This window comes from Pseudogemmobacter sp. TB195 (assembly GCF_058313095.1).
Genome location: NZ_JBZEGG010000024.1, coordinates 1 through 56,813, shown reverse-complemented (window position 1 = coordinate 56,813; position 56,813 = coordinate 1). Strand labels below are relative to the sequence as shown.

The 56,813-nt window shown below is 63.9% G+C and carries 50 protein-coding genes (1 of these 50 running past the window's edge); 28 read left to right on the top strand and 22 right to left on the bottom strand.

The features are described 5' to 3' along the window. From AC4FS3_RS21395 to AC4FS3_RS21380, 4 genes are all read left to right on the top strand, one after another. Positions 1 to 349, top strand: partial view of a YncE family protein gene (locus AC4FS3_RS21395; RefSeq protein ID WP_491022214.1) — the final stretch only. 809 nt of this gene lie to the left of the window's left edge; the window shows 349 of its 1,158 coding nt (coding positions 810-1,158); its start codon lies off the left edge, out of view; the stop codon is at positions 347 to 349. A gap of 162 nt (positions 350 to 511) precedes the next feature. After that, positions 512 to 907, top strand: a complete 396-nt coding sequence (locus tag AC4FS3_RS21390) for a VOC family protein (protein ID WP_491022213.1) — start codon at positions 512 to 514, stop codon at positions 905 to 907. 76 nt (positions 908 to 983) lie between these two features. Continuing rightward, positions 984 to 1,523 carry a Twin-arginine translocation pathway signal gene (locus AC4FS3_RS21385; RefSeq protein ID WP_198834921.1) on the top strand — a complete coding sequence of 180 codons (540 nt, stop codon included), beginning with the start codon at positions 984 to 986 and terminating at the stop codon, positions 1,521 to 1,523. Positions 1,524 to 1,536: 13 nt separating this feature from the next. Then, positions 1,537 to 3,108 carry a GMC family oxidoreductase gene (locus tag AC4FS3_RS21380; protein ID WP_491022212.1) on the top strand — a complete coding sequence of 524 codons (1,572 nt, stop codon included), beginning with the start codon at positions 1,537 to 1,539 and terminating at the stop codon, positions 3,106 to 3,108. Positions 3,109 to 3,145: 37 nt separating this feature from the next. On the opposite strand, the gene AC4FS3_RS21375 is transcribed toward AC4FS3_RS21380, so the two are convergent. The 5 genes from AC4FS3_RS21375 to AC4FS3_RS21355 form a co-directional block, all read right to left on the bottom strand. Further along, complete coding sequence (locus AC4FS3_RS21375; RefSeq protein WP_491022211.1) at positions 3,146 to 3,523, bottom strand: c-type cytochrome; 378 nt, start codon at positions 3,521 to 3,523, stop codon at positions 3,146 to 3,148. Positions 3,524 to 3,561: 38 nt separating this feature from the next. After that, positions 3,562 to 5,271 carry a D-lactate dehydrogenase gene (gene dld / locus AC4FS3_RS21370; RefSeq protein WP_491022210.1) on the bottom strand — a complete coding sequence of 570 codons (1,710 nt, stop codon included), beginning with the start codon at positions 5,269 to 5,271 and terminating at the stop codon, positions 3,562 to 3,564. Positions 5,272 to 5,386: 115 nt separating this feature from the next. Next, complete coding sequence (locus AC4FS3_RS21365) at positions 5,387 to 5,683, bottom strand: ribbon-helix-helix domain-containing protein (protein ID WP_092902274.1); 297 nt, start codon at positions 5,681 to 5,683, stop codon at positions 5,387 to 5,389. Positions 5,684 to 5,805: 122 nt separating this feature from the next. Then, entirely contained in the window at positions 5,806 to 6,510 is a 705-nt protein-coding gene (locus tag AC4FS3_RS21360; RefSeq protein ID WP_491022209.1) for a response regulator transcription factor, read from the bottom strand. Next, positions 6,507 to 8,024, bottom strand: a complete 1,518-nt coding sequence (locus tag AC4FS3_RS21355) for a sensor histidine kinase (protein WP_491022208.1) — start codon at positions 8,022 to 8,024, stop codon at positions 6,507 to 6,509. Before AC4FS3_RS21355 ends, AC4FS3_RS21360 begins: the two co-directional genes overlap by 4 nt. 157 nt (positions 8,025 to 8,181) lie before the next feature. Here AC4FS3_RS21355 and AC4FS3_RS21350 point away from each other — a divergent pair, with 157 nt between their 5' ends. From AC4FS3_RS21350 to AC4FS3_RS21340, 3 genes are all read left to right on the top strand, one after another. Then, entirely contained in the window at positions 8,182 to 10,134 is a 1,953-nt protein-coding gene (locus tag AC4FS3_RS21350; protein WP_491022207.1) for a potassium transporter Kup, read from the top strand. Between the two features lie 116 nt (positions 10,135 to 10,250). Continuing rightward, positions 10,251 to 10,919, top strand: a complete 669-nt coding sequence (locus AC4FS3_RS21345) for a response regulator (protein ID WP_491022206.1) — start codon at positions 10,251 to 10,253, stop codon at positions 10,917 to 10,919. Further along, on the top strand, positions 10,919 to 12,274 hold the full coding sequence (locus AC4FS3_RS21340; protein WP_491022245.1) for an ATP-binding protein: 1,356 nt from the start codon (positions 10,919 to 10,921) through the stop codon (positions 12,272 to 12,274). The genes AC4FS3_RS21345 and AC4FS3_RS21340 overlap by 1 nt, the downstream gene beginning before the upstream one ends. A gap of 42 nt (positions 12,275 to 12,316) precedes the next feature. Here the strand turns inward: AC4FS3_RS21340 and AC4FS3_RS21335 are convergent, their stop codons facing one another. From AC4FS3_RS21335 to AC4FS3_RS21325, 3 genes are all read right to left on the bottom strand, one after another. Next, positions 12,317 to 12,892 (bottom strand): L,D-transpeptidase, encoded by a 576-nt coding sequence (locus tag AC4FS3_RS21335; protein WP_092902264.1) that lies wholly within the window; start codon positions 12,890 to 12,892, stop codon positions 12,317 to 12,319. 123 nt (positions 12,893 to 13,015) lie between these two features. Continuing rightward, positions 13,016 to 13,735, bottom strand: a complete 720-nt coding sequence (locus AC4FS3_RS21330) for a L,D-transpeptidase (RefSeq protein WP_491022205.1) — start codon at positions 13,733 to 13,735, stop codon at positions 13,016 to 13,018. A gap of 63 nt (positions 13,736 to 13,798) precedes the next feature. Further along, complete coding sequence (locus tag AC4FS3_RS21325) at positions 13,799 to 14,689, bottom strand: DMT family transporter (protein WP_491022204.1); 891 nt, start codon at positions 14,687 to 14,689, stop codon at positions 13,799 to 13,801. A gap of 191 nt (positions 14,690 to 14,880) precedes the next feature. Here AC4FS3_RS21325 and AC4FS3_RS21320 point away from each other — a divergent pair, with 191 nt between their 5' ends. The 4 genes from AC4FS3_RS21320 (at position 14,881) to ugpC (ending at position 19,173) form a co-directional block, all read left to right on the top strand. Next, complete coding sequence (locus tag AC4FS3_RS21320; protein WP_491022203.1) at positions 14,881 to 16,176, top strand: extracellular solute-binding protein; 1,296 nt, start codon at positions 14,881 to 14,883, stop codon at positions 16,174 to 16,176. Positions 16,177 to 16,281: 105 nt separating this feature from the next. Beyond that, positions 16,282 to 17,241, top strand: coding sequence for a carbohydrate ABC transporter permease (locus AC4FS3_RS21315; RefSeq protein WP_491022202.1), 960 nt, complete (start codon positions 16,282 to 16,284; stop codon positions 17,239 to 17,241). Positions 17,242 to 17,245: 4 nt separating this feature from the next. Continuing rightward, positions 17,246 to 18,088, top strand: coding sequence for an ABC transporter permease subunit (locus tag AC4FS3_RS21310; protein WP_491022201.1), 843 nt, complete (start codon positions 17,246 to 17,248; stop codon positions 18,086 to 18,088). Then, positions 18,088 to 19,173 (top strand): sn-glycerol-3-phosphate ABC transporter ATP-binding protein UgpC, encoded by a 1,086-nt coding sequence (gene ugpC, locus AC4FS3_RS21305; RefSeq protein ID WP_491022200.1) that lies wholly within the window; start codon positions 18,088 to 18,090, stop codon positions 19,171 to 19,173. Before AC4FS3_RS21310 ends, ugpC begins: the two co-directional genes overlap by 1 nt. 15 nt (positions 19,174 to 19,188) lie before the next feature. Here the strand turns inward: ugpC and AC4FS3_RS21300 are convergent, their stop codons facing one another. Continuing rightward, entirely contained in the window at positions 19,189 to 19,779 is a 591-nt protein-coding gene (locus AC4FS3_RS21300; RefSeq protein ID WP_283179278.1) for a TetR family transcriptional regulator, read from the bottom strand. A gap of 141 nt (positions 19,780 to 19,920) precedes the next feature. On the opposite strand from AC4FS3_RS21300, the gene AC4FS3_RS21295 reads away from it, so the two are divergent. The 4 genes from AC4FS3_RS21295 (at position 19,921) to AC4FS3_RS21280 (ending at position 26,897) form a co-directional block, all read left to right on the top strand. Continuing rightward, positions 19,921 to 21,117 (top strand): efflux RND transporter periplasmic adaptor subunit, encoded by a 1,197-nt coding sequence (locus tag AC4FS3_RS21295; RefSeq protein ID WP_491022199.1) that lies wholly within the window; start codon positions 19,921 to 19,923, stop codon positions 21,115 to 21,117. A gap of 10 nt (positions 21,118 to 21,127) precedes the next feature. Next, the gene (locus AC4FS3_RS21290; RefSeq protein ID WP_491022198.1) at positions 21,128 to 24,286 is read left to right on the top strand and encodes a multidrug efflux RND transporter permease subunit; all 3,159 of its coding nucleotides are present in this window, start codon (positions 21,128 to 21,130) and stop codon (positions 24,284 to 24,286) included. Between the two features lie 82 nt (positions 24,287 to 24,368). Continuing rightward, positions 24,369 to 25,742 (top strand): efflux transporter outer membrane subunit, encoded by a 1,374-nt coding sequence (locus AC4FS3_RS21285; RefSeq protein ID WP_491022197.1) that lies wholly within the window; start codon positions 24,369 to 24,371, stop codon positions 25,740 to 25,742. A 114-nt stretch (positions 25,743 to 25,856) separates the two neighbouring features. Further along, positions 25,857 to 26,897 carry an alpha/beta hydrolase gene (locus tag AC4FS3_RS21280; RefSeq protein ID WP_491022196.1) on the top strand — a complete coding sequence of 347 codons (1,041 nt, stop codon included), beginning with the start codon at positions 25,857 to 25,859 and terminating at the stop codon, positions 26,895 to 26,897. Here the strand turns inward: AC4FS3_RS21280 and AC4FS3_RS21275 are convergent. After that, complete coding sequence (locus AC4FS3_RS21275; RefSeq protein ID WP_491022195.1) at positions 26,882 to 28,162, bottom strand: sensor histidine kinase; 1,281 nt, start codon at positions 28,160 to 28,162, stop codon at positions 26,882 to 26,884. The genes AC4FS3_RS21280 and AC4FS3_RS21275 overlap by 16 nt on opposite strands. Further along, the gene (locus tag AC4FS3_RS21270) at positions 28,159 to 28,812 is read right to left on the bottom strand and encodes a response regulator transcription factor (protein ID WP_491022244.1); all 654 of its coding nucleotides are present in this window, start codon (positions 28,810 to 28,812) and stop codon (positions 28,159 to 28,161) included. The genes AC4FS3_RS21275 and AC4FS3_RS21270 overlap by 4 nt, the downstream gene beginning before the upstream one ends. Before the next feature lie 196 nt (positions 28,813 to 29,008). On the opposite strand from AC4FS3_RS21270, the gene AC4FS3_RS21265 reads away from it, so the two are divergent. After that, positions 29,009 to 30,646, top strand: a complete 1,638-nt coding sequence (locus AC4FS3_RS21265; RefSeq protein WP_491022194.1) for a phosphoethanolamine transferase — start codon at positions 29,009 to 29,011, stop codon at positions 30,644 to 30,646. Here the strand turns inward: AC4FS3_RS21265 and AC4FS3_RS21260 are convergent. From AC4FS3_RS21260 to AC4FS3_RS21240, 5 genes are read right to left on the bottom strand one after another with little or no spacing between them, the layout of a single operon-like run. Continuing rightward, positions 30,639 to 31,298: an energy-coupling factor ABC transporter ATP-binding protein gene (locus tag AC4FS3_RS21260; RefSeq protein ID WP_491022193.1), complete on the bottom strand. Its 660-nt coding sequence runs from the start codon at positions 31,296 to 31,298 to the stop codon at positions 30,639 to 30,641. The two genes, AC4FS3_RS21265 and AC4FS3_RS21260, sit on opposite strands and share 8 nt — an antisense overlap. Then, positions 31,295 to 32,017 carry an energy-coupling factor ABC transporter ATP-binding protein gene (locus AC4FS3_RS21255; protein ID WP_491022192.1) on the bottom strand — a complete coding sequence of 241 codons (723 nt, stop codon included), beginning with the start codon at positions 32,015 to 32,017 and terminating at the stop codon, positions 31,295 to 31,297. The genes AC4FS3_RS21260 and AC4FS3_RS21255 overlap by 4 nt, the downstream gene beginning before the upstream one ends. Then, positions 32,008 to 32,760 (bottom strand): energy-coupling factor transporter transmembrane component T, encoded by a 753-nt coding sequence (locus tag AC4FS3_RS21250; protein ID WP_491022191.1) that lies wholly within the window; start codon positions 32,758 to 32,760, stop codon positions 32,008 to 32,010. Before AC4FS3_RS21250 ends, AC4FS3_RS21255 begins: the two co-directional genes overlap by 10 nt. 12 nt (positions 32,761 to 32,772) lie before the next feature. Then, positions 32,773 to 33,354: an ECF transporter S component gene (locus AC4FS3_RS21245; RefSeq protein WP_092902233.1), complete on the bottom strand. Its 582-nt coding sequence runs from the start codon at positions 33,352 to 33,354 to the stop codon at positions 32,773 to 32,775. Continuing rightward, positions 33,351 to 33,860 carry a PPC domain-containing DNA-binding protein gene (locus tag AC4FS3_RS21240; RefSeq protein WP_491022190.1) on the bottom strand — a complete coding sequence of 170 codons (510 nt, stop codon included), beginning with the start codon at positions 33,858 to 33,860 and terminating at the stop codon, positions 33,351 to 33,353. The genes AC4FS3_RS21245 and AC4FS3_RS21240 overlap by 4 nt, the downstream gene beginning before the upstream one ends. Positions 33,861 to 34,114: 254 nt before the next feature. Between AC4FS3_RS21240 and AC4FS3_RS21235 the strand changes: the two genes are divergently transcribed. Next, the gene (locus tag AC4FS3_RS21235; RefSeq protein ID WP_491022189.1) at positions 34,115 to 35,611 is read left to right on the top strand and encodes a leucyl aminopeptidase; all 1,497 of its coding nucleotides are present in this window, start codon (positions 34,115 to 34,117) and stop codon (positions 35,609 to 35,611) included. A 91-nt stretch (positions 35,612 to 35,702) separates the two neighbouring features. Here AC4FS3_RS21235 and AC4FS3_RS21230 read toward each other — a convergent pair whose 3' ends face one another. From AC4FS3_RS21230 to AC4FS3_RS21205, 6 genes are all read right to left on the bottom strand, one after another. Further along, positions 35,703 to 37,535: an ABC transporter ATP-binding protein gene (locus AC4FS3_RS21230; protein ID WP_491022188.1), complete on the bottom strand. Its 1,833-nt coding sequence runs from the start codon at positions 37,533 to 37,535 to the stop codon at positions 35,703 to 35,705. Beyond that, positions 37,532 to 38,503, bottom strand: a complete 972-nt coding sequence (locus tag AC4FS3_RS21225) for an ABC transporter permease (RefSeq protein WP_198834949.1) — start codon at positions 38,501 to 38,503, stop codon at positions 37,532 to 37,534. Before AC4FS3_RS21225 ends, AC4FS3_RS21230 begins: the two co-directional genes overlap by 4 nt. A gap of 1 nt (position 38,504) precedes the next feature. Further along, positions 38,505 to 39,545, bottom strand: coding sequence for an ABC transporter permease (locus AC4FS3_RS21220; RefSeq protein WP_491022187.1), 1,041 nt, complete (start codon positions 39,543 to 39,545; stop codon positions 38,505 to 38,507). A 9-nt stretch (positions 39,546 to 39,554) separates the two neighbouring features. After that, on the bottom strand, positions 39,555 to 41,234 hold the full coding sequence (locus AC4FS3_RS21215; protein ID WP_283179129.1) for an ABC transporter substrate-binding protein: 1,680 nt from the start codon (positions 41,232 to 41,234) through the stop codon (positions 39,555 to 39,557). Positions 41,235 to 41,312: 78 nt separating this feature from the next. Further along, positions 41,313 to 42,221: a proline iminopeptidase-family hydrolase gene (locus tag AC4FS3_RS21210; protein ID WP_491022186.1), complete on the bottom strand. Its 909-nt coding sequence runs from the start codon at positions 42,219 to 42,221 to the stop codon at positions 41,313 to 41,315. A 50-nt stretch (positions 42,222 to 42,271) separates the two neighbouring features. After that, complete coding sequence (locus AC4FS3_RS21205; RefSeq protein ID WP_491022185.1) at positions 42,272 to 43,834, bottom strand: D-aminopeptidase; 1,563 nt, start codon at positions 43,832 to 43,834, stop codon at positions 42,272 to 42,274. A 202-nt stretch (positions 43,835 to 44,036) separates the two neighbouring features. On the opposite strand from AC4FS3_RS21205, the gene AC4FS3_RS21200 reads away from it, so the two are divergent. The 11 genes from AC4FS3_RS21200 (at position 44,037) to AC4FS3_RS21150 (ending at position 55,502) form a co-directional block, all read left to right on the top strand. Next, positions 44,037 to 45,260, top strand: coding sequence for an ABC transporter substrate-binding protein (locus tag AC4FS3_RS21200; protein ID WP_491022184.1), 1,224 nt, complete (start codon positions 44,037 to 44,039; stop codon positions 45,258 to 45,260). Between the two features lie 101 nt (positions 45,261 to 45,361). Continuing rightward, entirely contained in the window at positions 45,362 to 46,225 is an 864-nt protein-coding gene (locus AC4FS3_RS21195; RefSeq protein ID WP_198834955.1) for a branched-chain amino acid ABC transporter permease, read from the top strand. Positions 46,226 to 46,235: 10 nt separating this feature from the next. Then, entirely contained in the window at positions 46,236 to 47,216 is a 981-nt protein-coding gene (locus tag AC4FS3_RS21190) for a branched-chain amino acid ABC transporter permease (RefSeq protein ID WP_491022183.1), read from the top strand. Between the two features lie 10 nt (positions 47,217 to 47,226). Further along, positions 47,227 to 47,997, top strand: a complete 771-nt coding sequence (locus AC4FS3_RS21185) for an ABC transporter ATP-binding protein (RefSeq protein WP_491022182.1) — start codon at positions 47,227 to 47,229, stop codon at positions 47,995 to 47,997. Then, on the top strand, positions 47,987 to 48,694 hold the full coding sequence (locus AC4FS3_RS21180; RefSeq protein WP_491022181.1) for an ABC transporter ATP-binding protein: 708 nt from the start codon (positions 47,987 to 47,989) through the stop codon (positions 48,692 to 48,694). Before AC4FS3_RS21185 ends, AC4FS3_RS21180 begins: the two co-directional genes overlap by 11 nt. A 10-nt stretch (positions 48,695 to 48,704) precedes the next feature. Further along, positions 48,705 to 50,030, top strand: a complete 1,326-nt coding sequence (locus tag AC4FS3_RS21175; protein WP_491022180.1) for a glutamine synthetase family protein — start codon at positions 48,705 to 48,707, stop codon at positions 50,028 to 50,030. Further along, positions 50,030 to 51,202, top strand: coding sequence for an iron-containing alcohol dehydrogenase (locus AC4FS3_RS21170; RefSeq protein WP_491022179.1), 1,173 nt, complete (start codon positions 50,030 to 50,032; stop codon positions 51,200 to 51,202). The genes AC4FS3_RS21175 and AC4FS3_RS21170 overlap by 1 nt, the downstream gene beginning before the upstream one ends. 13 nt (positions 51,203 to 51,215) lie before the next feature. Further along, positions 51,216 to 51,995, top strand: a complete 780-nt coding sequence (fabG, locus tag AC4FS3_RS21165; RefSeq protein ID WP_491022178.1) for a 3-oxoacyl-ACP reductase FabG — start codon at positions 51,216 to 51,218, stop codon at positions 51,993 to 51,995. Positions 51,996 to 52,007: 12 nt separating this feature from the next. Further along, positions 52,008 to 54,302 (top strand): propanediol/glycerol family dehydratase large subunit, encoded by a 2,295-nt coding sequence (locus AC4FS3_RS21160; RefSeq protein ID WP_491022177.1) that lies wholly within the window; start codon positions 52,008 to 52,010, stop codon positions 54,300 to 54,302. After that, positions 54,299 to 54,730 carry a diol dehydratase small subunit gene (locus AC4FS3_RS21155; RefSeq protein ID WP_491022176.1) on the top strand — a complete coding sequence of 144 codons (432 nt, stop codon included), beginning with the start codon at positions 54,299 to 54,301 and terminating at the stop codon, positions 54,728 to 54,730. The genes AC4FS3_RS21160 and AC4FS3_RS21155 overlap by 4 nt, the downstream gene beginning before the upstream one ends. A 13-nt stretch (positions 54,731 to 54,743) precedes the next feature. After that, the gene (locus tag AC4FS3_RS21150) at positions 54,744 to 55,502 is read left to right on the top strand and encodes an SDR family NAD(P)-dependent oxidoreductase (RefSeq protein WP_491022175.1); all 759 of its coding nucleotides are present in this window, start codon (positions 54,744 to 54,746) and stop codon (positions 55,500 to 55,502) included. The last annotated feature ends 1,311 nt before the right edge of the window (positions 55,503 to 56,813 follow it).

The following is a 56,813-nucleotide window of genomic DNA, read 5'->3' as shown; positions in this document are numbered from 1 at the left end:
TGGCAGTATTCTGGCCCAGGTGCCGATTGGTCCCGGCGCGCTGGATGTGATCTGGAACCCGCTGCGCGACGAAGCCTATGTCACCTGGTATGGCATCAACAGCCAGATACGCGACGACACCGGCGGCATCACCGTGGTCAATACCAAAGACTACAGCGTCACCCGTGATCTCGCGGTCAAGACCTTCCCGAGCAATCTTGCGCTGGACGAGAGCGGCCAGGTCCTGTTCGCCTCGGTCTCGGAACCTTCGAATGACAAGCATCCGGAGTATGCCCCGGGCACAATCGGATCGGTGATCCGGCTGGATCTGGCGATCCTTGGCGATCTGATGGCGGCGAAGACCCCCTGACCCCGACCGGAGGCCGCCCGCAGCCGCCCTGCCCTTACGCCCGCGCCCTTGGCACGGGCCATGTCATTTCAGCGCAGCAGGGGAACAATTTTCCCGTCAGTAGCATGATACTACCCCCATGACCCGGTTCTGTCCTTTGCTGTGCCAAAGCAAGGAGACACTATGGCCCGGATGATTCACACCATGATCCGCGTGCTGGACGAAGCCCGTTCGCTCGCATTCTACGACCAGGCATTCGGCCTGAAAGTGGTGGAACGCCTCGATTTTGAGACCTTCACCCTGATCTATCTCGCCAATGCCGAAACCGGGTTCGAGCTGGAGCTGACCGTCAACAAGGGCCGTGCTGACCCCTATAACCTGGGCGACGCCTACGGCCATCTCGCGGTCTCGGTCACTGATGTGAATGCAGAACATGCGCGCCTGGAAGCTGCCGGTCTTGCGCCGCGCAAACTGGTCGATTTCGCGCCTGGCGGCGACGTCATCGCCCGGTTTTTCTTTATCGCCGATCCCGACGGTTACCAGATCGAAGTGCTGCAGCGCGCGGGGCGCTACCAATAATCTGAAACGGCAGCCCTGCGCGGAAGAGGAGCCGCGCCGGGAACTCCCAGCCGATTGAGAAAGCAAGGAGGAGACTATGACGACCCTGACCGCAAATCGCGGACTGAGGGGGAACGCCCTCACCCGTCGCCAGCTGATCTCGCGCAGCTTTGCCGCAAGCGCGGGAATGATCATCGGCGCGGGCTTTATCGCCGCCCCCGATGCCGCCTGGGCCTATGAGGCGACCACGCTGAAGCCCGAGACCATGGCCACGCTGGTCCGCATGGCCCGCGACATCTACCCCCATGACCGCATCGCCGATGAATTCTATGTCATTGCCGTCAAAGGCTATGACACGGCCGAAGCTGCCCCGGGGGTTGAAGCCGGGATTGCCGCGCTGAATGCCGCCGCGCAGGGCGCCGGACATGCGGATTACCTCTCCATCGGGTGGGAGGATGACCGGGTGGCCCTGCTGCGCGGCATGGAGAACTCCGCTTTCTTCCAGCAGATCCGCGGCGGCCTTGTGACGGGGCTTTATAACCAGAAGGCCGTCTGGCCGATCTTTGGCTATGAGGGTGAATCCTTCAGCCAGGGCGGTTATCTGCATCGCGGTTTTGACGATATCAGCTGGCTCTGAGGGGGGCGGATCAATGGTTGCGAAATTTGAACTGGACGACGATTCCGTCGTTCTGATCATCGGCACAGGCTCGGGCGGCGGTGTTCTGGCGAATGAACTGGCGCAAAAGGGCGTCAAGGTCGTCTCGCTGGAGGCCGGCGGGCGTTATATGCCGGAAGACTACATCAATGACGAATGGGACAGCTTTGCTCAGCTGGCCTGGACCGACACGCGCACCACATCGGGCGACTGGCGGGTGGCGAAAGACTTTTCGGGCCTGCCGGCCTGGATCGTGAAGGCCGTGGGCGGCACCTCGATCCACTGGGCGGGGGCCAGCTTGCGCTTCCAGGACCATGAATGGAAGGCGCGCACCAATTATGGCCATGTGACGGGGGCGAACCTGCTCGACTGGCCGATTGATGGCGCGGAAATGGCGCCCTGGTATGAAAAGGCCGAGACCAAACTTGGCGTGACCCGCACCGGCGACCGCCCGGGCCTGCCCGGCAACAACAATTACAAGGTGCTGGAAAAGGGCGCGAAGGCGCTTGGCTATAAGGAGGTCCATACCGGCCGCATGGCGATCAATTCGGTCGATTACGATGACCGTCTCGCCTGCCAGCAGACCGGGTTCTGTTTCCAGGGCTGCAAATGGGGCGCGAAATGGTCCTCGGCCTATACGGATATCCCCAAGGGTGAGGCGACCGGCAATCTTGAGGTCCGCGACCGTTGTCATGCGCTGAAGATCGAGCATGATGACAAAGGCCGCGTCACCGGCGTGCTTTATGCCGACAAGGATGGCAATCACCACTTCCAGAAAGCGCGCGTGGTCTGCGTCGCGGGCAACTCGATCGAGAGCCCCCGGATCCTTTTGAATTCGGCGTCTTCGATGTTCCCGGACGGGCTCGCGAATTCCTCGGGCCAGGTCGGACGCAACTATCTGCGTCACGTTACCGGATCGGTCTACGGCGTGTTTGAGAAGCCGGTGAAGATGTGGCGCGGCACCACCATGGCGGGGATCGTGCAGGACGAGGCACGGCTTGACCCGTCGCGCGGGTTCGTCGGCGGCTATGAGCTGGAGACGCTGTCGCTTGGCATCCCCTTCATGGCGGCCTTCCTTGATCCGGGCGGCTGGGGGCGCAGCTTCACCTCGGCGATGGATGGCTATGAGAACATGGCCGGGATGTGGATCGTGGGCGAGGATATGCCGCAGGAGACAAACCGCATCACGCTGTCGGCCACCGCTGTCGACCAGTTCGGCCTGCCCGCGCCGAATGTGCATTTCGATGATCACCCCAATGATATCGCGATGCGCAATCACGCCTATGCACGGGGCGAGGCGATCTACCGTGCCGCCGGGGCAACCCGCACCCTGCCGACGCCGCCCTATCCGTCGACGCATAACCTCGGCACCAACCGGATGTCGGAAAATCCGCGGGACGGCGTGGTGAACAAACACGGCCAAAGCCATGACATCCCGAACCTTTTCGTCTCGGATGGCAGCCAATTCACCTCCGGCGCAGCCGAGAACCCGACTTTGACCATCGTCGCCCTTGCGATCCGTCAGGCCGAGTTCATCGCCGGCGAGCTGTCGAAACAGAACCTCTGAAAGAGAAAAGGGCGGAACCTCGGTTCCGCCCTTTGCCTTACTCGCCCAGCGTTGCGAGATACGCCAGCAGATCCGCGCGTTCCTCGGGCTTTTTCAGCCCGGCAAAGGTCATTTTATTGCCCGGCAGCACGGCTTTCGGGGCCTCGATAAAGGCGTCGATCTCTTCCGCCGTCCAGATATGGCCCTCTTCGCCCCAGGCCTTCATCGCGTTGGAATAGGCATAGCCCTCGACCGAGGCCGTCTTGCGCCCGATGATCCCGAAGAGGTTCGGCCCGGCTTTCGGGGGCGCATCCGCCGCAAAGGCATGGCAGGCGAAGCATTTCTTCGCGACTTTCTCGCCCTGTTCCGCATCACCGGCAAAGGCGGCCTGCGCGAGGGACAAAGACATCAACAGGGACAAAACGGGGGTCTTCACGGACAGCACTCCTGGCAAAAGCTCGGGTAATCGGGGGATCAGTGGGTCTGGCCGCAGCATGAGCTGCCTTGCCAGTTGCGGGCGGTGGGGGTCTGGCCAAGCCCTGGGTTCAGGCTGTTGGTCGGGTCGAGCCCCTGGTAGAACGCGGCCAGTTGCGGCGGCGCCTTATAAAGATGCCCGACATTATGTTCCGCCGGGTATTGGGCGCCGCGCTGGTCCAGAATCTTCCACATCGCATGTTCCAGGCCAAGGCAGTCGGTGCCCTTTTTCGCCACATAATCCTGATGGAAGACATGGCAAAAGAAATGCCCGTAATAGAGCTTGTGCGCGATCTGCGCCTCAAGCTCCGGCGGCAGGGTTTCGACCCAGTCACGGTCATTGCGTCTCAACGCAATATCGAGCGCGACAATATCCTCGACCTCGCGCTTATGCACGGCGCGGTAGCGGTTGGCAGCCCCGGCCACGGCAAACCGGTGCAGGAAGGCGGCAGCGCCCTCGCTGGCCGTGGCCTCGAACATATCGCCACTGGTGGAAGGGAAGCGGCGCGCAAGGTAATCGCGGGCCTCCGCGATGCCCTGACCGCCCATCCGCAGAAAGAGGTGATGGTCAAAGCGCGCGCGGAAATCGCGCAGCCTGGGCGGCAGATGTTTCGGGAAAAGCCGCGACAGGGCCTGCGCGACCCGGTCCGACAATGTGGTGCCAAGGCCCAGCCGTTCGGTCCAGCCATCGATCTTTGATTTCAGCGCGAAGACGCCGGAAATGCGCTGCGTGCCCAGCCGGCGGATCAGGAGGAATGTATCCTTGCCGTAGCGTTCGGCAATATCCCAGGCGGTGCCGTGGATATATTCGCCGGCAATCGGCAGGCTGTTGAACCCGGCCAGCATATCACGGCGGATCGCGGTCAGCTCATCCGGGTCACTGGTGCCGATGCAGAATACGGCAGTCTCGGTTTCGGCCTCGAATGTGTCAAGCCGCACCGCAAAAACCGCGAGCCTGCCCGCCGATCCCGACGCTTCGTGCAACCGTCGCTGATCGGCATTGAACCGTGCCGGCGTGTCCGCATCGACATCGCGGACATGTCCAGCATAGTCGCGGTCAGACCCCCAGGCCTCGCCCGGAGCGGGTGCCGGCAGGTCGCCTGCTTCAACCCTTGCAAGGATCGTTTCGGGGTCATCGCCGAGATCAAAGCCCAGATGGTTGACCAGCGCGACCGTGCCATCCGCCCGCACCTCGGCATAAAGCGCCATTTCGGTATAGGCCGGGCCGCGCCGGATCAGCGCGCCGCCCGAATTGTTGCAGATCCCCCCCAGCACCGAGGCGCCGATACAGCTTGACCCGATCACCGAATGCGGCTCGCGGCCCAGAGGTTTCAGCGTGCGCTCCAGCCCGTCCAGCGTCGATCCGGGCAGACAGAGCACCTGTTTGCCAGCGTCGATCAGATGGATACCCCGCAGCCGCATGACGCTGATCAGCACCACAGGCCGGTCATAATCGTCCCCCCAGGGGGTCGAGCCGCCGGTAAGGCCGGTATTCGCCGCCTGAAAGATCACCACCCGACCCGCCGCGATCACTGCATTCAGGGCGCGCCACATCCCGACCAGCGATCCGGGGCAAAGCACCGCCTCGACCTGACCGCCGCCATAGCGGATGCCGCGCGTGAAACGGCGCGTGGCGCGCGCGCCGGTCAGCACATGACCGGATCCGATCAGCTGACGCAGCCCGGCCAGCAGCTCACCCCTGTCGCGCATCTCTCTCTCCCACCCGGTTCCCGGCCGCCATCATGGCCGCGCCCGGTGCGAAGCGGGTAGTATCATATTGTCCGCAAAGCGTTTTTGTGGTCGGGCGTTTTACTGCGGGGCCTTATCAGGCCACGGCGCGGCTGACCGGCATCTGGGCGGCGCGGCGGGTTTCCATGCGCACCAGACAGGTGCAGCGCAGAAGCGAGGCAAAATTCCCCGGCTCGCCGTGGAATTCCAGCACCTCGCGATGCAGCGTCGAGAGAAACGCCCCGGTGGATTCCCCCTGTTCACGGGCGATCTCGTCCAGGATCGTCCAGAACGCCGCCTCAAGCCGCACCGAGGTGCTTTGCCCGTTCAGGCGGATGCGGCGGGTGACCGGCACATAACGGTCCGGATCCTGCCTGGCGAATAATTCACACATCTGATCCGGTCCTCCTCCCGTTTGATGTTGCCTCAGTCTATGCCCGCCCGGGGCGGGGCGTCCAGCGCAGGAATCGGCAAAACCGCAATCTGGCCTGAACAAGACGGCATAAGACGCGGCACTCAGTCAGGATGGACCCAGCGATAGCCGATCCCGGCCTCGGTCCGGATCGCGCTGGCATCAAAGCCGGCCAGGTCGAGCTTTTGCCGCAGCTGCCCGATAAAGACCCGCAGATAAACGATATCCTCGACATGTGCCGGCCCCCAGACCCTGAGCAGAAGCTGGCGATGGGTCACGATCCGGTCCGGCTGTTCCAGAAGCGCGAGCAACAGGTCGAATTCTTTCGGGGTCAGCTTTACCGGAGCCCCCAGCACGGTCACTTCGCGCAGATCGCGCGACAGCGCAAGGTTGCCGCTGCGCAGCAAGGCTGCCGGCCCCGCCGTCCCTCCTGCGGCGGCGCGTCTTGGCCGCAATGTGGCACGCAACCGTGCCAGCAGCTCGCCAATGGCAAAGGGTTTGGCCACGAAATCATTGGCGCCCAGATCCAGCGCGAGGATCTTTTCCATTTCCTGATCATGGGCCGAAAGCACGATCACCGGCAGGTCAGAGCTGGCCCGGAGCTGCTCGATCACCGTCTTGCCGTTCATATCCGGCAGCCCGAGATCAAGCACCATCAGATCGGGCCTGTGCTGCGCAACCGCCTCCAGCGCGCCGGCACCGGTTGCGGCAAGGGTGGTGTCATAGCCTGACGCCGTCAGCGCGTGAACAAGGAAGCGCTGGATCTGCGGCTCGTCATCGACCACGAGGATAAGCTGGCGTGCGGTCATATCGGGCCGCCCCCGCCCGCAGAGGCCGCCGGCAGGATCAGGGCGAGCCGCGCGCCGGGGCCGGGCCGGGCCTCCAGCCGCCCGCCAAGGAGCTGCGCGATCCCCTTGCAGATCGGCAGGCCGAGGCCGCTTTTCTCTTCGCCCCGGGTCAGATCGGGGGTGGCGAGCCAGGCCAGCACCGCCTCGGGCAGGCCCGGCCCCTGGTCCTGGACCTCCAGTCTGATATCGGGGCCGTCCGTTGCGCCGGTGACCAGAACCGGCCCCGGCGCATAGGCTTTCGCGTTTTCGATCAGGCTGAACACCACCTGTTCGACCAACCCCGCCTCGGCCATCACGAGCGGCAGGTCGGGAAGATCGGCGCTGATCGAGGCGGCGGGAAAGGCGCGCTGCGCGCGGCTGGCGGCGGCCCGGGCGCAATCCGCCGGTGCAACCGGGTGCAGCGCGACCGAAGCCCCCGTCAGCAGCCGCGTCATCTGCAACAGGTTTTCGACATAGCGCGCCAGCCGAGTGGCCTCTTCCGATGTGGCGCTCAGCAGATCTTCCTGGGCCTCGGGCGGCAGGCTGCCCCGCAGGTCGCGCAAAGTGGTGACAGACCCGAGAATGGTTGCAAGCGGCGTGCGCAGATCATGCGACAGCGACGAGAGCAGCGCGGCGCGCAAGGCCTGGCGGTCGGAAATCTCGCGCTCTTCACTGGCTTTTCGGCCCAGTTCCAGCCGCTCCAGCGCGGCACCAGCCTGGCGCAGCACATTGTCGATGGCCTGTTCGCGGTAGCCGGTATCGCGGTCGACGGCCTCGGGCAGCCGGTGCCCGATCGCATGGCGCGCCGCCGCGCCCAGAGGCAGGGGGTGGAAGGTCAGATGCGACCCGGTCCAGCCATCGGCAATCGCCATCTCGACCCGGCCCCGGATCAGCGCCTGTTCCGCCGCCTGCAGATCCGCCTCGCGCGGCGTCAGACTGCCAGGCGCGGGGACCAGCCCGGCGGGGCTGCGGCTCAGCAGCGCAACCGGCGCGTCAGAAAGGGTGGTCACATGGCGGATCACGGTATCGAGGATCTGCGCCTCGCTGCCTGCCCGGCCAAGCGCACCGCTGGCCGAGGACAGGACCTCAAGCACCACAGCCCGGTCCCGCGCGCTGTCGACCTGTTCGCGCATCCGCCCGGCGAGGAACCCGGTCAGACCCGCCGCCGTCAGAAAAGCCAGCAATACGACCATATCCTGGGGCTGCGCCGCCATCAGACTGAGATGCGGCTCGACGAAAAAGAAATTGAACACCGCCAGCGCAACCAGCGCCGAACCGAGCCCGGGCCAGAAACCGAATGCGGCGGCATTGACCAGGACCGCCATCAGCAAAAGCAATAATGCGACGATCTCGCTCATCCAGCCGCGCGATGGCACCACAATAGCCGTCACCACGACGAGCACCAGCACCGCCGCCAGGATCTGCTGCGGACGTTTCGACAGGGGACCGGCCGGACGCGGGCCGGAAACGGGAGGATAGACAAACACTGGCTCCATGTGCTGATCAAACCCTGGCCACCGGATTTGTCCACAATCTTTATGCGATCCTTATGCCGCCCGGCGCTTTCCCCATCGCTTCCTTACACGGCGAAGCACAGATCTGTGAAACCGTCACGAGGCTTCTGCCACAGCCCCGACGGACAGGAGAAAGACAATGCAGAATATTGCGCTGACCGCCGCGCCGGAAAAACCGCAGGACACACCGCATGCCATCCCTGGCGAAGGGCACAGTGCCCGAAAACCCGCCATGGCGGCGCTCACGCTTGGGGTGCTGGGCGTGGTTTATGGCGATATCGGCACCTCGCCGCTTTATGCGCTGCGCGAGGCGATGGTGGCGAGCGGCGCCACAAGGGGTCATGTGCCGGCTGAGAACATCTTCGGGGTGATCTCGCTGATCATCTGGACGCTGACGCTGATCGTGTCGGTGAAATATGTCGGCATCCTTTTGCGCGCCGATAATGACGGCGAGGGCGGCACGTTGTCGCTGCTGGCGCTTGCGCAGCGCGCGCTTGGCCAGATGCGCGGCCGCAGGGCGCTGATCCTCGTGGTGCTCGGTATCCTCGGCGCCGCCCTCTTTTCCGGTGATGCCGTGATCACGCCGGCGGTCTCGGTCCTGTCCGCGGTCGAAGGGCTGAAGCTGATCGCACCTGGTACAGCGCCCTTTGTCGAGCCGGTTGCCATGGCGGTGATCGTCCTGCTGTTCTGGGTGCAAAAACACGGCACCGATTTTGTGTCGCGCTTTTTCGGCCCCGTCATGCTTTTGTGGTTTCTGGTGCTGGCGGCGGGCGGGCTCTGGCGGCTTTGCGAAGCGCCTGAGGTTCTCTCTGCCCTGTCGCCACATCACGCCTTGCAGTTCCTGCTGGCGCATCAGGGCGTGGCGCTGGCGGTGCTGGGGTCGGTCTTTCTGGCTGTCACCGGGGCCGAGGCGCTTTACGCCGATATGGGCCATTTCGGCGCCAGACCCATCCGGATCGGCTGGTTTTACCTGACCTTCCCGGCTTTGGTGCTGAACTACCTGGGCCAGGGGGCTGAACTTCTGACCCGCCCCGAAGCGCTGGAAAGTCCCTTCTACCTTATGTTCCCGCCGCAGCTGCTGGTGCCGATGGTGGTGCTGGCGATGCTTGCCACTGTGATCGCCTCGCAGGCGGTGATCACTGGTGCGTTTTCCCTGGCGCAGCAGGCGATCCAGCTCAGGCTTTTGCCGCGGCTGAAGATCCGCCAGACCTCCGAGGAACAGCAGGGCCAGATCTACCTGCCGCTGATCAACGGGCTTTTGATGTTCGGGGTGCTGGCGCTGGTGCTGACCTTTGGCAGCTCCTCGGCGCTGGCGGCGGCTTACGGGATCTCAGTCTCGGGGGCGATGCTGGTGACCTCGCTTCTGGCAATGGTGGTGGTGCGCTGGCACTGGCGCTGGCCGGTGATCGCGATCCTCGCCGTGATGGGCCCGCTGGTCGCGCTGGAAGTGGTTTTCTTTGGCTCGAACCTGATGAAGGTGGCGGATGGGGGTTATGTGCCGCTGGCGCTGGCCGGAGCCTTGCTGGTCGTCATGCTGATCTGGCGGCGCGGCACTGCCATTGTGCAGGCGAAAGATGCCGAGGGGCAATTGCCGCTGGCGGCGCTGGTGACCAGGCTGGGCAGTGACCGCATCGCGAAGGTTCCGGGCACCGCCGTCTTCCTGACCGCCTCGCCCGAAAACGCGCCGGTTGCGCTTTTGCACAGTCTGAAACATTTCCGGGCGCTGCATGAGCAGAATATCATCCTCTCGATCGTCACCCGCGATCTGCCCCGGCTGAGCGATGAGACCAGGCTGAGATATGAAGAGATCGCCCCGGGCTTTCGCCGCATCATCCTGCAATATGGCTATGCCGAAGAGCCGGATGTGCCGCGCGCCCTGATGCTGGCGCGGCAAAAGGGACTGAAATTCGACATCATGGCGACCTCCTTCATCCTGTCGCGCCGCAGCCTGCGCCCGTCTGTGCGGCCCCGGATGCCGATGTGGCAGGCCCGGCTTTTCATCTGGATGTCGCGCAATGCCGCCAGCGCCCAGGATTATTTCCGCATTCCGGCCGGGCGTGTGGTCGAGATCGGCACCCAGGTGAGCCTCTGAAGTCTGCCCCGCTCTGGCGCAGAGCTCCCGCCCGGCTTAAGTCTGGCTTAAGCCGGGCGGGACATGTCCCGCCACGGTCCACCGGAAAGATGGCCCGCCGGAAAAATGGGGAAGCGATGCGGCTCTTGATTGTCGAGGATGACGACCTTTTGCGCGATGGGCTCAGCGTCGGGCTGCGGCTGGCCGGGTTCTCGCCCGATGCGGTCGGGTCGGTGGCCGATGCCAGGGCGGCGCTGACGGCAGGAAATTTCGAAGCGATGGTGCTGGATCTGATGCTGCCGGATGGCTCCGGTCTCGAATTGCTGCGCGAAATGCGGGCGGCGGAAAGCGATCTTCCGGTCCTTTTGCTGACCGCGCGCGACCGGCTGGAGGATAAGGTCGCGGGCCTTGATGCCGGAGCCGATGATTACCTTGGCAAACCGTTCGAGCTGGACGAGCTTGCGGCCCGGTTGCGCGCGATCCTGAGGCGCCGCCAGGGCCGCGCCGAAAGCCATCTCAGCTGGAACGGGTTTGTGCTCGACCCGGCCCGGATGCGCGGCACCATTGCCGGGCGCGAGGTGATCTTTCCCAATCGCGAATTCACCCTGATCCAGGCCCTGATGGAACGCCCCGGCGCGATCCTTGGAAAATCCTTCCTCGAAGACCGGCTTTATGGTTGGCAGGAAGAGGTCGGCTCGAACACGGTCGAAGTGCATATCCATAAACTCCGCACCAAACTTGGCGCCGATTTCATCGAGACAGTGCGGGGCGCGGGATACCGGCTGGCCCCCGAGGGCGAGGCATGATGTCGTCGATCCGGATGCGGCTCTTCCTGATCCTGCTGGCAGCAACCGGAGCGGTCTGGCTCTCGGCGGTAGTCTGGATCCAGTATACCACCCGCACCGAGGTCAATCATGTGCTGGACCGGCGCCTTCAGGAATCGGCGCATATGGTGGCCTCGCTGATCGCGCGCAATGGCGGCGTTGTAGGGGAGGCCGTGGAAATGCTGGCCCATCCCCGTCCGCATATTCTGCCCGATGACGGCCCCGAGGGCTATTCACATGAGCTGATCTGCCAGGTCTGGGGCTTTGACGGCCGGCTGAAGAGCGAATCCGATGGCGCGCCGAAGACCCGGCTTGCCGATGATGCGGCCGGGTTCTCCGAACGTGAGGTCGATGGCGAGACCTGGCGCGTCTATTCCCATATCGATGCGGAGATGGGCGTCCGCGTCATGGTCGGCGACGCGCTTTCGATGCGCGAGCGCCTGGTGCGTGGGGTGATCCTTGGCCTTCTGGTGCCGGCTCTGGCCATTCTTCCGGTGCTGGCGGCGCTGATCTGGTTCGCGGTCGGGCGTGGCCTTGCGCCGCTTGACCGGCTGGCGCGGGGGCTGACCCTGCGCCCGGCGACCGATCTCTCGGCCATAGACCCCGCCCCCGGCCCGCGCGAATTGCGCCCGATGGTTACCGCCCTGAACGGGCTTTTTCGCCGGGTCGAGGCCGCGCGCGAACGTGAGCGCAGCTTTACCGCCTTTGCCGCGCATGAGCTGAAGACGCCGCTTGCGGGCCTGAAGACCCAGGCCCAGGTCGCGGTGATCGCCCCTGATGAGGCGACACGCAACCGCGCGCTGGCGCAGATCTCGACCGGGGTGGCCAGAACCGATCGGATGGTGCGCCAGCTTCTCGATATGACCGCCGCAGAGAATGCCGATGGCAGCGGGCCGGATCAGGATGGCGCGCGGCTCCTTGCCGATCTGGCCGAGGGCCTCCAGGGGCTGGCGGCACAGCGCGGCGTGGCGCTTGAGATCCGGGGCACAACCGGGCTCTGGCATACGGCGCATGCGATGCTGCTGGCGCCTGCTTTGCGCAATCTGATCGAGAATGCGATCCTCGCCTCACCTGCCGGTGGCATGGTCGAGGCAGGTCTTACGCGCGCGGGTAATGAGGTGCTCTTCACCGTGCTGGATCGTGGCCCTGGCATCCCTGACGCCGACCGCGCCCATGTGACGGAACGGTTCTGGCGCGGCGCGTCCAGCCCTTCGGGCCAGGGCAGCGGGTTGGGCCTGGCCATCGTCGCGGCGGTGATGGAACGGATGGGCGGCAGATTGTCTCTCTCGGCCCGGGAGGGCGGCGGTGAGCGGGCAGAGTTGATCCTGCCCGCCTGAGCGGCCCGATACCTGCCCCGCCCGGTTACCTGACCGCTCTGATCAGATGATCCGCACGCGGGTTCCCACCGGCACCACGGCAAAAAGCTGTTCGATATGCTCATTGTAAAGCCCGACGCAGCCCGAAGAGGACGGCCGCCCGATCTTGCGGGTGTCATGGGTGCCGTGGATCAGATAGGCGGGCCAGCTGAGATACATCGCATGGGTGCCGAGCGGATTGTCCTTGCCCGGCGGCAGATAGGCCGGCAGCGAGGGGTCGCGGCGGCGCATATCGGCGGTTGGCGTCCAGTCCGGCCCGACACGTTTGCGCACGACCTCGGTATAGCCTCGCTTCGTCAGCTCTTCGGTCAGAGGCACCGAGGTCGGAAACAGCCGGTAATCCTGGCCATTCCCCGACCAGTAATGCAGCGCACGCGAGCCGAAATCCGCGACGATGACACCCGAGCCGAGACTGTCGAAATGGTCACGCCAGTCCTGCATCTGAAAGCCCGAGGAATTGTGCCTCGGATAGGCCGGCAGCGCCTGGGTTTCGGCGCGCAAAAGCCCGGGCGCCGCCAGGGCGGTCAGCCCGGCGGCGGCGGTCAGCAGGGCGCGGCGGCGGGTGGGGTTGGTGCTCATCTCGGGTCTCCTTGGCAGGCACGCTTAACATGCTCAGAGCATGCAGTTGGGTCAGATACGGGCTTTCGCCCCATCCCCGCCCGGATCACCCGCCGCGCTTAACCGAAGCTTAAGCCCGCCGCCTCAGCGCACCACGATTTTGGCGCCGATGGTCACTCTGGCGTGAAGATCAATGACATCCTGGTTCAGCATACGGATGCAACCGGCCGAAACCGCGCGCCCGACCGAGGTCGGATCATTGGTGCCATGCACCCGGTAATAGGTGTCGCGCCCGTCCTTTTGCATATAAAGCGCCCGCGCGCCGAGCGGGTTCGAAATGCCGCCGGGCACCCCGTCCTTATATTTCAGGTATCGGCCGGGATTGCGCTTGACCATATCAGCGGTCGGAATCCAGCGCGGCCAGGACTGTTTGCGGTCGATCACCGCATCACCGCCATCAAACCGCATCGCATCGGGGCCAACCCCGACAGCATAGCGCAGCGCCTTGCCCTCGGGCATCACGAAATAAAGCGCGCGCGCGCCCTGATCGACGATGATGGTGCCAGGGACCTCACTGGTCTGGAATTCGACCACGCGGCGGACATGATCCGGGTTCATCTTCGCAGGGTCGATGCCGGCAATGATCTGGCCGCCATCTTCACGCGCGGCATACATCGCGGCGACATCACCGCTGACCGGCGCAAAGGCGATGCGCTTTTGCGCCTCGGCCCGTTCGGCTTCGGCCTTTGCTTCAGCGGCGGCAGCAGCGGCAACGGGATCAACAGGGATCGGCTCCACCGGCACACAGGCGGCAAAGGCAAAAAGCGACAGCGCAAGCAAGGCGGCGCTGGACAGGTTCGGCATGGGACAACTCCGACAGATTTCGCGCGGGTCTTGCCCGCATAGCTTAAGCAGAACTTAAATACCTCAGGCCTGTCGCATCTGGGCGGCACGTGCGATCCATATGCCACAAAGCACGATCACCCCGCCAAGGGCCTGGCTCAGGGTCAGGGCCTCATCCAGCACCGCCCAGGCCAGCAGCGCGGCAATGACCGGCTGGAGCAAAAGCGTCAGCGAGGAAAAGGTCGCCGGCAGGAAGGCCAGTGCCCAGGCGATCAGGCTCTGGCCGCCGGCCTGGCTGATCCAGGACAGGCCGACCAGCACGCCCCAGCCCGCAAGCGTCAGGGGGATCAGGCTGGGGTCGGTCATCAGCGCGAAGGGGAAGACGGCGATCGCGGCGGCTGCGGTGCTCCAGAGCATGATCACGCCGGTGGCGAACCGCTGCCGGGCCCGGCCAAGCATCAGAATATAGGCGGCGTAAAGCATGGCGGCGAAAATCGCGATACCATCGCCCCTGAGATCGCCGTCGCGCAAAGCCTCCGGCCCGCCCTTAAGCACGACAACCCCGACAATCGTTACCACCAGCGCCAGGGCAAACAGCCGCCCCGGAGGTTTTTTCAGCACGATCCAGGCGAAAAGCGCCACGAAAACCGGCGCCATATTCACCAGGAGCGTCGAATTCGCGACCGACGTCAGATGCAGCGAGATATGCCAGGCCACCAGCTCGGCGCCAAGGATCACGCCGGGCAGGCTGATCTCGACCCGGTCACGCAGGGTTTTCGGCCGCCCTGCACCGCCTGACCGGCCCCCGCCCGCCATAAGCGCGAGCGGGATCAGCGCCAGCGCCAGTCGCCAGAAGGCGGTCGAGACCGAGCCGGTCTCGGACAGTCGTACCCAGATCGGCGAGCAGCCGATCAGCACGCCCCCCAAAAGCAGCCCCGGCAGGGCAAAGCGGTTCGGTTCGGTGGGGATTTGCATGGCGAAAGCATCCGGATCCGGCGCTCCGGCAGCACCTCTGACCGCTTTGTCACTTGCCGCGCAGGCGAAGACAAGCCCGCTTGCCCGCCAGGACCGCCGGGCGGATTGTCGCGAAACTGCTGCCCCGCTGCTGCACCCCTGTTACAATGCCCGGTCAGGTTCCGCCCATCTTCCCGATGAGGCATCCGGTCATGAAAAAACTCCTTCCCGCGCTGGCGCTGCTGGCAACCAGCACCGCAGCTTTCGCCAATCCGGTCCAGATCACCTGGTGGCACGGCATGGGTGGCGCCAATGAACAGGTGATCAATCAGGTCGCCGGGAAATTCAACGAGGCGCAATCCGCCTGCGCCATCACGCCTGTTTCGAAAGGCACCTATGAAGAAGCCCTGGCGTCCGGGATCGCGGCTTTCCGTTCGGGCGAGCAGCCGAATATCCTCCAGGTGTTTGACGCCGGTGCCGCCACCATCATCAACGCCAAAGGCGCCACTATCCCTGCCGAAGACCTGCTGATCCAGAATGGCCACAGCTTTGATCGCGACGCCTTTATCGACGGCATCCGCTATTTCTATGCCGATGCGGAAGGTAAGTTTATCGGGATGCCGTTCAATTCTTCGGCGCCGATCCTGTATCTGAACACCGAGGCTTTCGCGAAAGCGGGCGTCGAGGCCCCAAAGACCTGGGCCGAATTCGAAACCGTCGCGCCGAAGCTGAAAGAGGCGGGCTATATCCCGCTGACCGCCAGCCAGCTGACCTGGCAGCTTTTCGAGAATTTCTACTCGCGCAACAACATCCAGATGGCCACTAACCAGAATGGCTATGACGGGTTCGACGGCACCGAGCTTCACGCCACCGCGCCCGAGATGATCGCCTTCTGGACCCGTCTCGCCGCCTGGCACAAAGACGGCCTCTTCGGCTTTTACGGCGCCGGCTGGGCCGACAACCAGAAGCCTTTCGAAGAGGGCAAGGTTGCGATGTGGATCGGGTCTTCGGGGTCGTTCGGCGGGTTGTCGAAAACCGCGACCATGCCCTTCTCTGCCACGTTCATGCCCTATGATGAGACCATCACTGACGGCAACAAATCGACCTTCATCGGTGGTGCCGCCCTGTTTGCGATGGCCGGCAAGCCCGATGACCAGAACAAATGCTCGGCTGATTTCTTCAACTTCCTGACCACGACCGATGTGCAGGCCTTCTACCACCAGGCCACCGGCTATGTGCCGATCACCAGGGCCGCCTATGAGAAATCAAAGGCCGATGGCTGGTATGAGGCGAACCCGGTTGCGGAAGTCGGCATCCTGCAACTTCTTGAGCCGCAGGGCGAATGGTCCAAAGGGTACCGCCTCGGCTTTTATCCGCAGATCCGCGTGATCGAAGAGCGCGAATTCAACAAGATCTTCTCGGGTGACACAACCGTCGAAGACGCGTTCAAAGCCATCGAGACCGAAGGCAATGAGCTTCTCGCCCGTTTCGCGAAAACCTCGGGCTGATCACCCCGCATGACCGGCCGGGCCTGCAGTTTTGCGGGCCCGGCTTTCGCCGTTTCTTTCCGCCCGCTTCTTTCCGCCCGCTTCTTTCCCCTGTGAAAGCCCAAGATGAGCGACGTCACCCATCCCGCGCCCCCCGGTCTGATCCGGCGCTGGCTAAGCCGCCCCGGCCCCGCGCCCGAACCCGCAAAGCGCGTGCAATTCGACCAGCCGCTTTTGCCCTGGCTGTTCCTCGCGCCGCAGCTCGCGGTGATTTTCGTGTTTTTCTACTGGCCTTCGGTCCAGGCGATCACCTCGTCTTTCTATATCGAGGACCCGTTCGGGTTCGGGTCGACCTTTGTCGGCATCGACAATTACAGGGACGCGCTCGGCGCGCGCGAATATCAGCGGATCGCGGGGTTTACAGCGCTCTTCACCGTATTGGTGACGGTATTCTCGCTGGGCCTCGGGCTTCTCTTCGCGGTCAAGGCCGACAAGGTGATCCGGGGTCGCACCAGCTACCGCACCGCGCTGATCGCGGTATATGCGATCGCGCCGCCGGTGGCCGGGCTGATGGGGATGATGCTGTTTGATCAGCATATCGGGCCTTTCGTGCGCCTTGCGGCCTGGTTCGGCTATGACATGAGGGTGGGCATCAATTACTGGGATACCGCCTTCGCGATGATCCTGGTTTCCGTGTGGAAACAGGTGCCCTACAACTTCATCTTCTTCCTCTCGGGCCTGCAAAGCATCCCGGCCAGCGTGCGCGAAGCCTCGGTGATCGATTGCCGCAACGGCTTTACCCGGTTCCGCACCGCGATCCTGCCTTTGCTGGCGCCGACGGCGTTTTTCCTGCTGATCATCAACATCACCTATGCGCTGTTCGACACTTTCGCGGTGATCGATGTGATGGTGAAGGACAAGCCGGCGAACAACCCGATGACGCTGGTCTACAAGGTCTATAATGACGGCTTTCGCGGCAATGATATCGGCGGATCAGCGGCGCAATCGGTGATCCTGATGGTCATCGTGCTGGTGCTGACCCTGATCCAGTTCCGCTGGCTGGAACGCCGCGTGCATTACGGGTGAGGCGATGAACCGGATCAAACCCTTCGACCACATCATCCTCATCCTCGGCACACTTTTCATGTGCGTGCCGGTGCTGGTTGCGCTGATGACATCGACCCATTCGGCGGTCGATATCCATATGAACGGCCTCTACCTGACCCCCGGAGATAACGCGGTCGGGACCTACCAGACCGTGCTGACGCGGCAGGGCGGCTTTACCGGCCAGGTGACTGGCCTGACGATGCTGATGAATTCGCTGATCCTCGGGATCGGGTTCGCGGTGGGCAAGATCGTGCTCTCGATGGCCGCCGCTTACGCCCTGGTCTATTTCCGCTTTCGGTTTGCGACTTTCCTCTTCTGGATCATCTTCACGACGCTTCTCCTGCCGCTGGAGGTCCGGATCATGCCGTCCTACCAGGTCATGTCCTCGCTGGGGCTTCTGAACAGCTATACCGGGCTGATCGTGCCGCTGCTGGCCTCGGCCACCGGCACGTTCTACTTCCGCCAGTTCTTCAAATCCGTCCCGGATGAGCTTTTGGAGGCCGCGCGGATCGACGGCGCGGGCCCGTGGAAATTCCTGATCGATATTCTGATCCCCCTGTCGAAAACCATGATGGCGGCGATCTTCATCATCATGTTCGTCTATGGCTGGAACCAGTATCTCTGGCCGATGCTGATGACGACCGAGGAACGGTTCTTCACCCTGATGCGCGGCATCAAGCAGATCCTCCAGGTCTGGATCGGCTCCCAGATCCCCGATTACAACGAAGCCTTCGCCCTTGCCGTTCTGGCCCTGCTGCCGCCCGTGATCGTGGTGGTGGTGTTCCAGCGCTGGTTCATCAGGGGCCTGACGGAAAGCGATAAATAATGGCCTCGATCACAATCACCGACGTCTCGAAAACCTATCCGGGGGCGAAGGCGCCATCGGTATCGGGCATCAGTCTTGCGATCCGGGATGGCGAGCTTATCGTGCTGGTCGGCCCTTCGGGCTGCGGCAAATCCACTTTGCTGCGCATGGTGGCGGGGCTGGAAGACATCTCCGGCGGCGAGGTGAAGATCGGGGATCGCGTGGTGAACCGCATCGACCCCGCCGACCGCGATATCGCGATGGTGTTCCAGAATTACGCGCTCTACCCGCATATGACCGTGCGCGAGAATATGGCTTACGGGCTGAAGAACCGCCGCACGCCGGGACCCGAGATCGAGGCCCGTGTCGCTGAGGCCGCCCGCATGCTGGAGCTTGGCCCCTATCTCGACCGCAAGCCCCGCGCGCTTTCGGGCGGGCAGCGCCAGCGAGTCGCGATGGGCCGCGCGGTGGTGCGCCAGCCCTCGGCCTTCCTCTTTGACGAGCCGCTGTCGAACCTCGATGCGAAACTGCGGGTGACGATGCGCGGCGAGATCCGGCGGCTGCAAAAGCGGCTTGGCACCACCTCGCTTTATGTGACGCATGACCAGCTGGAAGCCATGACGCTCGCCGACCGGCTGGTGGTGCTGAATGATGGCAGGATTGAACAGGTCGGTGCGCCGCTGGACATCTATCTGCGCCCGGCCTCGACCTTTGTCGCCTCTTTCATCGGTGCGCCGGCGATGAACCTGCTCGACGCGGAGCTCGACGGCGCACGGCTGCGCCTTGGCACTTCGGTGATCGAGCTGGGGCAGCTGCCGGGCGCGAAAGGTGCCGTGACGTTGGGGATCCGCGCCGAAGATCTGGTGCCATCGGCCACTGGCCTGCCCTTCCGCACAGATTTCATCGAAGAGCTGGGCGCGCAGCGTCTGGTGCATGGCCATATTGACGGCCAGCCGCTGGTGCTGACGCTTGATCCAGCCATGCAGATCGACAGCGAGATGCGGCTTTCGGTGGCTTCGGCAAAGCTGCATCTGTTCGAGACCAGCACCGGCAAACGCATCGCCACAGCCGCCCGCTCCGGCCTTGCGGTGCCCCAGACGGCGTGACCAGAGACCGTCTGATCAAAGACCCTCGCGGCGCATTACCTCAATCATATAGCCGCGCTTATCGGTGCCAAGCTCTTGCTCGATCCCGACCTCTTCCAGGAAGTCAAAGCCCTGTGAGGCGGCGATCAGCAAAAGCGACATCCGGTTCACGTCGAGATCTTCGGGGAAATCCTCTGCCGCCACCCCTTCTGCCAGGCTGGCGCAGACTTCGTTGCGCATTTTGCAGACGCCTTCGACAATCGCGGCCCGAACGGCGGAATCGCGACGCGTTTCCCAGGCCTCGTTCCAGAGCCGTTCGGCAACCCGAAGCAGCGGATCATCCTCGCCCAGGATCTGCGTCTTGCAGCCCGAAAGCACCGTGATCAGCCTTTCGCGCGGCGATAATTTTCGCAAGGCGGCGACGAGTTGCGGCTCCAGCCGGCTCCAGACCTCGCGCACGGCCTCGGCGCGCAGGGCTTCGGCCGAATCGAAATGGTGGTGAATCTGGCCGGGCGAACATTGCAGCTGGCAGGCGATGCGCCGCACCGTCGCCGCCGCAAGCCCTTCCTGCGCAACCAGTTCGACCACAGCATTCATGATCTGCTCACGCCGTTCCTCGCGCGACATATAGGCCAAATCATTGCCTCCGATTTCAGCATTTCATTCATTTTAGCAGGTCATGACACAAAAACAAGCTGGACACGTGTTCAAGTTGGACATATGCCCAGAACAAACCTGACTCCTCCTCCTTGCTTTTCAGGACATCCTATGCCCGTTTCGATTTTCCGTGCCCTGGCCGTTGTTGCCGGCATGTCTCTGTTGTCGACCACGTCCCTCCTGGCGCAGGAGGGCGGGATGCCGCCTGCCTCGGTGGGTGTCGTGATGGTTCAGCCAGAAAGCATCTCCGTAACCTCCGAGCTTCCGGGTCGCGTCTCGGCCACGCAGGTCGCCGATGTGCGCCCGCGAGTGGGCGGCATCATCGAGACCCGGGTGTTCGAACAGGGCAGCCTTGTGACGGCGGGCGATGTGCTGTTCCGCCTTGACAGCGCCAGCTATGAAATCGCGGTCGAAGCGGCTAAGGCCTCTGTCGCCCGTGCCGAGGCCGTGCTGGCCGAGGCCGAGGCGACCGAGCGGCGCTATGCCTCGCTCAATGAACGCAATATCACGAGCCAGGCCGAATTCGAGACGGCGACCGCAACGCGCCTCCAGGCCGCCGCCGCGCTGGCCGAAGCCAAAGCACAGCTGCGCGCCGCCGAGATCAACCTGAGCTATACCGAGGTCAAGGCGCCGATTTCGGGCCGTATCGGCCGCGCCCAGGTGACCGAAGGCGCGCTGGTTTCGGCGCAGGGCGAGGTGCTGACCACGATCCAGCAACTTGACCCGGTCTATGCCGATATGCAGCAGCCGGTCTCGGAACTCCTGCGTCTGCGCCAGGCGCTGGATTCGGGCGAACTGACCCAGGTCGAGCCAGGCGCCGCCCGGGTGGTTCTTTTGCTGGATGACGGCTCGCAATATGCCCATCCCGGCAAGCTTTTGTTCGCCGAAGCCTCGGTCGAACGGTCTTCGGGCCAGGTGACACTGCGCGCTGAATTCCCCAATCCGGATGGCATCCTGCTGCCGGGCATGTATGTGCGGGTCTCGGTCGAACAGGCCACCGAAGCAGCGGCCTTCGCCATTCCGGGCCAGGCGGTGCAGCGCGATGCTTCGGGCAAAGCCATGGTCTATGTAGTGACGAAAGGCGCGGCCGAGCTGCGCACGGTCGGCCTTGGCCGGTCGGTCGGCAACCGCGTGACCGTGCATGACGGCCTGACTGCAGGCGAAATGCTGATCGTTGACGGGTTCCAGAAAATGGGCCCCGGCGCGCCGGTTTCTCCGGTCTGCTGGGCAGACCCCTCGACCGGTGATACCCCCCCCGATGTCTGCGCAAAAGCGCTCGCTGCTCCGGCAGAAGCCGGCACGAACTGAGACCTGATCCATGGCAAAGTTTTTTATCGACAACCCGGTCCTTGCCTGGGTCATCGCGATCTTCATAACACTGGCGGGGGCGCTGTCGCTGCCGATGCTGCCGGTCTCGCAATATCCTGATGTTGCGCCGCCGCAGGTCTCGATCTCGACCCGTTTCGCGGGCGCTTCGCCCGAAGATCTGTATCGGCAGGTCACCCAGCCCATCGAAGAAGAGCTGAACGGCATCCCCGGCATGCTCTACTTCCAGAGCACCTCGGAATCGACCGGGGCGGTGACCATCGACGTCACCTTCGAAGCCGGGACCGAAGTGGCCCAGGCCGTGGTCGACACCCAGAACCGTCTGCGCCGGGTCGAATCCTCCCTGCCGCAGCAGGTGCAGCAACAGGGCGTTCTGGTCGAAGAGGCAGGCGCGGGCTTTCTGATGCTGGTGGCGCTGACCGCGACACCGGAATCGGGTCTCGATGCCGTGGCACTTGGCGACTATATTTCGCGCAATGTCGTCAATGAGCTGCGCCGTGTTCCCGGCGTGGGCCGTGCCCAGGTCTTTGCGACCGAACGCGCGCTTCGCGTCTGGATCGACCCGGCGAAACTGGTGGGTCTGGATCTTTCCGTGACCGACATCACCACGGCCATTGCCGAACAGAACGCCCAGGTCGCGGCAGGTTCCATCGGCGCCGAACCCGCGCCCGAGGGCACCCAGATCCAGGCGACGCTGCTGGTGACCGGCCAGCTGTCCAACCCCGAGCAATTCGGCAATATCGTGCTGCGCTCGGCCGAGGGTGGCGGCCTGGTGCTGTTGAAAGACGTCGCGCGCATCGAAATCGATGCCGAGATGTATGCGTTCAAGACCTTCCTCAACGGTCAGGAAACCGCCGCCATCGGCATCCAGCTGTCGCCAACCGGCAATGCGCTGGACACCGCCGCCGGCGTACGTTCAGTGATGGAACGGCTTGCGCCGATGTTCCCCGAAGGGATCGGCTATGAAATCCCTTATGACACCACGCCTTTTGTCTCGGCCTCGATCCACAAAGTGGTGATGACGCTGCTGGAAGCCGTGGGCCTGGTCTTTGTCGTGATGTTCGTCTTCCTGCAGAATTTCCGCTATACCGTGATCCCGACCCTCGTGGTGCCGATCGCGCTGGCCGGGACGCTGGCGGTGATGCTGGCGGCGGGCTTCTCGATCAACGTGCTGACCATGTTCGCGATGATCCTTGCCATCGGTATTCTGGTCGACGACGCCATCGTGGTCGTCGAAAACGTCGAGCGGATCATGTCCGAAGAAGGGCTGCCGCCGAAAGAAGCCTCGAAAAAGGCAATGGGGCAGATTTCCGGCGCGATTGTCGGGATCACGCTGGCGCTGATGGCGGTGTTCATTCCGCTGGCCTTCTTCCCCGGCTCGGTCGGCATCATCTACCAGCAATTCTCGCTGACTATGGTGGTCTCGATTGCCTTCTCGGCCTTCCTTGCGCTTTCGCTGACGCCGGCGCTTTGTGCGACCTTCCTCAAGCCGGTCGCGAAAGGGCATGGCCATGCGAAACGCGGCCTCTTTGGCTGGTTCAACCGCAATTTCGACCGCGCCACCAAGGGCTATACCGGCGCGGTTGGCGGGCTGACGCGGCGTGCGGGGCGGATGATGATCATCTATGTCGCCCTGGTGGCTGGCCTTGGCTGGTTCTATGTCAAAATCCCCTCGGCCTTCCTGCCCGATGAGGATCAGGGCTTCCTGATCGCCAACCTCCAGGCACCGCCCGGCGCCACCACCTACCGGCTGCGCGAAGTCACCAAACAGGCCGAAGGCTTTGCTCTTGGCATGGACGGCGTCGATTCCATCGTGGTGATCCAGGGCTATTCCTTCTTTGGCCAGGGGCCGAATTCGGGGCTTGCCTTCGTAACGCTGGATGACTGGGCCCAACGCAAGACGCCGGAACTCTCGGCGCCGGGCCTTGCGGGCCAGCTTTCGGGTATGCTGTTCTCGATCCGCGATTCCATCGCCTTCGCGCTGTCGCCGCCGCCGATCCAGGGGCTGGGGACGAGTTCCGGCTTTGCCTTCCGGCTGCAGGACCGCGCCAATATGGGCAATGCGGCACTGCAGGATGCGGCGAACCAGATCCTTGCCGGCGCGGCCGACAGCCCGATCCTCGGCCAGATGTATGTCGAAGGCCTTCCCGCCGGCCCGCAGCTCAGCCTGCGTGTCGACCGCGAAAAGGCCAATGCTTTCGGCGTCACCTTTGGCGAGATCAACCGCACCATCTCGGTCGCGCTTGGGTCAGGCTATGTGAACGACTTCCCGAATGACGGCAAAATGCAGCGCGTCATGGTCCAGGCCGAAGCGTCGAGCCGGATGAACATCGAAGACGTGATGAAGATCAACGTCCGCAATGTGCAGGGTGGCATGGTGCCGCTGTCGTCCTTTGCCACCGCCGAATGGGGCTACGGCCCGACGCAGATCGTCGGCTATAACGGCTACCCTGCGCTGAGGATCAATGGCGAGGCGGCACCGGGCTATTCGTCAGGCGAGGCCATCGCCGAGATGGAGCGTCTTGCCGGCGAGCTTCCCACCGGTTTCGCCTATGAATGGACCGGTCAGTCGAAGCAGGAGATCGAAAGCGGCAGCCAGGCGCCCATGCTGATCGGTCTGTCGATCCTCTTCGTCTTCCTCTGCCTTGCCGGTCTTTACGGCAGCTGGTCGATCCCGCTCTCGGTCATGCTGATCGTGCCAATGGGCGCTATTGGCTCGGTCGCGGCGGTGATGTGGGCGGGGCTGTCGAATGACGTCTTCTTCACCGTGGGCCTGATCACGATTGTCGGGCTCTCGGCAAAGAACGCCATTCTGATCGTCGAGGTCGCGAAAGACCTGATCGCCGAAGGTCAGGAGCTGATGGCGGCCACCATCGAGGCCTGCCGTCTGCGCTTCCGCCCGATCCTGATGACGTCCCTTGCCTTCACCATGGGCGTGGTGCCGATGGCGATTGCGACCGGCCCCTCGGCGGCCAGCCAGAACGCCATCGGGATCAATGTGGTCGGCGGTATGATCGCGGCCACGGTCCTTGGTGTGCTCTTCGCGCCGATCTTCTTCGTCTTCGTGATGAAACTCTTCGGGACGCATAAACGTCTCAAAAAGACGGGTTCCGCCAATGATACCCAAGGATCTGTCCATCCGGCGGAATAACCCTGGCGGGGGCATGGCAGAGCATGCCCCCGTCGCTTTCTTTGTCTTCCCACTCCGGCCCCATAACAAAAAGACCGCATCCATGAGCAGCACCCCATTCCGGCCCCGCCTCGGGCGTTACCTCGCGATCCTGCCGCTGACGCTGGCGCTTTCGGCCTGTGTCACGACAGAATATACCGCGCCGAGCGCCGACACCGCCGCCGCTTTCGCAACCGGCGCCCCTGCCCGCAGCGCCAATGGTGCCTGGTGGCTCAGTTTCCAGGACAGGACCATGGACGGGCTGATCACGACGGCCCTTGCGCGCAACCTCTCGATCCATGAGGCGGTCGCAGCGATTGACGAGGCAGGCGCCGGTGTCGCCGCTGCCCGCGCGGCCAGCCTGCCTCAGGCCAGCGCCAGCGCCGGCGCGACGCGGGGCGACAGCCAGGGATCGGGCGCGATCACGGAAAGCACTTCCGCGACGCTTTCAACCTCGTGGATGTTTGACATTTTCGGCGGCAACCGCTCGGCCCGCGCCGCAGCCATTGCCGAACTCGAGGCCTCAAAGCTCTCCGAAGAGGCCGCGCGCCGCGCCGTCACCGCCGCTGTGGCCACGACCTATATCGACCTGCGCTATTACCAGCAAAGCATCGCTTTGACCCGGCAAAGCATCAGCAGCCGGCGCGAGACGCTGCGCCTGACCCAGGACATGCTGGAAGTCGGCCAGGCCAGCCGCCTTGATGTGCTTCAGGCCGAACAGGCGGTGGCCCAGGCCGAAGCGAGCCTGCCGGTGCTGGAGACCGGGTTCGATCAGGCGGTGAACCGGCTTGCGACGCTGACGGCCTCGCGCACCGCCACTCTGCGCCCGCAGCTGCAAAAAGGCGGCGCGCAGCCTTCCGCGCGTTCGAACCCCTCGGTCGGTTTGCCTGCCGACGTGATCCGCGCCCGTCCCGATGTGCAGATCGCCGAGCGCGGTCTTGCTGCCGCCGTCGCGCGGATCGGTGTGGCCGAGGCAGAGTTCTGGCCTTCGGTCAGCCTGTCAGGCTCGATCCGCCCGATGAATGTCAGGGGCGGCGGCAACCCGACCTCCTGGTCCTTCGGACCTGCGATCAACCTGCCGATCTTCACCGGCGGCGCCAACCGGGCCAATCTGAAAGCCGCAGAATCGCGGGCGGTCCAGGCTCATATCCGCTGGCAGGCCGAAGTGCTCGACGCGGTGGAAGAGGTCGAGAACGGCCTTTCCGCCTGGCGGCGCGGCGGCACCAATGTGGCGGCACAGCGCAAGCTGGTCTCGACCGCGCAAGAGACGGTGACACTGGCCCGCGATGCCTGGCAGGCCGGACAGACCGATTTCTTCACCGTGCTGGATGCCGAACGCACCGCGCTTACCGCGCGCACCGCGCTGGCGGGCGCCGTGCGGGATCAGGCGGCGGCCTATGTTGCGGTCTCGATCGCCGCAGCCGCTCCGATGAAGTGAGGCGGGATCCGGGTTTTCATACAGCTGTCACCGGGGTTATGATTTCATAACCCCCGGTGCAGGCCCGCATTTCCCGCCTGCACCTTCCCCGGATGACCAGCGAAGTGGCCCTGAATGCGCCCTGCCCTGATCCTTGTGCTGCTGCTGGCGCTGCTGGCCTGTGCCCCGCGCCCCGGGGCAGATGTGCTTTTGCCCGTGGCTGAGGGAACCCTTCCCGACGCCACAACCCGGCGCGTCTGGATGGTCACCACCCGTGCCCGCGACCCGGTCAATGCCTGGAGTTTCGGGTCGGATCGCGCGCCCGCACCGGGCTATGGCTATTTCGACATCTCGGTGCCACCCGGCCATAAGCCCGGCGCGATTGAATGGCCGAAAGGGCGCCCCGATCCCGCGACTGATTTCGTCACGCTCGGCCAGGTCGCCCTTGCCCCACGCGCCTTTCTGCAGGATCTGGGCCATGAGCAGACCGGCGTCTATGTCCATGGCTTCAATACGTCATTCCAGGAAGCGCTTTATCGCCTCGCGCAGCTCTCGGCGGATGCGCATGTCGCCGGCAATCCGGTCTTGTTCTCCTGGCCGTCCCAGGCCCATGTCGCGGGCTATATCGCTGATCGTGACGGGGCGGATTACTCGCGTTCGGCGCTGGCGGGCCTCCTCTCGGATCTGAGCCGGGGGCGCAAAACCACCGAGCCCGTGATGGTGCTTGGTCATTCCATGGGCGGGCGCCTGGTGATGGAGGCCTTGCGGCAGCTGAAGCTTGAAGGCCGCAGCGATGTGCTGGACCGGCTGGAGGTGATCCTGGCCGCGCCCGATATTGATCTGGATATGTTTCGCGAACAGATGGCCGTGATCGGGCAACTAAAGCATCCGCTGACGGTGCTGGTCTCATCCGATGACAAGGCACTGGCCTTTTCCGCCCGCCTGGCGGCACGGCGCGAGCGGCTCGGAACCGTCGATGTCAAGGATCCCGCGATCCGCGAACTGGCGCGTCGGCTGGGGATCCGCATCATTGATATCACCGATCTGCCCAGCGATGACCCGGCCCATAGCCGCTATGTCAGCCTTCTGTCCGGGGCCGGGGAAAGCGCGGTGACCAACGTGTTTCAGGGGCTGCGCCAGGCCGGGGCCTATGCCCTGGATCAGCTGGGGCTCTGACCCCCCTGCCCCGCCGCCGGGGCGATGGCCCCGCGCAGCGAGATTTCGACCCGCGCCATGCCATCCGCGATCCGGCGGGTGATTTTCGCCCCCATGGCCGAGGCCAGTTCGGCGCTGATGGTCAGACCGAGCCCGGTACCGGTCGATCCCGGCCGTTTGGCGAAAGCCTGATCATGGAATTCAGTGCCACTGGTCGGGTTCTCGATCAGCACTTTAACCCCGGCGCCGGGCACTTCGCGGATCCGCAGCAAAACCTGGCCGCTGCCATGCTCCACCGCATTCTCGATCAGATTGCGCAACAGGATCGCGAGCGCATCGGGGTCGGCGGCAACCTGCACCGCCTCAAGATCGCCGTCATCGAACCGGATCTGCCCCGCCCCGGTCTCGCGCAGCAAAAGCCGGGTGATCCGGATCAGATCCGCCGGTCCGCGCCCGAGCCCGAGACCCGCCTCGGATCGCGAGAGCTGCAAGAGCCGCTCCACCCGCCGCGTCAGTGCATCAAGCATCGGCAGCGTCGCGCGGGCATCGGCATCCTGCGACAGATCAAGCCGGGCGCGGATCGCGGCGACCGGCGTGCGCAATTCATGCGAGGCATTGGCGATGAAGGCGCGTTCGGCATCGCGCAGCGCACTGACGCGCGCAATATACTGGTTCAGCCCATGGGCCAGCGGATGCAGTTCATCAGGCAGCCCGGCCTCGGGCACCGGCGAAAGATCGGCGGGCGGACGGCCCGCAATCCCCGCAGTCAGATCTTCCAGCGGTGCAAACCCCTTTGCCAGGCTCTGACGCAGCCCCCAGACCAGCAGAAGCACCATCGGCAGGATCAGCACCAGAAAGGCCGAGGCCGCCTCGAACATTTCCTCGCGCCGCCAGGCCTCATTATGGGCGACCTCGATCACGGCGTTTTCCGCACTCACCCGTAAAACGCGCCAGCCATTCGCATTATGGAACCCATCGCTGGCAAGTGCGGGCCAGGGCTCTGTCGGCACCGGATCACCCGCCCGCAGGATGCGCAGCACCCGCTCGCCATTTCCTGGATCGATGCCGATATTGCGGGGGATCACCTGACCGGGGCTCGCCTCGATGTAAAGCACCGTGGTTTCCGCCATGGCCTGGAGCTCTTCATCCAGCATCTCGTTGATTTCATGGTCCAGAAACAGCGTCGCCAGCGCAATCGCGCCCAGCCAGGCCAAAAGCACAAGCCACAGCACGCGCCGGGTCAGACGGCGACGGATCGACCAGGACTTGCGGCCCACGCCGCTCATGTCAGCACATATCCGAGGCCGCGCCTTGTCTCGATCATCCCGGCGCCGATCTTTTGCCTGAGCCGCGAGATATAGACCTCGACTGCGTTCCCTTCGATGGTCGCGTCGAAATTATAGAGCGCCTCTTCCAGCGCGGATTTCCCCAGCACCCGCCCCCGCGCACCCAGAAGCGCGTCAAACAGCGCCCATTCGCGCGAGGTCAGGCGGATCTCCTCAGCCCCGCGCCAGAGCCGTGCCGCCGCGCGGTCGACCTCGATCCCGCCGATCTGCAGCCGGGCCTCCGGCAGGAACTGGCCGCGCCGCGCATGGGCGCGGATGCGCGCCGACAGCTCGGCCAGATCAAAGGGTTTGACGACATAATCATCGGCACCGGCATCAAGCCCCGCGATCCGGTCGCTGATCTGGTCGAGCGCGGTCGCGATGATCACTGGCGTCCGGTCGCCCGCCCTGCGACGCTCGCGCAGGACCGACAGGCCGGAACCATCGGGCAGGCCCAGATCCAGGATCACACAGGCATAATCCCCGACCGCCAGCGCGGCCAGCGCGCCCGCGGCATCACCGGCATGATCAACCGCATGGCCCGCAGCCGCCAGATGACGCAGCACGGAACCGGCGAGATCAGAGGAATCCTCGACAAGAAGCAGGCGCATATTGGCTGCATAGCCTGCGGCTGCGGCTGAGGCGAGAGAATTGCGGGCCATAAGACGCCTGCGCAGAAAATCGGTTTCGCAGGCGAGACTGCAAGCCTGGCGCAAGGTTCGGAGGCGACAAGCCAGGGATAAATGGCCCGCATGTGGCCAATGTTTACCAGGGCCCGGCCCCAGCCGGTGCCAGAAAGACAGGCATATGTCGCTTTACGAATCCCTCCGGCGTCTTCCGCGCCCTGTTGTCCCGCATCTCGTGCTGAACCTTGCAGTGGCCTCTTTTGTGATGCTGGCGCTCAATCACGGGTTCTGGACGCGGCTGATGGCGGAATTTCCCGCAGCGCCCGGCCGGGTGGTGATGTTCGGCTTCGGGGTCTGGGCGCTGACGCTGCTGACCCTTGAATTGCTCGGCCCCGGGCGCCTGCAAAAGCCGATAGCGGCGGTGCTGATCCTCCTCGCCGCCACCGCCAGCTATTATGAGCGCAATTTCGGCGTGCTGATCGACCGCGAGATGGTGCGCAATGTCTTTGAGACCACGGTCACGGAATCGCGCCATCTGATCACGCTGCGGATGGCCGCCGAAATCTTTGTAACCGGCGTGCTGCCGGCAGCGCTGGTCTTCTGGCCGCGTGTCAGCCGTGTCGGGCTGATGCATCAGCTCTGGCGCTGGCCTCTGGGCGTGGCGCTGAGTTTTGCACTGATGACCGGCGCCTTGTTCAGCCATTACAAGGATTACTCGGCCATGCTGCGCGAGCGCCATGACCTGATGGGGTCCTATCAGCCTGGCGCCAGCCTGACCGCAGGCATTCGCTATGCGCGCGAGCAGTGGAAGACCGCCGACCCCACCGCCGCGCCTTATGGCCGGGATGCGAAACCTGGCGAAGCGCTGGCCCGCGCAGACAAGCCCGTCTTGCTGGTCGTCTTTGTCGGAGAGACCGCGCGGGCGCAGAATTTCGGCCTGAACGGCTATGCGCGCAACACCACACCGGAGCTCGCGAAGCGCGATGTGATCGCCTTTACCGATGCCTCTTCCTGCGGCACCTCGACCGCCGTGTCGGTGCCCTGCATGTTCTCGGGCCTCGGCAAGGCCAGCTACAGCCGCGAGGGCGCGCTTGGCCGCGAGAATCTGATGGATATCCTCGGCCATGCCGGGATCACCCCGCTCTGGGTCGATAATAATACCGGCGATCAGAATGTGGCCAGCCGTACCGGCTGGGCGCGGGTCGATGCCAGCCTTGCGCCGGAAGCCTGCGCGGTCGAATGCACGGATGAGGCACTTTTGCCGATAATTCGCGACCGGCTGGCAAAGATCGACCGCGATACGGTGCTGGTTCTGCATATGATCGGCAGCCATGGCCCCGCCTATTACCTGCGCTACGGGCCGGAGCGCGCGGGTTTTGCCCCCGCCTGCGAAAGCGCACAATTCTCGGATTGCACCGCGGAAGAGATCGTCAACGCCTATGACAATTCGATCCTCGAGACCGATCACGTTCTGGCCAGCACCATCGACATGCTTGCCGCAGCTCAGAATGTGATCCCGGCCATGGTGTTTATGTCGGACCATGGTGAATCACTGGGAGAAAACGGCCTCTACCTGCATGCCGCCCCCTCGTTCATGGCGCCTGCCGAACAGACAAAAGTGCCCTTCGTCCTCTGGCTGGATCCGCGCTTCTCAGGCGCGATGGGGCTCGACACCACCTGCCTTGCGCAGGAGGCGGCACAGCCGGTCAGCCATGACAATTTCTTCCACACCGTGCTGGGGCTGATGGATGTCAGCACTTCGGCCCGCGACGCCGCGCTGGATCTGACCGCGCCCTGCCGCAACCCGGGCCTTATGTGAGGCGGATGCCATCGTCGCCGAAGACCAGTTCGGCCCCGGCGATGGCCTCCGCGAAATCGCGGTCATGGGTCACCGCAAGGATGGTGGTGCCCTGCGCCGCCTCCGCGCGGATCAGCCGGATTACCTTTTGCCGGTTGATCCGGTCCAGCCCGCGCTGGATCTCATCAAGCAGCAAAAGGCGCGGCCCATGCGCGATGGCCGAAGCCAGCGCGACCAGGCGTTTCTCGCCAGCGTCAAGATCAAGCGGATGCTGCGCCGCGAGGCCCGTAATCCCGAGCCGCTCCAGCGCCTGAGCGGCCAGCGCGGCGGGGTCGGGCAGGTCGAGGTTGCGGGCAGTCAGCGCCACCTCGTCCTGAACCTTCGAGCGCAGGAAATGGCGGTCTGAGGTTTGTGCGACCATGCCCGCCACCCGGGCCAGATCGCGGGCCTCCGGGCCTGCCGGATCGACACCCGCGACCGAGATCCTGCCCGAAAGCGGCTGTTCCAGCCCCGCGAAAAGCCGCAAGAGGCTGCTTTTGCCGCGCCCGTTGGGGCCAAGCACCGCCACCACCGCCCCCGGGGCAAATCGCAGCGAAAGACGCTCAAAAAGCCGGGCCTGGCCGGGATAGCCGAAGCTCAGATCGTCTGTGACCACCGTATCTTCGCGCGTCATGCCGGTTGTCCCGCCAGAAAAATACGCTCGGGCAGCGGCGTCGCGAACAGCGCCTCTGTTGTCAGCGGGCCGCGCATCTCACCCTGATCCAGCAGCAAATGGCGATCGACAAGCCCTGCCATCCAGGATTGCCAGCCAATATCAAGGAAGATCACCGCCATCTCCCAGGGCAGGCTGCGCAGATGCCCGGCCAGGGCATCGCGGCTTTCGGCATCGAGATCGGTCATCGGCTCGTCCAGGATCAGAAGACGCGGCCGCATCGCAAGCGCGCCGGCCAGCGCCGCGCGCTGTGTCTCTCCCCCCGAGAGCCGGCGGCAATCGCGCTCTGCGAGATGGGTCAGGTTGAGGAAATGCAGCGCTTCTGCCGTGCGCGCACGGATCTCGGCGACCGGCAGGCCAAGATTTTCCGACCCGAATGCCACCTCTTCACGCAGACTGTAGCCGCGCCCGCTGAGCTGCAAATGCGGCCGCTGCCCCACGACCTGTACAAGGCGCGCATGATCCGCACGCGACATGGACTGCAGCGCCTCGCCCTGCCAGTCGAGCCCGCCCTCTGTTTTAAGGAACCCCGCAAGGCCGCGCGCCAGCGTGGTCTTGCCCATGCCATTTCCGGCCAGGATCGAGAGCCGCTCTCCCGGCGCCAGGGCGAAAGACAGCCCGCTGAACAAAGGGGGTTTGCCCGGCCAGGAAAAGGAAAGATCATTTACGTTCAGCGCCATAGCAGCAAAAGCCCCAGTTGCAGCAGCGCAATCGCCAAAAGGCCCCGGCGCAGCCAGATCTCGCGCGCTGTGTCTTCCACCGGGTCGATCAGCCCGCGCTTCGGGCTGGCGCGAAAGCCGCGCATCTCCAGCGCCTCGGCGCGGACAGGGGCTTCGGTGATCAGCCCGCGCACCAGCGGATTGACCATGCCAACCAGCATCCGGAACCGCTCCCGCAGGGGGCCGCGCGCCGAGAGGCCACGCATTTGCAGACTGTCGCGGATTTGCCGCGCCTCCTGGCCAACGCTTTCCACCAGCGACAGCGGCGCCGTCAGCAGATAAGAGACTGAGGGCCTGACCCCTGCCCCGTCCAGCGCCCGCGCCAGATCTGACGGGCGGGTGGTCATCACGAAAATCAGGCTTACCGACAGCAAAAGCGCGAGCCGCGAAAAGACCAGCAGCGCATAGCGCAGCCCCTCTGGGTAGCAGGCAAAGGGGCCGCATATGCCGGGCGGACCCCGCGCGATCAGGAACCCATGCACGAGGCCAAGCGCAAGCCCGACCGGCGCCATCAGAACCAGCAGCCGCAGCCCCAGAACACGGCCAAAACCAAGCCCTGCCGCCCCTGCCAGCGCAAGACACAGCGCCCCCAGCAGCACCGGCGCCGGCCAGAGCGGCAGCATCGCTGCGACCACCGCCAGCACCGCGAGCCGCGTCAGAGGGCTGGCGCGCCGCCAGGAATTATCAGGGCCGGGCCTGTACATGACAAAAGCCGCTCAGGCCCGGCTATGGGCGAGGAAGGGCCAGTCCGAAGTCGCGCGCCCGGGCAGGCCACGCACGATCCCCCAGACCAGCACCGCGGTCAGCACCTTGTCGGCGATGTTCCAGCCCAGCACGGTGGTCAGCACCGACGGGAAAAGATCCTGACCGAGCTTGAGCAGATAGGCGGTCAGGAAATCCGCGCCCGAGCCGGTGACACCGCCGAAGAGGTAGATCCGGATCGGCACGGCGACAAAAGCAAGCGCGATGGTGATGACCACGCCGGACAGCGCCGCCTGCCAGATTTCACGGAAAAAACCCGCGCGCGCCAGGAGGCCGGCGACCACCCCGATCACCAGCGCGACCGGAGCAAAGAAGGCGACAGTCGGCCCCTGGATCAGCCCCCAGAGCAGATTGGTCAGGAGCCCGGTCAGCCCGCCGATCACCGGCCCGGCCAGCACTGCCGCCAGCACGGTCCCGATCGAGTCGAGGAAGATCGGCAGTTTCAGAAATGAGGCCGTCTGGCCAAGCGCGATGTTCAGCGCAATACCGATGGCGGCGAGCACCAGGTTGCGGGTAGAGAAAAGTCCGGATGTCATTGGGATGGCTCCTCGGGGTTGGGGCGGTGCGCATGGGTCCCGTCGGTCGCGGGGTGAATGACGAGTTCGTCATAACCGGACAGGGCGCAGGGTTCGCGGGTGAAAACCAGGTCATCAAGCAAAAGGACGGTGATCTCGGCGGTGGTATAGACCGCCGATTCTGCCAGCAGATGGCCGCCAAACGCGCGGCCCTCACCATCGGTTATGGTCAGATGCAGATGCTCGCCATCGGGGTCGATGGTTCCGGTCAGCGAGGTGATCTCGAAATGCCCTTCGTAAAGCGTGCCAGCGGGCGTGTTCGCATGGCGGATCAGCACCCGGGTCAGGCTGCCGACGCAGGTGACGACCGAAATGGCGGCAGCCCCGCTGTGGCGCTGAAAGGCATGGAGGGCGGCGATGAGATCGGCGCCGGGCGGCAGCCGGAACACGCCAAAGCGGCCCCGCGAGATCCCGGATGAGTATGGAAAGTCAGCGGCAGAAGCCGGCTGTGAAGAATGACTGGTCAAAACAGCTCCTGAAGATGCCGGTACGGCATGGCCGGTGTAATATCGATAGTCCGGGCCTTGCCCTGACGGGGCGTTTAGGTGGCCTTACTGTTGTGATGCTCGTCGAATATAACAAATCTGTCAATTCTTCTAACATTATGCAATTCAAAAGGAATATTCTCTGACGGGGGCTTGTGGCAGAGAGTGTGACCCATTGCATTGCCGCGCCCGGGGACTAGTATCGCGCCGATATGATCAAATGACAGGATCGGCCTATGTCTCTCAGTCTCACGCTGGCTCAGCCCGGCAGCAGTGACCCGTCGCAACAGGACGGGGTGATTGTGCTTTTGCGCAATGGCAAGGGTGCTCTGGGCCCGAAAGCGGCCGCGCTCGATACCGCGACCGGAGGGGCGATCAGCCGGGCGGCGCTGGCGCCGCGCTTTACCGGCAAAGCAGGGGACTGCATTGACCTGCTGGCACCGCAGGGGCTGAAAGCGCGCCGGGTGGTGGTGCTGGATCTCGGGCCGGCGGATCAGCTTACGGGCCTGGTTGCCAGCCGCGCGGGCTCGGCGCTCGCGAAACATCTCGAGACCGAGGCAGAGACGGCAGCGCTGATGCTGTTTGAAACAGCACCCGCTGCGCTGGATGATGCCGGGGTTCTGGCGCAGATCCTGCTGGGGATGCGGCTTCGCAATTACCGCTTTGAACTGATGGCGAAGACGGAAAAGCCCTTTGATCTGGCTCTGACCGTCGAGGCGGCAGACAGCCCTGCACTGGCCCGCAGCACCGCCCAGGCCGAAGGCGTCTGCCTGGCCCGCAGCCTGGTGAATTACCCGGCGAGCCATCTGAACCCGAACAATTTCGCCGATTTCCTTGGCCCGTTGCGCGAGGCCGGGATCGGGGTCGAAGTGCTGGAACAGGCCGATCTGGAGCGGCTTGGCATGGGCGCGGTGCTGGCGGTCGGCAATGGCTCGGCCCGCCCGCCGCGGGTGATCGTGCTGACCTGGGCGGGCGCGGAAGGTCAGCCGCTCGCGCTGGTGGGCAAGGGCATGTGTTTTGATGCGGGCGGGCTTTGCATCAAGACCGGACCGCAGATGTTCTCTATGAAAGGCGATATGGGCGGGGCGGCGGCTGTGATCGGCACCATGCTGGCGCTGGCGCGGCAGAAGGCGGCGGTGCATGTGGTCGGCGTGCTGGGCGTGGCGGAAAACATGCTCTCGGGCACGTCCTACAAACCGGGCGATGTGGTCACCACCATGTCGGGCCGCACGGTCGAGGTGTTTGACACCGATTGCGAAGGCCGGATGGTGCTGGCCGATGTGCTGCATTACACCGCGACCCGGTTCAATCCGACAGCCATCGTTGATCTCGCGACCCTGACCTATTCGGTGATGCGCGGCCTTGGCCATGTCTTTGCCGGGCTTTTTGCCACCCATGACGGATTGGCCGATCCGCTGCTGGCCGCCGGCGAGACGGTGGGCGAGCGGTTCTGGCGGCTGCCTCTCGACCCGGCCTATGATGAGAGCCTCGTCTCACCGATTGCAGATCTGCGCCAGCATGGCCGTGATCTGGAGGATGGCGATGCCCCGGTCGCGGCTGCCTTCCTGAAGCATTTCGCGGAAGGGGTGCCCTATGTCCATCTCGACATCGCCGGCAAAGAGCTGATCGACGAGGACCGTCTGCATGCGCGGGCGGGCGGGGCCGGGTTCGGGGTGCAATTGCTGGAGGAATGGATTTCTTCCGGCGCGGCCGCACGGTTTACGGCTGACTGAACGTCTGGCAAACATCCGGAGGGGTTTTGCACCCCTCCGGACCTTCCCGCAAAGCTCTCATCCGGCGGCAGAGCCTGCCAGACCGGCCCTCTCAGGCCTCGATCATCACCAGATGGCCCGGTGAGACTTCTTCATAGCGCCGCTCCGGTGGTTGGAAGTCGAGCGGGCGGATCGGGGTCTTCAGCTCTTTGACCTGCTGGTTGCGGCGCAGATGGCGGCGCGCCGGGTCTGGCACCGTGACCGCACCGATCAGCTGGCGAGTATAGGCGTGGCGCGGGCGCTCCATGATCTCGGCGCGGGGACCGATTTCGACGATTTCCCCCATATACATCACCGCGATCCGGTGGCTGACCCGTTCGACCACGGCAATGTCATGGCTGATGAACAGGAAAGCGATGCCGAGACGGTCTTGGATATCAAGCAGCAGGTTCACCACCTGGGCCTTGACCGAGACATCAAGCGCCGAGACGGATTCATCCGCGATGATCAGTTTCGGATCAAGCATCAGCGCCCGGGCGATACAGACCCGCTGGCGCTGGCCGCCCGAGAATTCATGCGGATAGCGTTCCAGCATGGCGCGGGTCAGACCAACCTGTTCCATCAGCGTTGCGGCTTTTGCCCGCCCCTCGGCGGCAGTGCCCAGCCGGTGTTCGGTAAAGGGTTCGACCAGCGCATCGCCCACCGTCATGCGGGGGTTCATGCTTGCCAGCGGATCCTGCGGGATCATCTGGATCTCGCGCCGTTTCAGCCGCATCGCCTCGGGGCGCAGCGCGAAGAGCTCATCCCCGCCCATTTTCACCGATCCGGTGGACCGGTTGTTCAGCCGGATGATCGACTTGCCGGTCGTCGATTTGCCGCATCCGGATTCCCCGACAAGCGACAGCGTCTCGCCCGGGAAGATGCGGAAAGAGACGTTTTCGACCGCATGGACCTGGGCCACACGGCGGTTGAACAACCCGCCGCGCACATCAAACCGGGTGACGAGATCCTGGACATCAAGGATCGGCGCGCGCATGTCGGGGCTGCTTTGCAAGGGCAGCGCCGCGCCGGCAATGCCACTCGCCATATCGACCAGCGGGAAGCGCAGGGGCGCGGGTTTGCCAGTCATGCTGCCCAGCACCGGGACAGAGGCGAGCAGCGCCTTTGTATAGGGCTCGCGCGGGGTGGCGAAGATCTCTGCCGTCGGCCCCTGTTCGACCGACCGGCCGCGCAGCATGACGACCGTGCGGTCGGCCATTTCCGCCACCACCCCCATATCATGGGTGATGAACAGCATAGCCATACCATATTCGGCCTGGAGATCTTTCAAGAGGTCAAGGATCTCGCCCTGAACTGTCACATCCAGCGCCGTGGTCGGCTCATCCGCGATCAGGAGTTTGGGGCGCGAGGCCAGCGCCATCGCGATCATCACGCGCTGGCGCATGCCGCCGGAAAAGGCATGCGGATAGTCATCCATCCGCCGGGCTGCATTGGGGATGCGGACCCGTTCAAGAAGCGCAATCGCCTGGGCACGGGCCTCGGCCTTTGGCATCGGATGATGCGAGGTCAGTGCCTCGATGATCTGATCGCCGACCCGGTAGATCGGGTGCAGCGAGGTCATCGGCTCCTGGAAAATCATCGCCGCCGCCTGGCCGCGAATATGGCGGATCATCCCCGCCTCATCCAGTTTCAGCACGTCATGACCGGCCAGGCTGATCTCGCCTTCGATGCGCGAGGTTGCCGGGTCCAGAAGGCCCATGACCGAAAGCGAGGTCACGCTTTTGCCGGATCCGGATTCGCCGACCAGCGCCACGGTCTCGCCGGGCCTGATGTCGAAGGAAAGGCCCTCGATCACCCGGTTCCAGCTTTTGCGGGCGCCAAGGAATGAGACCGAGAGGTCGCGGATCGACAGGATCGGCGCGGTTGTGTCATGGGTCACGGTCATGCGCGGCGCATCCTCGGGTCGATCAGCAGGCAAAGGAGGTCGACCACCGCATTGGCCACCACCACGAAGAAAGAGGCGTAAAGCACGGTCGCCATGATCATCGGCAGATCAAGCACTTTCAGCGCCTGATAGGTCAGCCGTCCGACACCGTTGATGCCAAAGACCACCTCGGTCAGAACGGCCGCGCCGCCAACCAGCACGCCGAAATCCATGCCGAACATGATGACGATCGGGATGATCGCGGAACGGGTCGCGTGTTTCAGCAGCACCTTGCGCCCGGTGAGCCCCTTGGCGCGGGCGGTGCGGATGAAATCCTCCTGATAGGTCTCGATGATGCCGGTTCTGAGCATCCGGCCATAAAGCCCGATATAAAGGAAGGCGAGCGTGAGCCAGGGGAAGACCATAGAACGGAACCAGAGGCCCGGATCCTGCGAGAACGGCGTATAGCCAAGCGCCGGCACCCAGGAAAACGCCCAGGTGTCATGCAGCCGGTTTTGCGTGACGAGGTTCACCATTTCGCCGACCCAGAAGACCGGCATGGCAACCGCCATCATCGAGATCCCCATCAGGATCTTGTCCGGCCAGCGCCCCCGGAAGGCCGCCGCCGTGATACCCGTCAGAATACCGCCGAGCATCCACAGGATGGCTGCGCCCGAGACCAGTGACAGCGTTGCAGGCGCCGCCGCCATCACCGTCGGCACGATCTGCTGGCCCCGATTGGCGAAGGAGGTCAGATCGCGGGTGATGAAGAGCTTCTCCATCATCAGCCCGTATTGAACGTAAAGCGGGCGGTCGAGGCCGAAGTCTTTGCGCACCGCCTCGATGGTTTCCTGCGCGGCATTGCGGCCCGCGATACGGGCGGCAGGGTCCGAGGCGGGGGTTGCGAAGAAGATCAGGAAGGTGATGACGGAGATCCCGAACATCACCACGACCATGCGCAACAGCCGCTTGAGAATGGCTGCGATCATCTCAGCGCCCCCTTGCCGATTTCGGGTCGAGCACGTCGCGAAGCACATCCCCGAACAGGTTCAGGAGAAGCACAGTGACCATGATCGCAAAGCCCGGCGCCAGCGAGACCCAGGGGCGCGAATACAAGAGCGTCTGCCCGTCCTGAAGGATCGTCCCCCAGCTGGCATTCGGCGGCTGCACCCCTACCGACAGAAAGGAGAGCGAGCTTTCCGTGACGATGTTCAGCGCCATCAGCATCGGCGCGAATACAATCAGCGTCGTCGAGACATTGGGCAGGATATGGCGCAGCAGGATCTTCCAGCGGCGGATCCCGAGGCCACGCGCCGCCATGATGAATTCGGACTGGTTGATCGCCATGACGCGGCCGCGAATGGGGCGGGCGACATAGGGCACATAGACGAGGCCGATGATCAGGATGGGCACGATCAGACTGCCCGAGGATATCTCGAACGGCCCGAGCGCGAAACTTTTGCCGATCATCACGATGGAAAGCGAGATCGCCAGCAGATAGACCGGAAAGGCCCAGATCATATCGATCAGGTTCGACAGAACGCCGTCAACCACGCCGCCCGAATAGCCGGCGGCAATGCCGATAATCGCGGCGAAGAACAGGCAGATCAGCGTCGAGGCGCCGGCGATCAGCAGCGAATTGCGGCCACCGTAGAGCATCCTCGCCGCGACATCGCGGCCCTGACCATCGGCACCCAGCATATATTGCGGCCCCCAGGTCGGCCCAATGGGCGTGACGCCAAGGCCAAGGCCCTCGGTCGATTGCTGCATCACAGGCGTGGGCTTGCCGTCGATTTTGATCTTTGCAGACAGGCCCGAGCGGAACGGATCCGTCCCCGAAACATGTTTCGCATAGACCGGCGCGAGCAAAGTCGCGACCACGATCAGCAGCAGGAGCCCCGCGGAAATCATGGCGGTCGGGCTGGCGATCAGCCCCTGGAAGACCCGCTTCCAGGGGCCGCGCCGCGCACCCGTCTCCTCCCCGGCGGCTGCCGCCGGGGAAAGAGCGTGACTGTCGGTTTCAGGCAACATCGCGAGAGGTCACTGAACCCAGGCGGTGCCGACCAGCCAATGGAACTGGCTGGTGAACTCGTAATTGCCAACACGGGCCGAGATCAGGTCGACATCTTTCGGGGTGAACATCGGGATCGCCGGCGCGAGCTTCATGAAGTCATAGTCGATATCGCCCCACTCCTTCAGAGCGGCCTCGTGATCGGTCGAACCAAGCGCCATCGCCGCTTTCATACGGTCATCAAGGCCCTTATCGCAGATCCCCGACATATTGACCGAGCTGTCCGAACCCGGCGTAAAGCTGTCGCAGCCGAAGAGAACATTGAGGAAGTTCGAGGGCGCCGGGTAATCCTGGTACCATTGCGAGACCGAGATCTGCACATTGTTATTGGTGTTCTGGATATAGGTGAACTGGATATCGCCCGAGATCGACTGCACGGTGGCGTCATAGCCAAGGTCGGTCAGCACGGTCTGCAGATAGGTGCCAACACCGCGCGAGGTCACGGAATCGTCGGTCACCACGGTGACTTTCTGACCCTTGGTGCCCGAAGCCTCGACCAGCTCAAGTGCCTTGTCCATATCGGGGGCAGACCAGAACTCGCCCGGATCGGCGGTATAGTCGCAGCGGTCGACATGGCCGGGCATATCCGGCGGCAGGATGGTGCAGACGGGGGTCGCCAGTGCCGGGCCGCCGAAGATCGAGACCAGCGCATCGCGGTCAACGGCGTAGTTGATCGCCTGACGGGCCTCGAGGCTGTTGAAAGGCGCGATATTGACGTTCAGCGGCGCATACCACCAGGCCACCAGCGGCGAGACGCGCAGCTGATCGGGATGCGAGACGCTGAGTTCCGCCAGACGGTCGGTCGGGACCGGCTCATACATGAAATCGGCCTGGCCATTCAGGATCGCATTGACCGCAGCCTCTTCGGTGCCGCCGAATGTGTATTCGATCCGGTCAACATAGCCTTTGGGCTGTGCCTCTTTGCTCCATTCCTGGAAATGCGGATTGCGCACCATGATCAGCGAGGCATTCGGGTCATAGCTTTCGAACGCATAGGTGCCGGTGCCGGGGATCGGCTCATTGCCGGCATCTTTCATGATCGTGTCGGCGGGCACGATCGAGGCATGCGGCACGGCGATCTTGTAGAGGAACTCGGCATCCGGGGCGACGAGGTTGATGGTGATGGTATTGGTCGCAGCATCCCCGATCACGCCGCCTTCCAGCGTACAGGTAGCCGCCTCGGCGAGACACTTATCGGCACCGACGATGCCATTATAGAAGCTGCCCGAGGTCGGGCTCGAGACTTTGAAGATGCGCTGGAACGAGGCCACGACGTCTTCGACCGTCAGATCCTTGCCATTAGAGAATTTGATCCCCTGGCGCAGCTTGAACGTGTAGGTCTTGCCGTCATTCGACAGCACCGGCATGTCTTCCGCCAGATCCGGCACCACTTCGGCGCTTTCCGGCCCATTGACCTTTTTGAACGCCATCAGCCCGTCATGGGTCCAGATGAACAGCGGCCAGTAACGCGCGGTATAATTGATCATCGGGTCAAGGGTGCCCTCGGACGAAACGCCGAGAAGCTTGAGCGTGCCACCGTAATGGCTCTCATCGGCGAAGGCCGGCATCGCGGCGCCAAGCGCCAGCGCCGCCGTGCCACACAAAATACCTCCGCGCATCCGCGACATCAGAGACAGCGATTCACTCATGGTAAGAGACTCCCTCGGGGTGAAATGGCGGTCATTGCCGCCGTGATGGGCCGGCCTTGAGGCCAGAGTTTAACAGGTTCAGCGGGCGGCGTCGCATTCCGCAAGGAAGGCGGCAACCAGAGTTATACAAGCGTCAAATTCCTCGACATGCGGCATATGGCTCGCATTCGGGAAGATATGCCAGCGGGTATCAGGAATATTCCCGGCGAAGGGTTGAATCGTCGCCGGGGTAGCCTCGTCATAGGCCCCGGATATAAGCAGCACCGGCACGGTGATCCTGTGGACCCGGTCGCTGACATCCCAGTCTTTCAGGCTGCCGGTGATGTGGAATTCATTCGGGCCGATCATCAGATTATAGACATGCGCATCTGCCGCCATCGCGCGATTGGTGCGCTGCACCTCATCAGGCGCGGGGTCGAGACGGCAGACATGGCGGGCGTTGAAGGCTTTGGTCGCCCGGGCATAATCGGGGTGATCGGTGGTGCCTGCGGCCTCGTGCAGGTCAAGAACCGCCCGGATATCAGCCGGCAGATCCGCACGCAGCCGGGCGGTCTCGCTGATCCATATGGGCATCGAGGCCGGGCTGTCGGCAAGGATCAGCGACACAAGGCCAGGGGGCTGCGTCACGCCAAATTCGGCGCCCAGCATCCCGCCCCAGGACTGGCCAAGCAGATGATAGCGCGAAAGCCCGAGATGGGCGATCAGGTTTCTCAGTTCATCCAGGAACAGATCGACCGTCCAGAAATCGGCGCCTTTTTCCGGCAGCCGCGTCGAATTGCCATTGCCGATCTGGTCATAATGGATGACCGCGCGCCCGGTTTCGGCGATCGCTGCAAAGCTTTCGACATAATCCCAGGTACAGCCCGGTCCGCCATGCGCCACGATCAGCGGCGGCAGGTCTGACCCAAGGTCACCGGCGATGCGATACCAGGTTTTATAGGACCCGAAAGCAGCGAAGCCTTCGGTGATTTTTGCGCTTGTATACATGCCAGTTCCCCTCCGGTTATCCCGGAAAATCCCCTTCAGCCCTGCCAAATTCAGTCATGGCGGACATAATCGAGCCCCCGCGCCAGCCAGCAGCCAAGACCAAGCCCCGTCACCCGACCCGAAGCGTCGCGCCTGACCTGAAGCGTCCAGTCGCCCGGCGCCGGCGCATCCATCGCGCGCCTAGTGCGGATAAGCCAGGTATCGGGGCCGGCGGCCAGAACCGGCTCCATTCGCCCCGCGCCAAGCCGGCCGGAAAAGAGGGCAAAGACCGCCCCGTCCCGCGCCTCGAGCCGCAGCGAAGTGCCGGTTTCCGCACAATGATACTGCCCCGCAATCTCTGCGCCATCGGCCGTTTCAAGCGGCGCAAGCGGCACCAGCAGAGTGTCGATATTGTCGCGCAACCGGCGCATATGCAGCCGGTCACCCTGACGTTCCAGCCGCACCTCATCCGAGGCGAGGACGCCCGGCGCGGCCTGGTACAGGGTCTCGGGCCCGGTGGCGAAACGCAGCTTCACCGCCGTAGCCGCCGGTTCCAGCCGCGCGATCAGCCCGGTCCCGGGGCAAAGCCACTGGCTCTCCCAGCCGGGTTCAACCGGCTGCGGCGCGGGGTCGGCCTGACCAAGCGCCGCACGCATCAGAAAGAGCGCCGCATCATGGGCCGAAGCCTCGTGGTTGAACATCACCACCACCGAGATCCGCGCCTCAGCCGCATGGAAGCGCTGTGCCCGAAAGCCCCGGAGCGCGCCGCCATGACCGGTCAGCGCCACGCCGCCAAGCGTCTCATGCACGAGGCCAAAACTGTAAAATGCGGGATTGCCATCGCTGAACGCGACCGGCGCCGAGAGGCGGCGATAGATGCCGTTTTCGTCGTCACGCGTCGCGTCGATCCAGGCCTCATAGGCCAGCATATCATCAAGCGAAGCCGAGATCCCGGCATCCCCCACCCAGAAAATTCCATTGTCCGCCGGGAAAAACCCGGTCGAATCAGTGCCTTCATAGCCGGTGACACCGTCTTCGGGCTGCCTCGTGTCAGAGGTCAGCGTCGCGGTTTTCATCCCTGCCGGCCCCCAGATATGCTGATGATACAGATCAATCAGCGCACGACCATTCGCCTTGCGGATCAGTTCGGGCAAGAGGCGGAAATTGCAGTTGCAATAGGAATAGCCGGTCCCGGGCGCGAAATGGCCCTGGCGGATCGCGGCGACCATCGGCACTGCCTCATCCTCCGGGAAGACCTGCTCGGCGGTCGCGCCCTCGACCACTGTCATCGCCCAGTAATCGCGCAGACCCGACTGGTTGTGACACATCTGGCGGACCAGCGGGCGCGGGCTTTCCAGACCCGGAAGGAAGTCCGGCAGCACGGCGTCCAGCGCCTCGGGCGCGCCGAATTCCGCGAGCACCGCGCCACAGGTGAACTGTTTCGAGATCGAACAGATCGGCAGGCGTGTCGCCCGCGTCATGGGCTGATGGCGTTCCAGACTGGCATAGCCCCAGGCCCGCGCGGCCACCTCGCGCCCGTCCTGCAAGACAACCGCAACGCCTCCCGGCCCCGCAAAACGGCGCGGCAGCAGATCGAGGGCCTTTGCAAGCGGGAGGGGAGAGGTGCTGGTCATGATCCGCGCATCTATTGCCGGAAACCGGCAGAGTTCAAGAGGGTGACTGCCGCCCTCCCGGTGCCCGCAGAGAAGGTTACGGCATCTCCTGCGACCAGGGAGAAATCGGCCATTGCCGAAATTGGATAGTCAGAGCCGGAGGAGAGGCGAATAGTGGCCGGATCAAAATCAAAAAACTCGCATCCAACAGGGAAACATCACCATGAGGAAAACCTCTCCGCCACTGCTGATGAATCGCCGCCGTCTGCTGACCACCGGCGCCGTTGCTCTGGCTGCACCGGCGATTCTTCCGCGCAGCGCCTTCAGCCAGACCCATAAGACCATCAAAATCGGCGGTGCGGTGCCGCTTTCCGGTCCGGTCGCCTATTGGGGCCACTCGACCGCCCAGGGCTTTACCGACGGGGCCGCCGTGATCAATGCCGCCGGCGGCGTCATGATCAATGGCGAGCCGCATATGCTTGAGGTCATCGACTATGACACCAAGGGCGAGGTCGCCGACAGCCGCGCGGCCACCCTGCGCCTCGTCGAGCAGGACAAGGTGAAATATGTCTACAGCCAGGCTGCGGCCTCGACCGTCGGCATGTTGCAGGTGACCGAACCCGCCGGCGTTTTGTCGATTGTCGCCTGCTGGGGCTATCTTGAGCTTTTCGGCAAGGACTACCCGCTGCATTTCCGTGCCGAGATGTCGGATTATGAACAAGGCTTTGCCTATCTCCCCTTCATGCAGGAAAAATACGGCAAGGACGCGCTGAAGACGGCGGCTTTCATTGGCCCGAATGACCAGGATGGCACCGATTGCCATGCCTCTTACAAGCGGCTGATGGATTATTACGGCATCACCCAGAAATCGGCCGAATTCTACAATTGGGAAGACACCGATTTCTATCCCATCGTCGCGAAGACCATTTCCGACCGGCCCGATTTTATCGTGACCTCGCCCTCGCCCCCCGGCATCACCGCCTCGATCGTCAAGGCAGCGCGCGAGCTGGGCTATACCGGCCCGATCTCGTCGCCGGCCGCGTCCGAGACCACGACGATTCTTGAGGTTGCGGGCGAACATGCCGACGGCGTCGTGCTGCCGGTGACCAATGTCTCGCCTTCGACCGACACACAGAAAGCCATCGAAAAGCGCTTTATGGACCGCTTTGGCACCTTTAACGCGCTGGCAGGCAACTATTCCTGGTGGATCTATTCGCTGAAAGCCGCCTGGGAGATGGCGGGCACCGCCGAAGACACCAAAGCGGTCGCCGAGGCCCTGGCGCAGGTGCAGCTGGATGACACCTATGTCGGTCATGTGAAATGGGGCGGCGAGAAGTCTTTCGGCGTGGCGCGCCAGGGCATTTACGACTGTTACACCACCACCATCGACAAGGGTGTGGCCCAGGTCGAAGACGTGCGTTTCCCCGCCCTTCCCGACGATTACTGATCATTCTGGCAATGCTGCCGGCCCGGGGTGATCCGGGCCGGTAAAGGCGGCAGGCGCGGTCTGTCGTCTGTATTCTGTGCGGCCTCCGGAGTATTCCACGCATGAGCGACTTTCTGCAAATGGGCCTGACCGGCCTGAGCCTTGGCCTGATGTATGCGCTGATCGCCATCGGGTTGACGCTGATTTTCGGGGTGATGCGCATCATCCAATATGCGCATGGCGAGATGTTCATGCTGGGCGCCTTTGCCCTGTATTACTGGCATGCAGAGCTGGGCCTGCCCTATTGGGCGGGGGTGGCCTTTTCGGCCGGGCTGATTTTCTGCCTTGGCGCGGTCTTGCAGGTGGTGCTGTTCAAGCCCTTGCAGGGTAAGAACATTCTCTACTCGCTCGCGGTCTCTCTGGGACTGGTTCTGATCATCTCAGGCTCGGGTCAGCTCCTGTTCGGGACCACGACCAAGGGCATTCCCTCTGCTGTTTCCGGGGGCATGCTGATCGGCGGCGCCTATCTGTCCTATGAGCGGATCGTGATCTCGGCGGTCTCCATAGGGCTGATCATCGCGCTCTGGGCCTTCCTGCGTCACTCGGTCACCGGCTTTGCCATCCGTGCCGTGGCCGAAGACCCGCAGACCGCCGCGCTGCAAGGGATCCGCACCGACCGCATCCACTGGATCGCCTTTGGCATCGGCTCGGCCATGGCGGCGATTGCGGGCTGTATGATGGGCACCCTTCTGTCGATCGTGCCGACCATGGGCTTTCTGGCCACGATCAAGGCCTTCATGATCGTGATCATGGGGGGGCTCGGGTCGGTGATCGGGGCCCTGGTAGGCGGGCTGATCCTTGGCATGATCGACTCGGTGATCACCACCACCATCTCCGGCGATATCGCGATCATCCTGAGCTTCGTGGTGATCTTCCTGATCCTCGTCTTCCGGCCCTCGGGGCTCTTTGGCCAGAACTGGGACTGAGGGGGCGATCATGGATAAATCAGACATCATCGCCAGGCCGAACCGCCTTGTCTGGGGCGGGCTCCTCGCCCTCGCCCTCGCCGCACCGGCGCTGGTCGGGTTCGACCTCTATATGATCCATGTCGGCATCACGATCAGCTTCAACGTGGCGCTGGCCACCAGCCTCTGGATGATCTGGTCGTTGGGCGTGATCTCTTTCGCCCATGCCGGTTTCATGGGGATCGGCGCCTATGCCTCGGCTCTGGTGCTGACGAAACTGGGGCTTTCGATGTGGTACGGCCTGTGGATCGGCGCCGCAATCTCTGCCCTTTTCGCCATGCTGATCGCGGTGCCCCTGATGCGCACCCGCGCGGTCTATTTCTTCATGGCCTCTTGGGCGGTGGGCGAGGTGATCAAACGCAACTTCGCCTATTTCAAAGGTTTCTTCGGAGGCTGGGACGGGGTCTTCGACATCAAACCGCCGGTCCTTGACCTTGGCTTCCTGCAAATCGACTTTGCGAACCGCATTGCCTATTACTATCTGGCGCTGTTTTTCGTCTCGGCCACGGTCTGGATCATCTACCGCATGAACGCGTCGCGCACCGGCACGATCTGGTGGGCGATCCATGAAAACGAGCTGCTGGCGCAACATACCGGCATCAATGTCTTCCGCCAGAAGGTCGTCTGTTTCACCATCGCCTGCACCCTCGTCGGCGTGACCGGCGCGCTTTACGCCCATTACCAGACCTATATCAGCCCCAAAAGTTTCGACATCTGGAAGTCGGAATTCGCGCTTGTGCATCTGATCGTCGGCGGGCTGACCACAGTTGGCGGGCCGGTCGCGGGCGCGATCTCTCTGACCATGGTCGATGAGGCTTTGCGCGCCACCGGCTATTTCCGCACCATTTTCTTCGGGGTGGTGCTGATCGCCTCGGTCCTGCTGCTCCCGGGCGGGCTTGAAACTGTCCCTGCCCGTATCCGCAAGCTCTTCAACCGCAATTCGCAGAAGTGAGGCCCGTGTCATGCATGAATTAGAGGCACGCGGCCTTCAGATGAAATTCGGCGGTGTCACCGCGATTGCCGGTCTCGATCTGACGGTCGAGGAAGGTGAGATCCGCGGGCTGATCGGCCCGAACGGCGCCGGCAAGACCACGTTTTTCAACGCCTGTTCCGGGCGCTATCCGGTGACGGCGGGGGAAATCCGCTACCGGGGCCAGAAGATCAGCGGCATGAAACCGCATCAGATCGCGGCAGAGGGGCTGGTCAGGACCTTCCAGCATGTCACTCTGTTCAAACAGTTTTCCGTGCTGAAAAACGTGGTGGCCGGAAATTACCTCCATGCCCGCCATTCCTATTGGGGATCCTTGCTGCGCACCCGCAAGACACGCGAGGCCGAGGCCGGATCGGTCGCCCGCGCGCGTGAGATCCTTGATTTCGTGGGGCTCGGGGCGCTGATGGATCAACAGGCATCAACGTTGGCGCATGGGCATCAGAAGATGCTCGGCATCGCCATCGCGCTCGCGGCGGAACCGAAAATGCTGCTTCTCGATGAGCCCTGTGCCGGGATGAACAGCGATGAGAGCCGCGAAATGATCCATCTCGTCCGCCGCATCCGCGAAACCGGCATCACCATCATGCTGATCGAACATGACATGAAAGTGGTGATGGGGCTCTGCGACCGTATCACGGTCCTGAACTTCGGCAATGAGATCGCCGACGGCACGCCCGAAGCGGTGCGCGCCAATCAACAGGTGCGCGAAGCCTATCTGGGGAGCCAGGCCCATGTTGCTTGAGATACGCGATCTGTGGGTCCATTACGGCAAGGTCGAGGCGGTCAAAGGCGTCTCGATGGCGCTGGAAGAGGGCGGCGTCATCACCCTGATTGGGGCGAATGGTGCGGGGAAAAGCTCGATCCTCAAAGCGGTTTCAGGGCTGGAAAAACCGTCGCGCGGCGAGGTGCGTTTCAACGGCGAGGTGATCACCGGCCGCCCCGCGCATGAGATCGTCGGTCTCGGCATCGTCAATGTCCCCGAGGGGCGCAAGCTCTTCAAGCTGATGACGGTGAAGGAAAATCTTCGCATCGGCGCCTATCTCGACCGCGACCGCGCGCGGATCGCAAAGGGGATCGAAGAGGTGTTCGACCGCTTCCCCATCCTGCGCGAGAAACAGAACCAGCCGGCGGGAAAGCTTTCGGGCGGGCAACAGCAGATGGTCGCAATCGGCCGCGCGCTGATGGCCAGGCCGAAGGTTCTTCTGATGGACGAGCCGTCGCTGGGCCTTTCGCCGGTGATGATCGACGAGATCGCGGCGCTGATCCGGGAACTGCGTGCCTCGGGCCTGTCGATCGTGCTGGTCGAACAGAATGCGAGCCTTGCGCTGCAGCTTTCCGATCATGGTTACGTGCTCGAAACCGGGGCGATAGCGCTGCAGGGCCGGTCCGCCGATCTGCTGACCGACCCCGAAGTCGCCCGCGCTTATCTCGGCGCCTGAGGAAAAGACGATGAATGATATTCCGCCCCCCGGCGACGATTTCGCGATGCTCGGCTATGTCGATCTCGACGGGCTGATCCGGGGCAAATACGCAACGAGTGCCAAGCTGAAATCCTGGCAGGAAAAGGGGGGTGCCTTTTGTTCCGTGGTGCTGGGCTGGGACAGCCGCGACGCGCTGTATCAGAACCGGCATACCGGCTGGCATACCGGCTATCATGATGACCCGATCCGGGTGGTGCCGGGGCCGGGCCGGGTGATGCCCGGCGACGGTCGGCGGTTTCACCTGGTCGAATATGCCGATGGGCCGGGCGCGGCCCTTTGCCCGCGCAGGCTGGCGGGGCGGGTGCTGGACGAGGCCCGCGCCATGGGATTCACCGCGCTGGCCGGGTTTGAATATGAATTCTACGTTTTTCGCGAAACACCCGCCTCGGCGCTGGCCAAGGGCTATCGCGGCCTCACCCCCCTGAACCCGACAACCGGCGGCTATTCGGTGCAACGGATGGCGGTCGAAGACGGCTTCTTCTCGGGGCTGATGGCGCTGGCGCATCAGCTCGACACGCCGCTCGAGGCGATCCATCCCGAAGCCGGTGAAGGCGCGATGGAATTCGCCTTCACCCCGTCAGAGCCGCTGGAAGGCGCCGATCGGGCCGCGATTTTCAAAGCTTTCTCAAGGGCCTGGGGCAATCAGAACGGGCTGAGCCTGTGCTATATGGCAAAACCGCTGAACGGCTTGCCCGGCTGCGGTGGCCATACGCATCTGTCTTTGTGGCAAGGGGAGCAGTCGGCCTTCTATGACCCTGACGGCGAAGGTGGCCTGTCGCAGACCGCGCGCCATTTCATCGCGGGCCAGCTGAAATACATGCCTGAACTGCTGGCGCTTTACGCCCCCACGATCAATTCCTTCACCCGCCTTGCGCCCGGGTTCTGGGCGCCGACCGGTGCGACCTGGGGTTTCGACAACCGCACCTGTTCACTGCGCGTCGTCGGCGACAGCGCGAAGTCGATCCGGGTCGAGATGCGGCCCCCGGCGGCGGATGCGAACCCTTATCTGGTGCTGGCCGCCGCTTTGGCCTCGGGCCTGCAAGGGATCCGCGAAGGCCTCGACCCCGGCCCGGCGCTCAAAGGCAATGGCTATGAGGCGGACCTGCCGCCCGAACGCCGCTTTCCGGCCTCGCTGGCCGAGGCCGCCGCCCGATTGCGTGGATCGGATATGGCGCGCGCCTGGTTTGGCGACGCCTTTACCGACCATTTCGCCACCTCACGCGAGGCAGAGGTCGCGGCACAACGCGCCTGGGTCTCGGACTGGGAACTGAACCGTTACTTTGAGATGATCTGATGACCTACGCCCTGACTGCCCGCTGGACCTACCCGACCACCATCCATGCCGGAGCCGGCAAGATCGCCGGTATTGGCGCCCATACCATTGCGGCCGGCATCCGGCGCCCGCTGGTTGTCACCGATAAGGGCCTGGCGCATCTGCCCTTTATCACCGCCGCGCTGGCGGCGCTGACAGCCGCTGGCCTTACACCCGCGCTGTTTTCCGATGTCCAGGGCAACCCGACCGATCTGAACCTCGAAGCCGGGATCGAAGCCTTCCGCAAAGGCGCGCATGACGGGGTGATCGTGATCGGCGGCGGCTCGGCGATGGATGTCGGCAAACTGGTCGCGCTGATGGAGGGGCAGACCATTCCGGTCTGGGATCTCGAAGATATCGGCGACTGGTGGACCCGCGCCGATGCCGACCGTATCCATCCGATCATCGCGGTGCCGACCACCGCCGGGACAGGATCCGAGGTCGGCCGCGCGGCGGTTCTCACCAACACGACCGACCATACCAAGAAGATCATCTTCCACCCGAAAATGCTGCCGGTCCTGGTGATCGGCGATCCGGAGCTGGCGCTCGGCCTGCCGCCCGCACTGACGGCGGCAACGGGCATGGACGCTTTCACCCATTGTTTCGAGACCTTCTGCGTCGAGAGCTTTCATCCGATGGCGGATGGTATCGCGCTGGAAGGCCTGAGGATTATCCGCGACGCCCTGCCGCGCGCGGTGAAGAACGGCCAGGATCTCGAGGCGCGGACGATGATGTTTGCCGCCGCGATGATGGGGGGCGTGGCGTTCCAGAAAGGTCTCGGCGCGGTGCATTCGCTGGCGCATCCGCTGGGGGCGATCCATGACATCCAGCATGGCCTCGCCAATGCGGTGATCCTGCCCTATGTGGTCGCCTTCAACCGCCCGGCGATTGAGGCGAAAGTCGCCCGTGTCGCGCATAGCCTTGAAATCGAAGGTGGTTTTGACGGGTTCATGGCCTGGCTCCTCGACTTCCGACGCGAGCTGGGCATCCCGCATACCCTGGCGGAACTTGGCGCGACGGCAGAGCGCGCGGATGAGATCGCCGCGAAAGCGCTGGCAGATCCTTCGACCGGGGCGAACCCGCGCAAAATGGATCAGGATGATTTCCGCCGCCTCTACCTCGCCGCGCTGAGCGGTGATCTCACGATTTCATAAGGGAGGAAGCCCGATGTTCACCAGCCTGAATGGACAAAGCGCCATCGTCACCGGCGCGTCAAAGGGCATCGGGCGCGGCATCGCCCGCGCGCTGGCCGCAAGCGGTGCGCAAGTGACCCTGGTCGCGCGCGGCATGACCGCGCTGGAGGCGGGGCGGGATGCCATCCTCGCGGATCTGCCCGGCGCGAAACTGCGGCTTGCCAGCTGCGACATTGCCGACTGGGCCGCCGTAAAAGCCATGGTCGATGAGGCGGCGGCAGCACAGGGTGGCCTCAATATCCTCTGCGCCAATGGCGGCATCTATCCCCAGACCACGATGGAGGCGATGGAGCCTTCCGAATGGGATCAGGTCATGGCGGTGAACACGCGGTCTTCCTTTCTGGCCGTGAAAGCCGCGCAGCCGCATTTCCGGAAGGCGGGCGCGGGTCGCGTCGTGCTGACCTCGTCGATCACCGGCCCGATCACCGGCTATCGCGGCTGGACCCATTACGGTGCCTCCAAGGCGGCACAGCTTGGCTTCATGCGCTCCGCCGCGATGGAGCTGGCGAAGGATAAGGTCACCATCAACGCCGTTCTGCCCGGCAATATCATCACCGAAGGCTTCGAGGGCAACGGGCCGGACTATCTGGCCGCGATGGAGGCTTCGGTTCCGCTGGGGCGGCTTGGAACGGTCGATGACATCGCCAATGCGGTGCTGTTCCTCGCCTCGGATCTTGCCGGCTATATCACCGCGCAGACCATCGTGATCGATGGCGGCCAGGTGGTGCCGGAATCGCTCGACGCGATGGCATAGGAACAGACACAAATGTCAGACACCGTTCAGGTCAACCGCTGGCGCCGCTATTCTGACTGGGACGAGCGCCCCTTGCGGCTGGATCGTTTCGCAAAGGAAGATCCGGCCAATGGCTTTGCCGCCTTCAAAAGCCCGGCCGATCCGAAACCGGGGCTGACGCTCAGCGGCGGCCGGATCGCCTCGATGGATGGCGTTCTGGCGCATGATTTCGACATGATCGACGCCTTTATTGCCGAATATCACCTCGACCCGGCCATCGCCCCCGAAGCGATGGCAATGAGTTCGGGCGAGGTCGCGCGGATGCTTGTCGATATGCATGTCCCGCGCGAGCGGCTCGTGCGGCTGGCGCATGGCATGACGCCTGCAAAACTGGTCGATGTGGTGTCGCAGCTGAACGCGATGGAAATCGCCTTCGCCTATTCGAAAATGCGCCCCAGAAAGACCCCCGGCAACCAGGCACATGTGACCAATGCGAAAGACGATCCGCTGCAACTGGCCGCCGATGCGGCGGTGGCGGCAGGGCATGGGTTTGACGAGGTCGAGACCACGATGCGCGTCGCCCGCTGCGCCTGGTCGAATGCGCTGGCCTGCCTCGTGGGATCGTCGGTCGGCGAATGGGGGACCCTGTTCCAGTGTTCCTCGGAAGAGGCCGAAGAGCTGCGGATCGGCATGGCGGGCTTTACCTCTTACGCCGAAACCGTGTCGGTCTATGGCACGGAACGCAGCTTTACCGATGGCGATGATACGCCCTGGTCCAAGGCTTTCCTGGTGGCCGCCTATGCCTCGCGCGGGATCAAGGCGCGCTGTACCTCGGGTGGCGGGTCAGAGCTGCTGATGGGCTATCACGAGGCGAAGTCGCTTTTGTATCTCGAAGCCCGCTGCCTGTGTCTGCAACGCGGGATGGGGGTGCAGGGCACTCAGAATGGTGGCATCGACGGCGCCCCGATCACCGCATCCATAGCGGGCGGCATGCGCGAGATGATGGCGGAAAACCTGCTCGCGGTCTGGCTGGATCTGGAATGCGCATCGGGAAATGACGCGCGCGCGACCGAATCGGAAATCCGCGTCGGCGCCAAGATCCTGCCCTATCTGATCGCGGGCTCGGACCTGATCTGCTCGGGCTTTGGCTCGATCCTGAAATATGACAATTCCTTTAACCCATCGCTGTTCAACGGCGAGGAGATGGAGGATTTCCTCACGCTGCAACGCGATTTCGAGGCCGATGGCGGGCTGACCCCAATCCCCGAAGCCGAGGCGCTGTCGCTGCGCATCCGCGCGGTCGGGGCGATCTCGGCGGTGCTCGAGGAACTCGGGCTGGCATCACCGACCGAGGCGATGAAGACCAGCGTCATCGCGGCATCGGGCTCGCGCGAGACACAGACCTTTTCCACCGGCGAGACGGCGCGGATCTCGGAAGAGATCCAGGCGCGCGGCATCAATGTGATCGATGTGATTCAGGCACTGGCAAAGCGCGGCTTCCAGCCCGAGGCCGAAAACCTTTTGAAAATCGTCAAGCTGCGGGTCTCGGGCGATTACCTGCAGACCTCGTCGATCATTCGCCAGGGCCGTATTCTTTCGGCAATCAATGACCCCAATGATTACGCGGGCCCCGGCACCGGCTATCGCATGACCGAGGCGCGCCGCGATGAGATCAACGAGATCCGCGATCTGATCGGCCAGTCCGAGGTGCTCTCGGACCAGGCCCGCCACCGGCGCGGCGAAAGCCGCCGCATCGCCTATGCGCCCCAGGGCGCGGCCCCGAAAGGCGCGGCCCCGCATGAGGTGGTGATCGGCATTTCGCCCGCCTTTGGCCTGCAACTTTACCAGACGACCGCCGGGCTGGCGCTCTCGGATGTGCTGGCGGCCCTGATCCGGGGCATCACCGCCGGGGGCGGCGTGGCGCGGATCCTCAGGATGCATCATACGGCGGATACGTCTTTTCTGGGGCTGACAGCGGCGGAAATGTCGGGCTCGGGCTTTGGCATCGGCATCCAGGCCAAGGGGACGGCGGTGATCCATCAGCGCGGCCGGATGCCGCATAACAATCTGGAACTCTTCTCGAACGCGCCGATCACCACCCTCGCGCATTATGAGAACATGGGCCGGAATGCCGCGCGCTGGACCCATGGCGAACGCCCCGAACCGGTCTCGGTGCCGACCGATGGCCAGGCCCTCGGGGCGCGGTTCCACGCCCAGGTCGCGCTGATCTATGCGATTGAAACCGGCCTGACCGATCCGAACCGCGCGCCCGAAGACATCACCGTGACCTTTCTGGATGCGGGCCCGGAGACAGGGGAAAAGCCATGACCACCAGACCACCCCGCCCCCTGACACGGGCCGATTTCCCCCTGGCCGAGACCGCGCCCGAAAAGGTGCGGGGCGCGCGCGGCAAGCCACTTGACGCGCTGACGCTGGACGCCGTGATGACGGGCGAGGTTACCATCGAAGACCTGCGCATCACGCCGCAGGCGCTGCTGGCCCAGGCCGAGATTGCCCGCGATGCCGGCCGCGCGGCGCTGGCCGCGAATTTCGAACGCGCCGCCGAGCTGGTCCATGTGCCGCAGGATCTCATCATGGAAACCTATGAGATGCTGCGGCCGGGGCGGGTGAAAGACAGCGCCGCGCTGCGCGCCCGGGCCGCGATGCTGCGCCGTGACCACGGCGCCGAAAAGCTGGCGGAATTCCTTGAAACCGCCGCGATCCATTACCAGCGCCGTGGTCTGATGCCCGGCTGAAAGGAGGCCCGCGATGCGGCTTGACGGAAAAATCGCCTTTGTCACCGGGGCCGGATCGGGGATCGGGCGCGGTTCGGCCCGGGCGCTGGCCGGAGCGGGCGCAATGGTGGTGGTTAGCGACCGCGATGGTGCCGCCGCCGGCCTGGTGGCCGCAGAGATCACCGGCTCCGGCCAGCGCGCCGAGGCGATGGCGCTCGACATGACCGACACGGCTGCGATCCGCGCAGCGATCCATGAGGTCATCACCCGCCACGGGCGCATCGACGTGCTGCATTCCCATGCCGGGATCCAGATCGAAGGCCGGCTCGATCAGGTGAGCCCGGATCAGATGGATGCGTCATGGGTGATGAATGTGCGTTCACATTTCGTGGCGGCCCAGGCGGTGATCACGCAGATGCAGGCGCAGAAAAGTGGCTCGATCATCATCACCGCCTCGAATTCCGGGGTGCAATATGATGCCGGGATGATCGCCTATGCGGTGACGAAACACGCCGCCGTCGCGATGGTGAAACAGATGGCGAAGGATTTCGCGAAAGACGGCATCCGGGTCAATGCGCTTTGCCCCGGTTTCATCGACACCCCGTTCAATGCCGGGTTTGAACGCCAGATGGGCGGGCGGGCCGGGCTTGAGGCCTATATCTCCACCGCGATCCCCGCCGGGCGTTTCGGCACGGTCGAAGAGGTCGCGGCGGCGGTGCTTTACCTCGCCTCCGACCAGTCGCGTTTCGTCACCGGCCTCGCGCTGGTCGCAGATGGGGGGGAATGTCTCTGACAGGGCACTGAAGACATCGCTGAGCGGGACCCGCTTCCAGTTGCGGCTGCTTTCGGCATTCCGCTTCGGGTCCCGTGATGGCGGACGGATTGCTGTCAGACTGGTGTTTTCCTGTCATGCGGCCCGCCACCGGGGCAGTCGGACGATGGTGTTGGCAGTCATCGTCAGGATAAGCACAAGCGCCCCCGTTCGATGCCGCGTCCGAGAGCCTGTACAATGCCGCCGACGATCATGGTTCGGCCCAGGGGCTCTTCGATCCGTTTGCGCGGCCTGACCGACAGAACACCGCTTTTGTGCCTGGACTTGCAGCCATCGTCGCCGCATATCGCGATCTCTGCGCGACATGCAGCCCGGCGCAGGTCGCGAGCGGTTCGGTAACGAACGCGGCCGCATCTTACCAAGGGCAGCCACTAGGCAGATCCGGGGCGAATGGCGGTGTCTCATCTCGCATGCCGCGCCTTTCCCCCCTTCCACTGGCGCGGGTGGGGTCGCCCTCAAAGATCGGGCCCGGACGCTTCTCCATCAGCACCGTCGTCGGGGGACTTCCTCTACAGCCGCGCATCCGGGCCGTGACCGGGCCATGGATTTCTTTCCCCGGCTTCTGGCCCCGAAAGTCGGCTTCAGCATTGCGGCTCTTTCGGGTGGAGCGAGGCATTGGGGTTCCAGTCTGTTCGGCCTGGTGTCTGATGAGCCTGTCTGGGCCGGGTGGATTGCCCGGACCCTCATGGGGTGGACTATCATCCGCCCTGGACCGGAAAGACTTCATTGCGGCCTTCGCCACCGGACCTGAACTGGCGGCGTCTCCCGGAACGCTTTCGGGAACGCCCCAGGTATCCAGCCTGCCGCCGACCGATAAGGGATCGACCAATAGCAGCGGAGCGACCTCGTGGTGGCCCGGCTGAGGAAGATCAGCTACGGTTCGGGGCACTGTTTGCCTGAAGAGACGGCCATCCCCTTGCGCGACATCGCTTCCGACCTGAACAGGTTGCGGGTCTTCGTGCACACGGCGGGCACTCCTTCCGGAGCGTCGATGCCAGGGCCTGGGACCCAACGGAACAGAGGGTATACCATCTCCTCCACCAACGGCCGCTCAGCGCGTATCGGGACCAGGATCTGTACATGAACCGCCCCTGGTTTGCCGGAGGCTCTGGACCTGCACCGGTTTCGTTCCGGTTTTTTGAGAGCGATACTCGCCATCAAGGAGACCGGCTATGGCAGCGATACAAAGCGACGAGTTCAAGCGGGATGCGGTGCGCATCGCGCTCACCAGTGGTCTGACACGGCGCCAGGTTGCGTCTGATTTGGGGATCG

Coding starts and splice junctions, on each gene's coding strand:
- AC4FS3_RS21390 (WP_491022213.1), top strand. CDS start 512: ATGGCCCGGATGATTCACACCATGATCCGCGTGCTGGACGAAGCCCGT.
- AC4FS3_RS21385 (WP_198834921.1), top strand. CDS start 984: ATGACGACCCTGACCGCAAATCGCGGACTGAGGGGGAACGCCCTCACC.
- AC4FS3_RS21380 (WP_491022212.1), top strand. CDS start 1,537: ATGGTTGCGAAATTTGAACTGGACGACGATTCCGTCGTTCTGATCATC.
- dld (WP_491022210.1), bottom strand. CDS start 5,271: ATGCGCGACAGGGGTGAGCTGCTGGCCGGGCTGCGTCAGCTGATCGGA.
- AC4FS3_RS21365 (WP_092902274.1), bottom strand. CDS start 5,683: ATGTGTGAATTATTCGCCAGGCAGGATCCGGACCGTTATGTGCCGGTC.
- AC4FS3_RS21360 (WP_491022209.1), bottom strand. CDS start 6,510: ATGACCGCACGCCAGCTTATCCTCGTGGTCGATGACGAGCCGCAGATC.
- AC4FS3_RS21355 (WP_491022208.1), bottom strand. CDS start 8,024: ATGGAGCCAGTGTTTGTCTATCCTCCCGTTTCCGGCCCGCGTCCGGCC.
- AC4FS3_RS21350 (WP_491022207.1), top strand. CDS start 8,182: ATGCAGAATATTGCGCTGACCGCCGCGCCGGAAAAACCGCAGGACACA.
- AC4FS3_RS21345 (WP_491022206.1), top strand. CDS start 10,251: ATGCGGCTCTTGATTGTCGAGGATGACGACCTTTTGCGCGATGGGCTC.
- AC4FS3_RS21340 (WP_491022245.1), top strand. CDS start 10,919: ATGTCGTCGATCCGGATGCGGCTCTTCCTGATCCTGCTGGCAGCAACC.
- AC4FS3_RS21335 (WP_092902264.1), bottom strand. CDS start 12,892: ATGAGCACCAACCCCACCCGCCGCCGCGCCCTGCTGACCGCCGCCGCC.
- AC4FS3_RS21330 (WP_491022205.1), bottom strand. CDS start 13,735: ATGCCGAACCTGTCCAGCGCCGCCTTGCTTGCGCTGTCGCTTTTTGCC.
- AC4FS3_RS21325 (WP_491022204.1), bottom strand. CDS start 14,689: ATGCAAATCCCCACCGAACCGAACCGCTTTGCCCTGCCGGGGCTGCTT.
- AC4FS3_RS21320 (WP_491022203.1), top strand. CDS start 14,881: ATGAAAAAACTCCTTCCCGCGCTGGCGCTGCTGGCAACCAGCACCGCA.
- AC4FS3_RS21315 (WP_491022202.1), top strand. CDS start 16,282: ATGAGCGACGTCACCCATCCCGCGCCCCCCGGTCTGATCCGGCGCTGG.
- AC4FS3_RS21310 (WP_491022201.1), top strand. CDS start 17,246: ATGAACCGGATCAAACCCTTCGACCACATCATCCTCATCCTCGGCACA.
- ugpC (WP_491022200.1), top strand. CDS start 18,088: ATGGCCTCGATCACAATCACCGACGTCTCGAAAACCTATCCGGGGGCG.
- AC4FS3_RS21300 (WP_283179278.1), bottom strand. CDS start 19,779: ATGTCGCGCGAGGAACGGCGTGAGCAGATCATGAATGCTGTGGTCGAA.
- AC4FS3_RS21295 (WP_491022199.1), top strand. CDS start 19,921: ATGCCCGTTTCGATTTTCCGTGCCCTGGCCGTTGTTGCCGGCATGTCT.
- AC4FS3_RS21290 (WP_491022198.1), top strand. CDS start 21,128: ATGGCAAAGTTTTTTATCGACAACCCGGTCCTTGCCTGGGTCATCGCG.
- AC4FS3_RS21285 (WP_491022197.1), top strand. CDS start 24,369: ATGAGCAGCACCCCATTCCGGCCCCGCCTCGGGCGTTACCTCGCGATC.
- AC4FS3_RS21280 (WP_491022196.1), top strand. CDS start 25,857: ATGCGCCCTGCCCTGATCCTTGTGCTGCTGCTGGCGCTGCTGGCCTGT.
- AC4FS3_RS21275 (WP_491022195.1), bottom strand. CDS start 28,162: ATGAGCGGCGTGGGCCGCAAGTCCTGGTCGATCCGTCGCCGTCTGACC.
- AC4FS3_RS21270 (WP_491022244.1), bottom strand. CDS start 28,812: ATGCGCCTGCTTCTTGTCGAGGATTCCTCTGATCTCGCCGGTTCCGTG.
- AC4FS3_RS21265 (WP_491022194.1), top strand. CDS start 29,009: ATGTCGCTTTACGAATCCCTCCGGCGTCTTCCGCGCCCTGTTGTCCCG.
- AC4FS3_RS21260 (WP_491022193.1), bottom strand. CDS start 31,298: ATGACGCGCGAAGATACGGTGGTCACAGACGATCTGAGCTTCGGCTAT.
- AC4FS3_RS21255 (WP_491022192.1), bottom strand. CDS start 32,017: ATGGCGCTGAACGTAAATGATCTTTCCTTTTCCTGGCCGGGCAAACCC.
- AC4FS3_RS21250 (WP_491022191.1), bottom strand. CDS start 32,760: ATGTACAGGCCCGGCCCTGATAATTCCTGGCGGCGCGCCAGCCCTCTG.
- AC4FS3_RS21245 (WP_092902233.1), bottom strand. CDS start 33,354: ATGACATCCGGACTTTTCTCTACCCGCAACCTGGTGCTCGCCGCCATC.
- AC4FS3_RS21235 (WP_491022189.1), top strand. CDS start 34,115: ATGTCTCTCAGTCTCACGCTGGCTCAGCCCGGCAGCAGTGACCCGTCG.
- AC4FS3_RS21230 (WP_491022188.1), bottom strand. CDS start 37,535: ATGACCGTGACCCATGACACAACCGCGCCGATCCTGTCGATCCGCGAC.
- AC4FS3_RS21225 (WP_198834949.1), bottom strand. CDS start 38,503: ATGATCGCAGCCATTCTCAAGCGGCTGTTGCGCATGGTCGTGGTGATG.
- AC4FS3_RS21220 (WP_491022187.1), bottom strand. CDS start 39,545: ATGTTGCCTGAAACCGACAGTCACGCTCTTTCCCCGGCGGCAGCCGCC.
- AC4FS3_RS21215 (WP_283179129.1), bottom strand. CDS start 41,234: ATGAGTGAATCGCTGTCTCTGATGTCGCGGATGCGCGGAGGTATTTTG.
- AC4FS3_RS21210 (WP_491022186.1), bottom strand. CDS start 42,221: ATGTATACAAGCGCAAAAATCACCGAAGGCTTCGCTGCTTTCGGGTCC.
- AC4FS3_RS21205 (WP_491022185.1), bottom strand. CDS start 43,834: ATGACCAGCACCTCTCCCCTCCCGCTTGCAAAGGCCCTCGATCTGCTG.
- AC4FS3_RS21200 (WP_491022184.1), top strand. CDS start 44,037: ATGAGGAAAACCTCTCCGCCACTGCTGATGAATCGCCGCCGTCTGCTG.
- AC4FS3_RS21195 (WP_198834955.1), top strand. CDS start 45,362: ATGAGCGACTTTCTGCAAATGGGCCTGACCGGCCTGAGCCTTGGCCTG.
- AC4FS3_RS21190 (WP_491022183.1), top strand. CDS start 46,236: ATGGATAAATCAGACATCATCGCCAGGCCGAACCGCCTTGTCTGGGGC.
- AC4FS3_RS21185 (WP_491022182.1), top strand. CDS start 47,227: ATGCATGAATTAGAGGCACGCGGCCTTCAGATGAAATTCGGCGGTGTC.
- AC4FS3_RS21180 (WP_491022181.1), top strand. CDS start 47,987: ATGTTGCTTGAGATACGCGATCTGTGGGTCCATTACGGCAAGGTCGAG.
- AC4FS3_RS21175 (WP_491022180.1), top strand. CDS start 48,705: ATGAATGATATTCCGCCCCCCGGCGACGATTTCGCGATGCTCGGCTAT.
- AC4FS3_RS21170 (WP_491022179.1), top strand. CDS start 50,030: ATGACCTACGCCCTGACTGCCCGCTGGACCTACCCGACCACCATCCAT.
- fabG (WP_491022178.1), top strand. CDS start 51,216: ATGTTCACCAGCCTGAATGGACAAAGCGCCATCGTCACCGGCGCGTCA.
- AC4FS3_RS21160 (WP_491022177.1), top strand. CDS start 52,008: ATGTCAGACACCGTTCAGGTCAACCGCTGGCGCCGCTATTCTGACTGG.
- AC4FS3_RS21155 (WP_491022176.1), top strand. CDS start 54,299: ATGACCACCAGACCACCCCGCCCCCTGACACGGGCCGATTTCCCCCTG.
- AC4FS3_RS21150 (WP_491022175.1), top strand. CDS start 54,744: ATGCGGCTTGACGGAAAAATCGCCTTTGTCACCGGGGCCGGATCGGGG.